The organism is Lysobacter sp. yr284, from assembly GCF_900107375.1.
GTDB lineage: Bacteria > Pseudomonadota > Gammaproteobacteria > Xanthomonadales > Xanthomonadaceae > Lysobacter.
Window position 1 is genome coordinate 57,672 of record NZ_FNPT01000001.1, and the last position, 56,357, is coordinate 114,028.

General features: G+C 71.6%; 47 protein-coding genes (2 of these 47 cut by a window edge). 16 read left to right on the forward strand and 31 right to left on the reverse strand.

The features are described 5' to 3' along the window. The 4 genes from BLV01_RS00170 to BLV01_RS00185 form a co-directional block, all read right to left on the reverse strand. Window positions 1-379, reverse strand: the 5' portion of a protein-coding gene (locus BLV01_RS00170) for a S8 family serine peptidase (RefSeq protein WP_091792973.1). The gene continues 1,310 nt to the left of window position 1, outside the view; the window shows 379 of its 1,689 coding nt (coding positions 1-379); the start codon lies at window positions 377-379; the stop codon falls past the left edge of the window. Between the two features lie 258 nt (window positions 380-637). Continuing rightward, entirely contained in the window at window positions 638-2,293 is a 1,656-nt protein-coding gene (locus BLV01_RS26690; protein WP_091792975.1) for a S8 family serine peptidase, read from the reverse strand. Window positions 2,294-2,546: 253 nt separating this feature from the next. Next, window positions 2,547-3,623: an alanine racemase gene (alr, locus tag BLV01_RS00180; protein ID WP_091794546.1), complete on the reverse strand. Its 1,077-nt coding sequence runs from the start codon at window positions 3,621-3,623 to the stop codon at window positions 2,547-2,549. Between the two features lie 283 nt (window positions 3,624-3,906). Then, a complete protein-coding gene (locus BLV01_RS00185) occupies window positions 3,907-4,188 on the reverse strand; it encodes a glycine zipper 2TM domain-containing protein (RefSeq protein WP_231784038.1) in 282 nt (93 codons plus the stop codon). A 320-nt stretch (window positions 4,189-4,508) separates the two neighbouring features. Here BLV01_RS00185 and BLV01_RS25985 point away from each other — a divergent pair, with 320 nt between their 5' ends. Both BLV01_RS25985 and BLV01_RS00195 read left to right on the forward strand, forming a co-directional pair. Next, window positions 4,509-5,162, forward strand: coding sequence for a hypothetical protein (locus BLV01_RS25985; protein WP_091792977.1), 654 nt, complete (start codon window positions 4,509-4,511; stop codon window positions 5,160-5,162). A gap of 295 nt (window positions 5,163-5,457) precedes the next feature. After that, a complete protein-coding gene (locus tag BLV01_RS00195) occupies window positions 5,458-6,918 on the forward strand; it encodes an NAD(P)/FAD-dependent oxidoreductase (protein WP_091792979.1) in 1,461 nt (486 codons plus the stop codon). 6 nt (window positions 6,919-6,924) lie between these two features. On the opposite strand, the gene BLV01_RS00200 is transcribed toward BLV01_RS00195, so the two are convergent. From BLV01_RS00200 to BLV01_RS00255, 15 genes are all read right to left on the reverse strand, one after another. Next, complete coding sequence (locus tag BLV01_RS00200) at window positions 6,925-7,809, reverse strand: class I SAM-dependent methyltransferase (protein WP_217633423.1); 885 nt, start codon at window positions 7,807-7,809, stop codon at window positions 6,925-6,927. Window positions 7,810-7,872: 63 nt separating this feature from the next. Further along, window positions 7,873-8,019, reverse strand: a complete 147-nt coding sequence (locus BLV01_RS25990) for a hypothetical protein (RefSeq protein WP_168356357.1) — start codon at window positions 8,017-8,019, stop codon at window positions 7,873-7,875. 118 nt (window positions 8,020-8,137) lie between these two features. Beyond that, entirely contained in the window at window positions 8,138-8,425 is a 288-nt protein-coding gene (locus BLV01_RS26540) for a hypothetical protein (RefSeq protein ID WP_217633424.1), read from the reverse strand. Further along, window positions 8,422-9,603, reverse strand: a complete 1,182-nt coding sequence (locus BLV01_RS00205; RefSeq protein WP_217633425.1) for an aKG-HExxH-type peptide beta-hydroxylase — start codon at window positions 9,601-9,603, stop codon at window positions 8,422-8,424. The genes BLV01_RS26540 and BLV01_RS00205 overlap by 4 nt, the downstream gene beginning before the upstream one ends. Next, window positions 9,600-11,102, reverse strand: a complete 1,503-nt coding sequence (locus tag BLV01_RS00210) for an aKG-HExxH-type peptide beta-hydroxylase (RefSeq protein WP_091792981.1) — start codon at window positions 11,100-11,102, stop codon at window positions 9,600-9,602. Before BLV01_RS00210 ends, BLV01_RS00205 begins: the two co-directional genes overlap by 4 nt. A 211-nt stretch (window positions 11,103-11,313) precedes the next feature. Beyond that, a complete protein-coding gene (locus BLV01_RS25070) occupies window positions 11,314-11,568 on the reverse strand; it encodes a hypothetical protein (protein ID WP_139178339.1) in 255 nt (84 codons plus the stop codon). Between the two features lie 66 nt (window positions 11,569-11,634). After that, window positions 11,635-13,047 carry a replicative DNA helicase gene (locus BLV01_RS00215; protein ID WP_091792983.1) on the reverse strand — a complete coding sequence of 471 codons (1,413 nt, stop codon included), beginning with the start codon at window positions 13,045-13,047 and terminating at the stop codon, window positions 11,635-11,637. Between the two features lie 380 nt (window positions 13,048-13,427). Further along, a complete protein-coding gene (rplI, locus tag BLV01_RS00220; RefSeq protein ID WP_091792985.1) occupies window positions 13,428-13,880 on the reverse strand; it encodes a 50S ribosomal protein L9 in 453 nt (150 codons plus the stop codon). Window positions 13,881-14,089: 209 nt separating this feature from the next. Continuing rightward, a complete protein-coding gene (gene rpsR, locus BLV01_RS00225; RefSeq protein ID WP_031372470.1) occupies window positions 14,090-14,320 on the reverse strand; it encodes a 30S ribosomal protein S18 in 231 nt (76 codons plus the stop codon). A gap of 22 nt (window positions 14,321-14,342) precedes the next feature. Continuing rightward, window positions 14,343-14,771 carry a 30S ribosomal protein S6 gene (rpsF, locus tag BLV01_RS00230; protein WP_091792987.1) on the reverse strand — a complete coding sequence of 143 codons (429 nt, stop codon included), beginning with the start codon at window positions 14,769-14,771 and terminating at the stop codon, window positions 14,343-14,345. 281 nt (window positions 14,772-15,052) lie between these two features. Then, complete coding sequence (locus tag BLV01_RS00235; RefSeq protein ID WP_175485714.1) at window positions 15,053-16,402, reverse strand: c-type cytochrome; 1,350 nt, start codon at window positions 16,400-16,402, stop codon at window positions 15,053-15,055. A gap of 164 nt (window positions 16,403-16,566) precedes the next feature. Next, complete coding sequence (locus BLV01_RS00240) at window positions 16,567-17,190, reverse strand: SCO family protein (protein ID WP_091792991.1); 624 nt, start codon at window positions 17,188-17,190, stop codon at window positions 16,567-16,569. Beyond that, window positions 17,177-17,830: an SCO family protein gene (locus tag BLV01_RS00245; protein ID WP_139178343.1), complete on the reverse strand. Its 654-nt coding sequence runs from the start codon at window positions 17,828-17,830 to the stop codon at window positions 17,177-17,179. The genes BLV01_RS00240 and BLV01_RS00245 overlap by 14 nt, the downstream gene beginning before the upstream one ends. 137 nt (window positions 17,831-17,967) lie before the next feature. Then, window positions 17,968-19,983, reverse strand: a complete 2,016-nt coding sequence (locus BLV01_RS00250) for a YncE family protein (RefSeq protein WP_139178345.1) — start codon at window positions 19,981-19,983, stop codon at window positions 17,968-17,970. 83 nt (window positions 19,984-20,066) lie between these two features. Then, window positions 20,067-26,993 carry a cupredoxin domain-containing protein gene (locus tag BLV01_RS00255; RefSeq protein WP_091792997.1) on the reverse strand — a complete coding sequence of 2,309 codons (6,927 nt, stop codon included), beginning with the start codon at window positions 26,991-26,993 and terminating at the stop codon, window positions 20,067-20,069. A gap of 164 nt (window positions 26,994-27,157) precedes the next feature. Between BLV01_RS00255 and BLV01_RS25995 the strand changes: the two genes are divergently transcribed. Beyond that, entirely contained in the window at window positions 27,158-27,301 is a 144-nt protein-coding gene (locus tag BLV01_RS25995; protein ID WP_175485715.1) for a hypothetical protein, read from the forward strand. A gap of 229 nt (window positions 27,302-27,530) precedes the next feature. Here BLV01_RS25995 and BLV01_RS00260 read toward each other — a convergent pair whose 3' ends face one another. After that, window positions 27,531-29,330 carry a DUF885 domain-containing protein gene (locus BLV01_RS00260; RefSeq protein WP_091792999.1) on the reverse strand — a complete coding sequence of 600 codons (1,800 nt, stop codon included), beginning with the start codon at window positions 29,328-29,330 and terminating at the stop codon, window positions 27,531-27,533. Between the two features lie 327 nt (window positions 29,331-29,657). Here BLV01_RS00260 and BLV01_RS00265 point away from each other — a divergent pair, with 327 nt between their 5' ends. Next, window positions 29,658-31,808 (forward strand): DUF7024 domain-containing protein, encoded by a 2,151-nt coding sequence (locus BLV01_RS00265; RefSeq protein WP_139178347.1) that lies wholly within the window; start codon window positions 29,658-29,660, stop codon window positions 31,806-31,808. A gap of 86 nt (window positions 31,809-31,894) precedes the next feature. On the opposite strand, the gene BLV01_RS00270 is transcribed toward BLV01_RS00265, so the two are convergent. Further along, on the reverse strand, window positions 31,895-32,233 hold the full coding sequence (locus BLV01_RS00270) for a HesB/IscA family protein (protein ID WP_091793003.1): 339 nt from the start codon (window positions 32,231-32,233) through the stop codon (window positions 31,895-31,897). A 214-nt stretch (window positions 32,234-32,447) separates the two neighbouring features. After that, on the reverse strand, window positions 32,448-33,584 hold the full coding sequence (locus BLV01_RS00275; RefSeq protein ID WP_091794551.1) for a DUF2891 domain-containing protein: 1,137 nt from the start codon (window positions 33,582-33,584) through the stop codon (window positions 32,448-32,450). Between the two features lie 151 nt (window positions 33,585-33,735). Here BLV01_RS00275 and asnS point away from each other — a divergent pair, with 151 nt between their 5' ends. From asnS to BLV01_RS00300, 5 genes are all read left to right on the forward strand, one after another. Then, complete coding sequence (gene asnS, locus BLV01_RS00280) at window positions 33,736-35,136, forward strand: asparagine--tRNA ligase (RefSeq protein ID WP_091793005.1); 1,401 nt, start codon at window positions 33,736-33,738, stop codon at window positions 35,134-35,136. A 180-nt stretch (window positions 35,137-35,316) separates the two neighbouring features. Further along, window positions 35,317-35,622 carry a hypothetical protein gene (locus tag BLV01_RS00285; protein WP_091793007.1) on the forward strand — a complete coding sequence of 102 codons (306 nt, stop codon included), beginning with the start codon at window positions 35,317-35,319 and terminating at the stop codon, window positions 35,620-35,622. Next, the gene (locus tag BLV01_RS00290) at window positions 35,622-35,933 is read left to right on the forward strand and encodes a hypothetical protein (RefSeq protein ID WP_091793009.1); all 312 of its coding nucleotides are present in this window, start codon (window positions 35,622-35,624) and stop codon (window positions 35,931-35,933) included. The genes BLV01_RS00285 and BLV01_RS00290 overlap by 1 nt, the downstream gene beginning before the upstream one ends. An 8-nt stretch (window positions 35,934-35,941) precedes the next feature. Further along, complete coding sequence (locus tag BLV01_RS00295; protein WP_091793011.1) at window positions 35,942-36,577, forward strand: FMN-binding negative transcriptional regulator; 636 nt, start codon at window positions 35,942-35,944, stop codon at window positions 36,575-36,577. Between the two features lie 37 nt (window positions 36,578-36,614). Continuing rightward, window positions 36,615-37,400: an SDR family oxidoreductase gene (locus BLV01_RS00300; protein WP_091793013.1), complete on the forward strand. Its 786-nt coding sequence runs from the start codon at window positions 36,615-36,617 to the stop codon at window positions 37,398-37,400. Between the two features lie 222 nt (window positions 37,401-37,622). Here the strand turns inward: BLV01_RS00300 and BLV01_RS00305 are convergent, their stop codons facing one another. The 9 genes from BLV01_RS00305 to BLV01_RS00345 all read right to left on the reverse strand — a co-directional run bounded on the left by BLV01_RS00305 (window position 37,623) and on the right by BLV01_RS00345 (window position 50,270). Continuing rightward, the gene (locus BLV01_RS00305) at window positions 37,623-39,512 is read right to left on the reverse strand and encodes a hypothetical protein (RefSeq protein WP_091793015.1); all 1,890 of its coding nucleotides are present in this window, start codon (window positions 39,510-39,512) and stop codon (window positions 37,623-37,625) included. Then, a complete protein-coding gene (locus BLV01_RS00310; RefSeq protein ID WP_091793017.1) occupies window positions 39,509-41,680 on the reverse strand; it encodes a hypothetical protein in 2,172 nt (723 codons plus the stop codon). Before BLV01_RS00310 ends, BLV01_RS00305 begins: the two co-directional genes overlap by 4 nt. After that, a complete protein-coding gene (locus BLV01_RS00315; RefSeq protein ID WP_091793019.1) occupies window positions 41,677-42,834 on the reverse strand; it encodes a BatA domain-containing protein in 1,158 nt (385 codons plus the stop codon). The genes BLV01_RS00310 and BLV01_RS00315 overlap by 4 nt, the downstream gene beginning before the upstream one ends. Further along, window positions 42,831-43,724: a DUF58 domain-containing protein gene (locus tag BLV01_RS00320; RefSeq protein WP_091793021.1), complete on the reverse strand. Its 894-nt coding sequence runs from the start codon at window positions 43,722-43,724 to the stop codon at window positions 42,831-42,833. Before BLV01_RS00320 ends, BLV01_RS00315 begins: the two co-directional genes overlap by 4 nt. A 66-nt stretch (window positions 43,725-43,790) precedes the next feature. Further along, entirely contained in the window at window positions 43,791-44,795 is a 1,005-nt protein-coding gene (locus BLV01_RS00325) for an AAA family ATPase (protein ID WP_091793023.1), read from the reverse strand. Between the two features lie 43 nt (window positions 44,796-44,838). Next, window positions 44,839-45,513, reverse strand: a complete 675-nt coding sequence (locus BLV01_RS00330) for a DUF4159 domain-containing protein (RefSeq protein WP_091794553.1) — start codon at window positions 45,511-45,513, stop codon at window positions 44,839-44,841. Between the two features lie 68 nt (window positions 45,514-45,581). Beyond that, entirely contained in the window at window positions 45,582-47,207 is a 1,626-nt protein-coding gene (locus BLV01_RS00335) for a TldD/PmbA family protein (protein ID WP_175485716.1), read from the reverse strand. Between the two features lie 81 nt (window positions 47,208-47,288). Continuing rightward, the gene (locus BLV01_RS00340) at window positions 47,289-48,623 is read right to left on the reverse strand and encodes a TldD/PmbA family protein (RefSeq protein ID WP_091793025.1); all 1,335 of its coding nucleotides are present in this window, start codon (window positions 48,621-48,623) and stop codon (window positions 47,289-47,291) included. An 18-nt stretch (window positions 48,624-48,641) separates the two neighbouring features. Next, a complete protein-coding gene (locus BLV01_RS00345; RefSeq protein ID WP_175485717.1) occupies window positions 48,642-50,270 on the reverse strand; it encodes a TldD/PmbA family protein in 1,629 nt (542 codons plus the stop codon). 604 nt (window positions 50,271-50,874) lie between these two features. On the opposite strand from BLV01_RS00345, the gene BLV01_RS00350 reads away from it, so the two are divergent. The 7 genes from BLV01_RS00350 to kynU all read left to right on the forward strand — a co-directional run. Beyond that, complete coding sequence (locus tag BLV01_RS00350) at window positions 50,875-52,302, forward strand: aldehyde dehydrogenase (RefSeq protein ID WP_091793027.1); 1,428 nt, start codon at window positions 50,875-50,877, stop codon at window positions 52,300-52,302. Between the two features lie 61 nt (window positions 52,303-52,363). Continuing rightward, complete coding sequence (gene can / locus BLV01_RS00355) at window positions 52,364-53,029, forward strand: carbonate dehydratase (protein WP_091793029.1); 666 nt, start codon at window positions 52,364-52,366, stop codon at window positions 53,027-53,029. Beyond that, window positions 53,026-53,463 (forward strand): RidA family protein, encoded by a 438-nt coding sequence (locus BLV01_RS00360; protein WP_091793031.1) that lies wholly within the window; start codon window positions 53,026-53,028, stop codon window positions 53,461-53,463. The genes can and BLV01_RS00360 overlap by 4 nt, the downstream gene beginning before the upstream one ends. 4 nt (window positions 53,464-53,467) lie before the next feature. Next, window positions 53,468-53,998 (forward strand): 3-hydroxyanthranilate 3,4-dioxygenase, encoded by a 531-nt coding sequence (locus BLV01_RS00365; RefSeq protein ID WP_091793033.1) that lies wholly within the window; start codon window positions 53,468-53,470, stop codon window positions 53,996-53,998. A gap of 7 nt (window positions 53,999-54,005) precedes the next feature. Beyond that, window positions 54,006-55,016, forward strand: coding sequence for an amidohydrolase family protein (locus BLV01_RS00370; protein ID WP_091793035.1), 1,011 nt, complete (start codon window positions 54,006-54,008; stop codon window positions 55,014-55,016). A gap of 52 nt (window positions 55,017-55,068) precedes the next feature. After that, window positions 55,069-55,506 carry a hypothetical protein gene (locus tag BLV01_RS00375; protein WP_091793037.1) on the forward strand — a complete coding sequence of 146 codons (438 nt, stop codon included), beginning with the start codon at window positions 55,069-55,071 and terminating at the stop codon, window positions 55,504-55,506. A gap of 49 nt (window positions 55,507-55,555) precedes the next feature. Beyond that, on the forward strand, window positions 55,556-56,357 hold the 5' portion of the coding sequence (kynU, locus tag BLV01_RS00380; RefSeq protein WP_091793039.1) for a kynureninase. It continues 485 nt past the right edge of the window; only the first 802 of its 1,287 coding nucleotides appear in the window; the start codon lies at window positions 55,556-55,558; its stop codon lies beyond the right edge, outside the window.

A 56,357-nucleotide genomic window follows, 5' to 3' on the forward strand; every position in this document is an offset into this window, starting at 1 on the left:
CGATCTCGACCGACTCCACCGCCGGGTCCTTGCGCAGGCTTTCCAGCGCTTCGCGCGACGGCAGGGTGAACACCGCGCGGCTGAGGCCTTCGAAGCGGTGGTGCAGCGCCGCCTGGCCGAGCTTGCGCCCGCGCAGGCGCTCGTTCACGCCGCGCACGTTCGCGCTCATGCGCTCGTTGGAGCGGGCCACGACGCTGGCGATCTGGTCGAGGATGGCTTGCGGCGCGGTCGGCAGCACGGTCGCGGTCGCGGCCGTCGGCGCCTCCTTGAACTTGACCCACACCCGCGGCGCCTCGCCGCCCTGCGCGGCCGCGGCGCCGGAGGCGGCCAATGCGGTCAGGCCCAGGCCCAGCGCGCGCACCAAGTTGCTCTGCTTCATGACATCCCCTTCTCGGTCGTTGGAATCGGCTCCGTGCTGGAGCGATCTCGTCCGCAATGCCGCGTCCGATGATTTCCACAACGGGACGCGCGGGGGGCCTACCTACCCCGCCGGATCACTTTCAGACTCGTCCTAGATGCCGATGTGTGCGCACGCAACGCCGCGGCGACACACTCGTCGCGCCCGCGCGCCGCACACAAACGAAAACGGGAGCCCCGAGGGGCTCCCGTCGTCGCTGCACGCGTGGGTCCGGCGCGCTTACTGCGACTGCAGCTCGGCGATCGCCGCCGGGATCTGCACCAGGCCCCAGCCGGTGTTGTCGTCGCGGCCGGCCGCGTCGATGTCCAGCGCGGTGGCGTCGAGCGCATCGCGCACCTGCTGGGCGGTGGCGGTGGGCTTGGCGCTCCACACCACCGCGGCGGCGCCGGCGACGTGCGGGGTCGCCATCGAGGTGCCGCTCATGGTCTCGTAGGCGCTGTTGGCCACCGACGGGGTGGCGTCGACGCTGGCGGTCTTGCCGGCGAGGTTGGCGACGAGGTACTCGCCGTCGGCCTTGCTGATCGCCACGCCCGGCAGGGTCGAGGTCGCCGGCTGCAGGTTCGGCGCGGTGCCGGTGTACAGCGCCGGCGCGAACGCGCCGTCGACGTTGTTGTAGATCACCACGCCGGCCGCGCGCGCGCCCTGGGCCTTGTTGACCTTCTCGTAGAAGGTGCTGGTGCCGCGCTGGCAGACCACGATCTTGTTGCGCCAGGTGGTCGAGGAGGTCTGGCACAGGCCGCCGTTGACCCATCCGGCGCTGGCGCTGGCCTGCTTGGTGCCGCCGATCGGGGTGGCGGCGAAGCTGGAGGTGCCGACCGTCAGCGGGTCGTTCTTGAGCGGATAGGTGCTCAGCACGTCCACGCCCGGCGCCGCCAGTTCCACCTTCGGGGTGAACTGGGAGAAGTCGGCCTTGACGTTGGCCGAATCCACCGCCGCCACCGAGACCACGCTGGCGTAGCCGGCCGGATAGCTCTGGGTGTTGTTGCCGTCGTTGCCGGCCGCGGCGATGCTGAGCACGCCGGCGTTGGCGACGTTCTGGAACGCGGTGCGCTCGGCGGTGGACGCGGTCGGGCCGCCCAGGCTCATGTTGATGATCTTGGCGCCGGCGGCCTGGCAGCGCTGCGCGGCGTCGGCCAGGGTCGAGGAGTAGGTCCATGAGCACTGGCCGTGGCTGCTGCCGTTGTAGCCGTTGCTGCCGAAGATCTTGACGATGTGCAGCGAGACCTTGCCCGGACTCACGCCGACCACGCCGACGTTGTTGTTGGCCGCGGCGATGGTGCCGGCGACGTGGGTGCCGTGGCCGCAGGTGTCGGTGTCCCAGCCGGTCGGGTAGCCGGTGATGGTCATGCCGGCGAAGTCTTCGTGGCTCTTGTTGAGGCCCGAATCGATGATGCAGACCTTGATCCCGGAGCCGTTGGCGGCGCCGGTGTCGAGCACGCCGTCGCGGTTGGCGTCCCACACGTTGCGCGCCTGCACCTGGTCGATGCCGGGGGGCACGCTCTGCGCCTGCAGGTAGCGCGGCTGGTCGATCTCGACCGATTCCACGTCGGGGTTGGCGCGCAGCGCCTTGACCGCTTCCGGCGAGGACAGGGTCATCACCGCGGTGTTGCTGCGGTCGAACTGGTAGTTGAGTTGCGCATCGCCGGCCTTGGCCGCGTTGAGCTTGCCGCGCAGCGCCTGGATGCGCTGGCCCAGGTCCGCCGGCGCGGCCAGGCCGCTGCGCGCGTTGGCGGCGTTCGCCGCAGCGCCGGCGCCGGACTTGAACTTGACCCACACGCGATTGGGGTTGGGCCCTTCCTGGGCCATCGACGCGGTGGACAGGGTGGTGGCGGCCAGCGCCAGGCTCAACGCGCACATCAACTTGCTCTGCTTCATCGATCCCCCGGGGATTGGAATGACGGGGCCGGCTCCGGTCGGAGGCGGCCGTCGGGCGCGATCGTTCGTGCCCGATGTCAATCCAAACGGGGCTGCGAGGGTGCCACCCTACCCCGGGAAAACACCCAGGCCGGCACCGGATTTTCGTCCCGTGCGCGCCTGGAAAATGCAAGTAAACGCGTGTTTTTTGTGCGCAGATTTACTCGACGGCGTCCACAACTCGCGCAGCGCGATGCGCGGCCGATGCACGCGCTCAGGTCTCGACGAAACGCACCCGGCGGGTGATCGAGCAGGTCAGCTCGTAGCCGATGGTGGCGCTGGCCTCGGCGATCCGCTCCACCGGCAGCTCCGGCCCCCACAGTTCGACCGGGTCGCCGACCGCGGGCGACTCGATGCCGCGCAGGTCGATGGTCATCAGGTCCATCGACACCCGCCCGATCAGCTGGGTCTCCTGCCCGCGCACGCGCACCGGCGCGCCCGAGGGCGCCGCGCGCGGGTAGCCGTCGCCGTAGCCGATCGCGGCCACGCCGACGAGCATGTCTTCGGGGCATTCCCAGGTCGCCGCGTAGCCGACGCGCTCGCCCTTGCGCACGCGGTTGACCGCGATCAGCCGGGTCGACAGGGTCATCGCCGGACGCAGGCCGAAGTCGGCGCCGGTGCGGCCCTCGACCACGCTGATGCCGTAGAGCAGGCCGCCGGGACGGATCCAGTCGCCATGCGCATCGGGCCAGCCGAGCACCGCGGCCGAGTTCGACAGCGAACGCGCGCCGCCGAGGCCTTCGGTGGCGGCGGCGAACGCGGCCAGCTGCTGGCGGGTCTGCGGGTTGGCGAATTCGTCGGAGCTGGCGAAGTGGTTCATCAGCACGATGCCGCCGGCCACCGCCGGCGCCGCGGTCAGGCGCACGTAAGCCTCGCGCACGAACTCCGGAGCGAAGCCGAGCCGGTGCATGCCGCTGTCGATCTTGAGCCAGCAGCGGATCGGCTCGCCCGGCCCGGCCTGCTCGAGCATTTCGATCTGGCTGATGTGATGGACCACGGTCTCCACGCCGAGGCGGCGCAGCTGCGGCAGGTCCTCGGGTTCGTCGAAGCCCGACAGCAGCACGATCGGCTGCGACAGCCCGGCCGAGCGCAGCCGGTCGGCGTCGGACAGCGCGGCCACGCCGAAGGCGTCGGCGCCTTCCAGCGCGCGGGCCACGCGCTCCAGCCCGTGGCCGTAGCCGTCGGCCTTGACCACCGCCATCACCCGGCTGCGGGGAGCGAAGGCGCGGGCCTGGGCGAGGTTGTGACGCAAGGCGTCGGTGTGGATGTGTGCGCAAGTCGGTCGTGCCATGGCGCACATTCTAGCGGCGCGGTCGCGGCGGGCTATGAGGCGAATGTGAAGTGGCGGCTGCGCGCAGGATGGGCAAAGCCCAGCGACGCAGCAAGGCAGCCTTCGGGCATGCGGTTTCCGGCTTTTGAGGGAGGGCCTTCAGGCCCGATGCTTTCGGCTCAGGTCGCGGGTCTTCGAAACCAAAGCATCGGGGTTGAAGGCCCTCCCACAAAACCACGCGCCCACAAAAAACCGCGCGCGGTCGCCCGCGCGCGGCTCGGTGTTGCGGCGGCGGCCGGCTGCGTCAGTCGCAGCGGCGCTCGATCACCGTCTCGGTCTTGTTCTGCTGGTTTTCCTGGATCTTGCGGCCCGCGAACGCGCCGCCGACCGCGCCGGCCGCGGTGGCCAGCTTCTTGCCGTTGCCGCCGCCGACCTGGTTGCCGAGCAGGCCGCCGGCCACCGCGCCGATCGCGGTACCGGCGATCTTGTGTTGGTCCTTGATCTGCTTGGGACGCTGCACTTCCACGTTGTAGCAATGCGGGGTCTTCTTCGACTTGGTCTGCGCGCCGGCGGCGCCGGTGACCATGACGCAGGACACCAGCGCAGCGGCGATCATGGTTTTGAAAGTGGAGTTCATATAACTCACCGAGGGAGTTGGAAGGGCGATGTCTACGATGCGCCCGGACTCGTCATAAAGACGTCAATCCCGCACATCGCCCCGGCAGGCTAGCCGCCCCAGCCTGAACGGGCGCATGCGCCTGTGCGCTGCGCGCGGCGGAATTCTCGGAGCGTGCACGGCGTCGCCGAATGCGCGCCGCGCGAAGCGGTACCGCGCCCTGCCCCGGCCGCCTATGATCGGCATCTGCCCGCGCCCGCGCGGGTGTCGTCCGCACAGGAGAACCGCGCATGGACCGCATTGCGGCCCGTATCACCAGCACCCCGATCGCATGGCTGTGCGCGTGCCTGTTGCTGGCCGCCTGCGGCCAGCGCGAAGCGGCGCAGACCGCGCCCGCGGCTGCGCCCGCAGCCGCGGCACCTGCCGTACCCGCCACCACCGCTGCGCCCGCGCCGATCGCGGCGGCGGCAACGGCCACGCCGCCCTATCGCTTCGCGTTCGCGGCCAAGCACGACAAGCGCAGCAAGGACCCGCGCGTGGTCGACTGGGGCGAAGACGGTTGCGGCTCCTACCCGGTCGCCGAGGTCGAGTCGATCCCGCTGCACGACGCGTGGCTGCTGCCGGACTGGGTGGTCGAGTTCGACGACCAGGGCCGCGAGATCGCGCGCTGGGGTCGGCCGATGGCGGCCGAGCTGGTCGCACTGGACGGCCCGCGGCTGCGCTTCCGCGTCGACGGCCACGGCCAGAAAGGCGAGTTCGCCACCGACGCCGACGGCGCGCTGCAGCCGCTGAGCGCCAGCGGCGGCTCCTTGTACGCCAACGCCCGGCAGATCGAATGCCCGCGGCTGCCGACCTTCGCCGAATCGGATTACGCGCAGTGCTTCGTGGTCAAGGACGCCGCCGGCGCGGAACGCCGGCTGGCCTGGGAAGCGCCCTGCACCTGAGTTGCGCGGCGCTGTGCGGCGCAACATGCATGCAGCGGCGACGCGACGCGATGCCCGCCGCCATCCGCCTGCCGCCGCGCTGATAGATGTAATCGAGTTGGCGTTCTGCGCAATGGGTCGCTCGCCACGGCGCGCGCGCGCCCGCATGATGCAGGACCGCTCGCGTACGGTCGCCCGACCCAGGCGCGCGCGATCCACGCGTATCGCCGCGCACGCCTGCCGCGAGAGTCTGCGGCGAACGCGGTCACGCGACCCGAGCCGATGACGGACGCGCCCCGCGCGCGATGGAGCGAGCATGGCCGATTACGATGGTTACGATGTCGTGGTGGTGGGCAACGGCATACTGGGCATGGCGACCGCGCATGCGCTGCGGTTGCGCGATCCGGGCTTGCGCGTGGCCGTGGTCGGCCCGGCGCCGCGGCCGGGCGCGGCCTCGGCCGCCGCCGGCGCGATGATGGGCTGCTACGGCGAAGTCACCGCGCAGCTGCTGCGCACGCCGTCCGGACGCGCCAAGCTCGCCAAGGGTCTGCTCGCCGCGCAGCATTGGCCGGACTGGCTCGACAGCATCAACCAGGCCCTGCCGGCCGAGGATCATGTCGCGCTGACGCCGGGCACGATCGTCTTCAGCAACAACAAGTCCGGGATCATCGAGGACGAGAACTACGCGGCCATCGTGCAGGCGCTGGAGGAAAACGGCGCGGCCTACGAGACGCTCGACCCCAACCGCATCGACGGCCTCGCCCCGGCCGAGGACTGCCGCCCCAGCCGGGCCCTGTACCTGCCCGACGAAGGCTCGATCGACGCCGCCAAGTTATTGAGCGCGCTGAGCGCGCTGATCGAGCGCGCGCCGAACCTGAGCTTCATCGACGACACCGCGACCGGCCTGGACATCCACGGCGGCCGCATCCAGGCCGTGCGCCTGCGCGAGGGCGGCCGCGTCGCCGCGCCCCAGGTCGTGCTCGCCGCCGGGGTCTGGACCCAGGCCGTGCTCGACAGCGTGCCGGAGCTGGCGCGGCGCATTCCGCGGCTGTTCTGCGGCGGCGGCACCTCGCTGCTGCTCGACACCGGCCCGCGCGCGCAGGCGCACGTGCTGCGCACGCCCAACCGCGCCTTCGCCTGCGGCCTGCACGCGGTGCCGCGCGGCGGCGGCCGGCTCTACGTCGGCGCCACCAACACCCTGTTCGCCCAGCCGATGCTGCGGACCTCGCCGGCGGACATGTTTTTCCTGCTCGAATGCGCGCTGGATCAGCTCGACCAGGACCTGTGCGCGGCGCAGCTGGTGGCCTGGCAGGCCGGCAACCGCCCGGTCGCGGTCGACACCTGCCCGCTGATCGGCCCGACCTCGGTCGAGGGCCTGTGGCTGCTGACCGGCACCTACCGCGATGGCCTGTTCCTGTCGCCGCTGCTGGGCCAGCACATCGCCGACCGCGTCTGCGGCGGCCCCGGCCTGTTCGAGGAGACCTTCGCGCCCGAGCGCAAGCCGATCCGGCTCTACACCGGCGAACAAGCGCGCGCCGAAGCGCTCAAGCACTACCTGGCGATGGGCTCCGAGCACGGCATCCGCCTGCCGCGGGTGGGCTGGCACCATGCGTTTCCGCGCTTCTACGAGCAGATGCTCAACGGCCTGTACGACGAACTGGGCGAAGACGAATTCGTGCTGGCGCCGGAACTGCTGGCCATCGTCGCCGCCGACCGCGCGCGGATGGTGCCGTTCTTCCGCGACTACTACGCGCAGGTCCGCCAGGCCTGGGCCTGAGCCGGCTCAGGCGGCGCCGCCGTCGCGCAGGAACCAGGCCGACAGGCTGCGCCGCCACTGCTGGAAATAGGCGCTGTCGCGCTGCGGCGCGATCGTCGCCGCCGCGGTGTCGATGCGCTGCATCGCGGCGTAGCCGAGCCGGGCCATCGCGCCGGCGATCAGGCGTTCGCCGAGCACCAGCGAATAGCCGCAGTCCGGGCGCCGGTTGTAGCGGTAGTTGCAGCTGTTGACCAGGTTCGGCACCACCGCGCGCAGCTCGGCGACGCCGTCGTCGAGCGTGTCGACCAGGATCGCGCGCGGGCGCAGGTGCGCCATCGCTTCCAGCAGCAGGAACGGATGGGCCGAGTGATAGAGCACGCCGGCGCAGACCACCACGTCGAACCGGTCCTGGCCCAGGTCCCACAGGACGTGGTGCATGTCGCCGGCGACGAGGTCCAGGCGCTCGCCGAAGCGTTCGCGCAGGTGGCGCACGCAGCGCGGGTTGTTCTCCACCGCGGTGACTTGCGCGGCGTGGGCCAGCAACGCCTCGGTCAGGCCGCCGGTGTGCGCGCCCAGTTCGAGCACGCGCGCGCCGCGCAGGCGTTCGGCCTGGGTATCGATAAGCCAGTGCCGGCGCACCGGCGTGGCGTGGGTGTGGTCGGCCTGCTCCAGCACCACCTCGAAGCGCTGCGGCCATTGCGCCAGCGGCATGCGGCCGTCGGCGGCGTCGCGATCGAGCCAGGCGTAATCGACCGCGTCGGCGTCGCGGCGCAGCACCATCACCGCTTCGGCCGGGTCCGTGCGCGAACGCCAGATCTCGCCGGCGCAGGGCGCCTCGTCGGCCTCGCTCGCGGCGGCGACGGGATCGGCGGGCGGCGCTTGCGCCGGGCGTTGCGGTTGGGCGTGCTGCATGCGGGCGGCGCCAACCCTGCCGCGCCCTTGCGGGCGCGGCAGGTCCAGCGACAGGCGCGGGCGTCAGTTGCTCGGCGGGGCCGGCGAAACGTTGTACGGCGGCCACCAGCGGCGCTCGTCGGCCGAGCCCGTGGTCACTTCCGATTCTTCCAGCGCCTTCTTGTTGCTCAACAGGTCCTTCAAGGTATCCAGGTTGGTTTCATTGCTCATGGACGTTCTCCTGTGGAATGGACGTACTGTCTTGCTCGATCGCTGCGGCATCCGTGCCGTCGCTTGCTACCGCTCCTTTCGCGTGGCCCGCCGCGGGGCCGTAACAGGTGGGTCCGGCTCAGGCCGGCGCCGCCTCGATCAGGCGGCTGCCGAGCAGCGACTCCAGGCCGCGCTCGGCGCGGGCGCGGGCATCGCCGCCGCCGAGCTTGTCGCCGGCGAGTTCGGCATAGCCCTGCGCGACCGCGTCGACGCTGCGGCCGTCGCACAGCTCGAACAGCAGCCAAGTGTCCAGCGCCAGCCAGTGGATGCGGCCGGACTGCGGCGAGAACACCATCAGGCATTCGGCCTGCGGCACCGGGCGCGAGCGCACTCCGTCGGCCTTGCGTACGCTGTCTTGTGCGTTCATGCGGCCTCCCGCGCGTCGGCGAACATCGCCTCGTCCACCGGCGCCAGCGCGCTGCGCAGCCAGTGGATCAGTTCGAACCCGCCGGGCGAGAGCAGGTGCGACCACTCGCCTTCGAGCATCTCGCCCAGGTAGCGGGCGCGGTCGATCGAGCGCCCGTAGCGGTGGGCGGTGTCGTTGTTGACCACCGACATCGCATGCGCCCGGCTCACATAAGCCAGCGGGTCGCCGTACAGCTCGAAGCAGCGCGGGTCGGCGACCAGCGCCGCGGCCTTGAACAGCGACAGGTGCACGTAGACGTGGTACGCGAAGATCGCGCGCACGATCGACCAGCGCACGTTGCGCCACGGCACCTGGATGGTCGCGTCCGGCTCCTTGGCCAGCGACACCGAGCGCGCGGCGTCGAACAGCTTCATGTGCAGGCCTTCGTGCAGCAGGCAGCCGGCGATGTCCCAGGGGTTGCCGAGCTGGTCGAGCGAGACGAACACGGTCGAAGGAGTGAGGTCGCCGCCGGCGGCCGACAGCACGATCCCGCCCTCCAACTGCGCTTCCAGCAAGGCGATCGCGCCGACATGGCGCAGCGCCGCCGGCCCGGAGTTCGGCAGCAGCATCGACAGCAGCGCGATCGAATCCTGCACTTTCTTCTGCGCGCCCGCGTCGGGGTTCAACAGGACGCCGCGGTTGGCCGGGTTGTCGGCGAAGATGCGGTCGAACGCGGCCTGCAACTGCGCGGCGAGCGGGTCGTCGCTGCCGACGATCGACCACATCCAGTGATGCTCGTTGGACTGCAGGCCCCAACGTTGCAGCATGTGCGATTCGCACAGCCCCGCCGGCAACGCGGCGATGGCCTGCGGCAGCAACGCCTCGAACCGATGCGGCGAGGCCAGCTGCCCGCTCTCCAGTTCGGAGAACGCATCCTCGGCCGCCAGCCGCACCAGCGGATCGAAGAAGATCCGCCGCAGGTCGGCGTCGGGCATCGCCTCCACCTGCGCCAGCAGCGCCGCCGCCTGCGGCAGGCGCTGCGCGAACAGTTCGGTGCCGAAGCGGTAGCGCGCGTAGACCTTGGCCAGGATGCGCTGCGAATCGCCGAAGTTCGGATGCTGGGCGAGGGTGCGGTCGGCCGCGGCGACGAGCTGGGCCTGCGGCGAGTGGGCGTGGGTCGACCCGGAAGACGCGCTCATGCCGCCCTCCCCTCGCGCAGCGCGGCGCGCTGGCCCTGCGCCACGATCATGCCGCTGGCGACCAGGCTGTCCAGCATCGGCTCGACCTGTTGCCAGGCCCGCTCCGACGCCAGCCCGGCGATGTCGGCATAGGCCTGGGTGAGATCGTGTTCGCTGCGCCCGTCGCACAGTTCGAACATCAGCCAGGCTGCGGTGTTGAGCTTCTGGATCTTGGGCCGGGCCAGGTCGGCCGCGAACAGGATGCCGCGGTCGCCGACCGGGCGCAGTTGCAGTTGCGGGTTCTTGGCGTAATGCACCGACGTCGCCGGCGCGCCGGCCGCGGCCTGCGCGGCCTCGCCGCCGGCGCCGGCCTGCGGCGAAACCGACAGGTCGATCAGCGGCGCGATCGCCGCGCACAGCCAATCGACCATGCGCCGCGCGTACGGGGTGAGGTAGTACGACCACTGGGTGCGGAACTGCTGGGCCAGGTAGGCCATGCGTTCGTGCCCGCGCGAGAACGGCGCGGCCGAGGCGTTGTTGACCACCGACATCGCATGCGGCCGGGTCGCGGCGCGATAGCTTTCCGGCGCGCCGTAGACCGCATGCAGCTGCGGCCCGATCTGCTCGACCGCGGTGCGGAAGATCTGCAGGTGGACGTAGGCGTGGAACGCGAACAGGCAGTTCGACACCGAGATCTCGCGGCCCCACGGCAGCTTCACCATGTCCTCGCGTACCACCGCGGCGCTGGTGCGGACCATGTCGGAGAGCTTGAGGTGCACGGCCTCGTGCATGATGTGCACCGCCGTGTCCCAGGGATTGGCCAGTTCCTCCGGCGCGATGAAGATCATGCACGGCGTCGAGTCGCCGCCCGAGGCGGTCAGCATCGGCCCGCGCTCGTTGCGCATGTTCGCGAACGCGACCGAATGCAGGTGGCCGAACACGCTGCGCGCGACCTGTGGCACCAACGATTGCAGCAACGAGCAGGCGCGGTCGAGCTGGGCCACCATCTGCGGCGTCGGCCGCACCAGTTCGGCCTCGCAGTGGCCGCCGGGCATGAAGCCCAGGCGCAGCGCCTCGCGCAGCGCGTCGGCGACCGGCGCGGGCGCGTCGGGCAGGTCCCAGATCCAGATGCGGCGGCCGTCGAGGTCGGGGCCGGCGACGAAGCTGCGTTCCATCGCCGAAGCCGACAGGCTCAGCGGCTGCTCGATCCGTTCCAGCGACTGCGCCAGGCTCCAGGCCAGCAAGCCCGCCTGGTGGATCGGCGCGACCCCGGTTTCCAGGCGCTCGATCGCCGCTTCCAGCTCGGCGCGCACCAGCAGGTCGCCGAACAGCTTGTCGGCGCGGCGCTCGTCCAAGGCATCCAGCGCCGGCAGCAACGCCTGCAGCGCGGCGTCTTCGCGCGCCAGCACCGCCAGCGCGAATCGATAGCGTTCGACGTTGAGCCGGACGATCTGTTGCGAATTGCCGAACTCGTCGTGGGCCTGCAGGCCCGCGTCGACTTGCTTGATCAGATCTCTCATGGGAAGACCTACCTCGCGAAATCCAGCGTTCGAGTTGTCGTTGCGTGCGCGACGAGCGCCGTGCGACAGGTGCGCCGCGCTCGTCCGACCTTTGGGCTTATAGCAAGAAGCCGTCATGCGCTTTTGTGCGTGCGCATCGCAAACCGGCAAGTTTTTTTCTGTATGCGGCTCATGCGGCCGAACCAGCGCTCGCGCGGCGGCACATCGCGCGTCAAAGCGCAAAGCGTGTCGCAAAACAGTTCATCGCCGTCGAATGCGCGCGCAGATTCGCGGCCCCGATCGCACACAACACGCCCGATGCGGCAAAACAACGCGCATCGCGCGCGCGATCGCCCGCCGCGAGGCGGTCGCGCGCGGCGGGCGGCGCTGCGCGCCGATTGCGGATGCGCCGGCGGCGCTGCATCGCAACAAGGAATTGCGGCGCGGCCAGCCGTCGCGGCGCGAGTCGCGGCATGACAATCGTCATGCCGACGGCAGTCGCGATGGCGATGCCGGCGCGTACGCCGCGCGGCTTCGCGCCGCGCGCAACGGCTTACTCGAAGCTGCCGATCGAGTCGTGGGCGAGATTGTCGAAGCGGGTGTACTCGCCGAAGAACTTGAGCTTGAGCGAGCCGGTCGGGCCGGAACGCTGCTTGCCGATGATGACCTCGGCCAGGCCCTTATCGGGCGAGGTCTCTTTGTTGTAGTAGTCGTCGCGGTAGATGAAGATGATGATGTCCGCGTCCTGCTCGATCGCGCCGGATTCGCGCAGGTCGGCCATCACCGGGCGCTTGTCGGCGCGCTGTTCCAGCGAGCGGTTGAGCTGCGACAGCGCGATCACCGGCAGGTTCAGCTCCTTGGCCAGGTGCTTGAGCGAGCGCGAGATCTCCGAGATCTCGGTCGCGCGGTTTTCCTGGTTGCCCGGCACCGACATCAGCTGCAGGTAGTCGATCACGATCAGGCCCAGGTCGTGCTCGCGCTTGAGCCGGCGCGACTTGGCGCGCAGCACGTCCGGCGACAGGCCCGGGGTGTCGTCGATGAAGATCTTGACCTCGCGCAGCTGGCGGATCGCGCCGGTCACGCGCGCCCAATCCTCGTCCTCGAGCTGGCCCGAGCGCAGGCGTTGGGCGTTGACCCGGCCGACCGAGGAGATCAGGCGCAGCGCGAGCTGGCTGGCCGACATTTCCATCGAGAACACCGCCACCGCCTTCTTGGTGCGGAAGGCGACGTGCTCGGCGATGTTGAGGGCGAAGGTGGTCTTGCCCATCGCCGGACGCGCGGCCAGGATCAGCAGGTCGGTGTTCTGCAGGCCCGCGGTCATCTCGTCGAATTCGGTGTAGCCGGTCGGCAGGCCGGTGACCGCGCCGCCGTTGGCGTAGCGCGTCTGCAGCACGTCGAAGGCTTCCGACAGCGCCTTGGTCACCGGGGTGAAGTCGGTGCGCCCGCGCGCGCCGGCCTCGGCGATGGCGAACACCTGCTGCTCGGCCTTGGACAGGATCTCGCTGCTGTCGCGGCCGTCGGGCTGGAAGCCGTCGTTGACGATCTCGGTGCCGACCTCGATCAGCTTGCGCATCACCGCCTTGTCGCGAACGATTTCGGCGTACGCGGCGATGTTGGCGGCCGACGGCGTGGTCGTGGCCAGTTCGATCAGGTAGGCGCCGCCGGCGACCTGCTCGCTCAGGCCCTGCGAATCGAACCATTCGCCCAGGGTCACCGCGTCGAACGGGCGGCTGCGCTCGGCCAGCTCGCGGATCGCGCGGTAGATCAGCTGGTGGTCGCGGCGGTAGAAGTCTTCCTCGACCAGCTGGTCGGCGATGCGGTCGTAGGCGTCGGGCGCCAGCATCAGGCCGCCGAGCACGGCCTGCTCGGCCTCGACCGACTGCGGCGGCACGCGCAGCTGGTCGATGCGCTGCTCGGCGCGGGTCTCGAAACGTTTTTCGCCACGGAATCCGGGACGTGAGCTCATCGGGGAGACGATCCTGGTCGGTGCGGCCGCGGTCGCGGCCGGCCTGCGGCGGGAGGCCGGGATGTCGCCCGGGGGCTCATCCTAGCGGCCAGGGCGCGCAGGGGGTTGCAGACAAAACAGTGGAAAGGCTGTGGACAACGGGTGGGTCGTTTATGCGCCCGCCGCGTCTACGTAGCTAAGACTGACCGAACATCGCCGAACGGCGGCGAAACCGCCGGGTTCGATGCGGCCTTGTCGAATGTGGACGGATCGGCCCTGCGCCGGCTCGTTGGGATCGCCGGTACCCAGACGATCCGCGCCTTGCGCGCAAACGAAAGGCGCCTCGCGGCGCCTTTCGTTCGCTCGCGACCGCGCCGTCGGGCGCGGATCGCGTTGTCGGATCAGCCCGCGTCGCCGATCACGATCACCTTGACGGTGGTCTCGACGTCGGCGTGCAGGTGGACCAGCACGTCGTACTCGCCGGTGCGGCGGATCGGGCCTTCGCCCATGATCACTTCCGACTTGCCGACTTCGAACCCGGCCTTGGTCAGCGCATCGGCGATGTCGCGCGGGGTCACCGAGCCGTACAGCTTGCCTTCGGTGGCGGCGTTGGCGGTGATGGTCACCTCGACGCCTTCCAGCTTGGCCTTGCGGCCTTCGGCGCCTTCCAGCAGCGAGCTGGCCTTGGCTTCGTACTCGGCGCGGCGGGTCTCGAACTCGGCCAGGTTGGCGGCGGTGGCCGGCACGGCCTTGCCCTGCGGGACCAGGTAGTTGCGGCCGTAGCCCGGCTTGACGTTGACCTTGTCGCCGAGGTTGCCGAGGTTGGTGACTTTCTGCAGCAGGATCAGTTGCATGGGATTGCTCCGTATTCGTTAGCGGGCCTGTAGGCCCGCAGCAGGATTCGCTGTCCGAAGAGCTGGAATCGGGATGGCGCTTGGGCGCTTGGGGGCGCCGGGCTCGGCCGCGAAAGGGTTTCGCGACGCGTGGCCCTCGCCCCTGCCCTCTCCCGCACGCGGGAGAGGGAGACAAGGAGTTCGCCCGCTCGGCGGGCGAACCGCTTTGCTCAGGCGTTGTGGTTGTCGGTGTACGGGATCAGCGCGAGGAAACGCGCGCGCTTGACCGCCGTGGCCAGCTGGCGCTGGTACTTCGACTTGGTGCCGGTGACGCGGCTCGGCACGATCTTGCCGGTCTCGGTCAGGTACTGGCGCAGGGTGTTGAGATCCTTGTAATCGATCTCCTTGACGCCCTCGGCGGTGAACTTGCAGAACTTGCGGCGGCGAAAGAACTTGGACATGGGAATGCGTTCCTAGAAGGGATCAGGCGGCTTCGGTGGTGTCTTCGGCGCTGTCGGCGGAACCGACGGCGCTGTCGCTGTCGTCGTCGCGACGACGGCGCTCACCGCGCTCGGGCTTGTCGCCCTTCTCGTCCTTGAACTTCATGATCAGCGACTGCTCGGTGTCGGCGTCGTCGCGCTTCATGACCAGGTGACGCAGGACCGCGTCGTTGAAACGGAAACCGTCGACCAGCTCGTTGAGCACGGTCTGGGTGACTTCGATGTTCAACAGGACGTAGTGGGCCTTGACCAGGTTCTCGATCGGGTAGGCCAGCTGGCGGCGGCCCCAGTCTTCGAGACGGTGGATCTTGCCTTCGCCGGCTTCGATCAGCGACTTGTAGCGCTCGATCATGGCCGGGACCTGCTCGCTCTGGTCCGGGTGGACCAGGAACACGACTTCGTAATGACGCATTGCTGTGATTCCTTGTGGATGAAGGAACGCCGACGGCGCTCCCGTTCAGCCCCCCGAGGCCGTGGTCCGGCCCGGTGGAGCAAGGGTCCGCAAAGGCCATGGGCCTCTGGGGAGCCGCGCATTATGACGGGTGCGCGGGGCGCGGCGCAAATCGGGCGGGTTCAGGCGGCGAGTTCAAGGCGGCAGGCCCGCGTCGGGCGCTGCGGGCCGAACCGGAGGCGCAGCCGCTCGCCCGGTCCGTGTCTGGACGATCCATGGGATCGGTTCGCTGAGGCGGCCGCTCAATGCGCCGGGGCGTCCGGCCAGTCTCGCAATGTTACGCGACCGTCCTCGCTGGCGGCAGGCGCCAGCGCCGGCAACTCGAACCAGCCCTGCAGCCGCAGCGGCGGCGATTCGGCGACCAGGCGACGCCAGGCCGGCACCGCCGCGGCGTCGGCCGGCAGCGGCGGCAGATGAGCGAGCAGTTCGCAGCCCAGCGCCTGCCAGGCTTGCTGCGGGCCGATCCAGCGGCCCGGCGCGGCCGCGGCCTGCGGCGGATAGGCGTGGGCCAGACGCAGGCGGGCGCCGCCCTGGCGCCAGGCCTGGGCGGCGTCCCAGTCCAGGTTGGCCGCCGGCAAGGCCAGCGCGGTCGGTGCCGCTGCAGCGCCTGGCGGCGGCAAGGGCGACAGCGCCAGGACCGCAGCGGGCCCGGCCCCGGCGGCGGTTTCCGGGGCGAGCAGGCTTGCGGTCTCTTCGACCGCCCTGCCTTGCGCCGCGAGCTCCGCGGCCAGCGAGCGCGCCTGGGCGACGGCGGCCGGATCGTCCGGATCGCGGTACAGCCGCCAGCGCACCGCGCGCGGCCGTTCGGCGATCAGCGCCCGCGCCTGCTCGAGCTGGCCGGGCAAGCCGAACCGCACCGTCGCCGCCTCCGGCGCCAGGCCGCGCAGGCTCACCGGCAACAGCAGCGGCAGCCCGGCCGGCGGCGGCGCGGCCGCCAGCGCGGCTTCGGCGTCGATCAGGTACGGCCCGAACAGCGCCGCCACACGGCCGGCGCGCTCGCGCGCGGCCACTTCGGCCACGGCTTGCGGCCAATCGCGGTAACGCAGCACCTCCAGCGCCGGCCGCCGGCGTCCCGCCGCCGGGCCCGGACAGTTGCGCCAGCCTTCCAGCAAACGTTCGGCGGGCCCGGCGTCGCGTTGGGGCAGCAGCACCAGCAAGGCCGGCGGCGCGGCCGCGTCGGCGCCGCGATCGAGCGCGCGCAGGTGGGCGAACACGGCATCGAGTTCGTCGTCGGCGAGGTCGTAGCGCGGCATCGCCGGATCCAGCCCGACCCCGTCGGCGGCCACCCCGGCGCGCAACGCGCGGGCGAGCGCGGCGCGGTCGTAGCCCGGACGCCGGCTGCCGTCGTCGCGCAGGCGCGGCCGGCCGAGCGCGAACCAGCGCAGGTCGGGGGCGCGCACCCAGCCTTCGCCGCCACCGCGGCCGTCGCCACCGTGGCAGTTGGCGCAGGCGACCGCGCCGCCGCGCAGGCCGACCGCACCGCCGGCGCCGATGCGCGCGCCGATTTCGCGGCCGTCGCGGCCGAGGCCGAGTCGATAGAGGCGGCGGCCGAGTTCGAGGCGGAGCGCATCGGCGGCGGTGGCCGGATCCAAGGCGACGCCGTCCGCCGGCGCCGGCCGCGACGCGCCGTTCGCCGCCAACGTCAGCGACAGGGCCAACGCGGCGATACCAAGGCGCGCTGTGCCAGAGCGCACGACTCCCGCGCCGGTTTCGTTTGCGCAGCGCCGATGCCCGCGGCGCGCGCGCGCCGCTGCGGTCACAGCGCCTCGCCGGCGAGCCGGCGCAGGTCGGCGGCGATGCGCTCGGGCGGCGCGTCCGGACGCAGCTTGGTCCAGTGCGCGCGGCGCGCGTTGCCGGCGATCAGCAGCGTGGTGTGGTCCTCGGCCTTGTCGCTCCATTGCCCGAGCCGGCCGAGCACCGCGCGCGTGGTCGCCGCGTCGGCGACCAGGAAGCGCCAGCCCGGCTCGTCCACGCCCTGTTGCGCGGCGAAGCGCTTCATCGCCTGCGGCGTGTCGTAGGCCGGATCGACCGACAGCGACAGGAACCGCACTTCGCGCCCGAACTGCTCGCCCAGTTCGCGCCGCACCGCCTTGAGGTGCTGGGTCATCAGGGGGCAGGCGCTCGGGCAGCGGGTGAACACGACGTTGATCAGCACCACCTTGTCGCTGAGCAGGTCGGTGTAGAAACGCTGGCGGCGGCCGTCCTGGTCGGTGAGTTCGGCATCGCCGAAATAGGCGCGGCCGCGCGCTTGCGGATCGGCGGCCCCGGATGCGGGCGCCGATGCCGCGCCCGCACCGCCGCCGTCGGCGCTGGCCGGCGCGGCGGCGGCCAGCGCGAGCATCAGCGCGAGCGCCGGCAACGTAGCGTCAATGCGCGGCATGATCGCCCTCCCCGGCCGCGCGCGCCGGATCGCGCAGTTGCCGCACCGCGGCGGCGACCTGCAGCGGATCGGGCATGCCGACCCAGCGCAGCCAGCGGCCGCTGGCCGGATGGCCCACCAACACCATCGGCGCATGGTCTTCCGGCGCTCCCGCCGGCACCCCGAACGCGCGCAGGCTGCGCTCGACTTCGCTGCGCTCGCCGGTCAGCCACCACCAGCGCTCGCCGGCGCCGACCCGGGTCGCGTAGGCGTCCATGCGCGCCGGCGTGTCGCGCGCGGGATCCACCGACAGCGACAGCAGTTGCCAGTCGGCGCCGCCGTCGCGCTGCAGGCGGGTCTGCACCGCGCTCATGATCGCGGTCAGCGCGGGACAGATCGTGGTGCAGTGGGTGAACACGAAATCGATCACGACGACGCGGTCGCCGAAGGCCTGTGCATCGAGCCGCAGTTCGCGACCGTCGCGCTGGCGCAGCCGCGTGCCCGGCAAGCTCACTGCGGTGGCCGAAGCGCCGGCGGGCGCGGCCGCCAGCGCGGCGCGGTGGGCCGCGTGCGGATCGGCGTCGGCCGCGGGCGCCGACGGCGCCGCCAGCGCGGCGGCGAGCCACAGCGCCGCGACGGCGAAGCCTCGCGATCCTCGCACGCTGTAAGGCGCAGCCTCGTCGGCCTGCAGCGACGGCGCGGCCCGCGCTCTGCGCGCTTGCCCGCGCGACTGCGTAGGCGGCTGCGCTGCCGCTTGCGACCGCGGCCGCAGGTACTTCCGTGTCGTCGTGTCCATGCTCACTCCACTGTCAGCGCGGCCGGCACGTCGCCGCCCGCCGCTTGCGCGCCGCCGGCTTCGCGCACATGCACGAAATAGCCGCCGGCGCGGTCCATGCTCCCGCGGATGCGGTACTCGCCGGCGCGCGCGCCGGCCAGCAAAGGCCAGCGCTCGGCGCGGCCGCCGGCGCCGGACACGACCCAGGCCACCAGCGCTGCAGCCGGCGGCGGCGTGCGGCCGGGCGCGGCTTCCAGGCTCAACGCGAACTCGGCGGTTTCGCCGCGGCGCACGCGCTGTTCGCTGGCGCCGAGCCAGTGCAGCGTCCACGGCCGCGCGGCCGCGGTCCGCGGCGCCGGCTCGACGTTCCAGGCCAGGCACTCGCGCAGTCGCGGCGATTCGCTGGCCAGGGCCAGCACCATGCGTCCCTGCGCGGGCAGCTTGAAGGTCGCGCTGTAGCGGCCGCGGCCGTGCTCGCGCAGGCCGCGGCGGCTGATCGCCACCGCCATCGGGGTGTGGCCGAACGCGCGTATGCCGCTGTCGGGCGCGTTCATGCCTTCCATGTAGTGATAGACCGTGCGCTCGCCGGGCGCGGCGAAGAACGCGCCGGCGCCTTCCATGTTCTCGCTCATGCTCGAGGCCACCGGAAGTCCGGCGAAGGCGCCGACCGCCTGCGCGCCGGTCGGCAGGTATTGCACGGCGGGTTCGCGCTCCAGGCTGGCCAAGCTCAGCATCGCCACCTGCTCGGTGTCCAGCGGACGGATGTAGGCGTAGCGCTGACTGAAGAACAGATCGAAGGGGCGGCCGGACACAGTCAGGCTGCGCTCCAGCGCGCCGTCGGCGGCAGCCAGCACGTGCACGCGGTGCTGGGCGGGATTGAGCGCGAGCACGCGGCGGCCGTCGGGCGTCGGCCGCGCCGGGCCCAGGCCCGGCTCCAGGGCGATGCGGTCGATCTGCGCGCCGCCGCGGCCGAGCCGGTGGATCGCGCCCTGCGCGCCATCGACCACCCACAGCTGCGATTGCGCCGGCAGGTACAGCAGCGACAGCGGCTGGCCGCCGAGCTCGACCTCGCGCGCGAGCCGGCCTTCGGCGTTGTCGATCACGCTGACCCGGCCGCTGTCGCGGCTGCCGACGTAGGCGTAGCGGTCGTCGTCGCTGAAGGCGATTTCGTGGTGGCCCGGCGGCAGGCGGTAGCCGGTTTCGATGCGGCCGTCGGCGATGGCGTAGACGTCGATGCGTTCGGCATCGGCCGGATCGGCGGCGGCGCGGGTCGTGGCCGCGTCCGCGGGCGAATCCGCGGCGGAACTCGCGGCCGCGACCGCGACCGCGGCGCGAGCGCTCGCGGCCGACGGCCCGCCGGCGGACGGCTCCGCCGCTCCGGCATCCCCGCGTTGCGCGATCCACAACTGCTGGCCGTCCGGGCTCAACGCGAGCCGGGTCGGCCGGCCGGCCACGGCGATGCGCTGGCGCACCGCGAACTCCTGCAGGTCGATCGCCACCACTTCGCGCCGCTCGGGCACGGCGACGTAGAGCAGGCGGTCGTCGCCGGTCTTGACCCAGTCGAACGGCCGCCCGCCCAGTTGCACCGCCGCGTACAGGCTGGAGCGGCCGGCGAAGCGCACCGCCGGGTCCAGCGCCGAGACGCTGCCTTCGGCGTCGAGCGTCAGCACGTAATAGCCGGTGAGATCCAGCAGCGGCCGCTGCATCAGCCCGCCGCCGAGGATCGAGGCGACCCGCTGGCCGCAGGCCGGCACCGCGCCCGAGGCCACCGAGACCTCGTGATCGAGCCAGGCGCCGAGCGGCAGGTTCGACAGCGGCTGGCCGTCGGCGAGCCGGCGCAACTCCAGTTCCAGCCGCACCGGGTCGCCGGCGCGCGGCATCGCTGCGGCGGCTTGCGCCGAAGCCGGCGACAGGCGCAGATGCACGCCGATGCCTTCGCGCTCGAAACTGCGCTCCAGCCAGACCGGCGCGGCGGCGGACGCGGCGGAGGCCGCCGGCGCATCCACCCGCGCCGCCACCGCCGCGAACGACAGCGCCATGCACAGCGACGCCGCGAACGCCCGCGCCGGCAGTCGGCGCGCCGCGTACGGACGCCGGCCGCCGCGCGCGCCGCCAGCGCCCGTCATTGCAGGCACCACGAACTCAGCGGAACCGGCTTCTGCACGCGGCCCGTCTCGGTCACCCGCACGATGCCCCACAAGCCGTTGCTGATGCCGAAGCCGCCCATGTCGCGCCACAGATAGTCGCCGACGACACCGTCGCGGCCGCCGGCCGAAGCCAACGCCACGTCGTAGTGCGCCATCGCGGTCACGCTCTCCTGCCCGCCCAGTTCCATCTGCAGCGCATTGCGGCCGATGCAGCGCGCGGCGAGACCCCACTCGCCCGGTCCGCCGCCCTTGGGATAGCCGGCATCGTCGACCTTCTCGGCCAGGTACGGATCGCGCGGCCAGACATGCCCGTGCAGGCTGAAGATGGTGCCGCGACCGATGCCGGTCGGCATCAGCACGCGCAGCCGCGTTTCCATGCCGGCGGCGACGGTCATGATCGGCACGTACGGCTCGCCGACCCCGGCGGTGGCGCTGCCGACCGAACCGCCGTTGCCGCAGCACTTGTTCGAGAACGCCTGCCAGGCCTGGGTCGCGCCGCCGAACCCGTCGCGGCCGAACGGCGCGTCGGGCGCCAGGCCGAAGCGGAACCACAGCGGTTCGCTGCCGTAGTTGATCGCCATGTGGCCGGCGTCCTGGGCGTCTTCGGGCGCGGTATCGAACGGGCTCATGCGCGCGTCCTCGCGCTCGGCGGCGAGGTTGGCGACCGCCGAGCCGTCGCCGTAGCGGAAGTTCAGCGCCTTCTGGTGGACGATGGCGAAATCGCGCATCGTGCGCTGCACGGTGCGGCTGCCGGCCACGTTGGCGACGTTGACCGGATAGCTCACCGTCGCGGTGGCGCGGCTGGCGCGCTGGTTCTGCTGGCTCGGCCCCGGGTTCTGCCGGTCGATGACGCGGTCGTCGTGGTACTCGCTCCAGCTGGCGCGTTGCGGTTCGACGATCAACGCGCCGACCGCGGCCTTCTGGCCCTGCTTGATCCGGTCCGGCGGGGTCAGGTTGCTGCCGCCGTACTCGACCGGAACGAAGCGGCAGGTGTCGACCAGCCGGATCAACCGCGTGGTCTGCTCATCCAGGCCGGGATAGGTCTCGGCGCGCCAGCTCAGCGCCGTGCGCGCCGCGCGCCCTTCCGGCGCGGGCGAGGCGGTGACGCCGTCGTCGAGGCCATCCACCTCGAACAGGAAGCTCGCGGTCAGTTGCTTGGCGAACTCTTCCGCCTGCGCGTCGGTGACCGGCCCGCTGCCCGCCTCGCTGTTCTTGAGGATCGCCGCCTTGAACCCGTTCCTGACTTCGGTGTAGACCGACTCCTTCCCGGGCGACTCCGGCGGGATCGAACACAGGCTGCGGCGGCGCAGCTGATCGGAGCGGTCGAACACTTCGGCGATGGAGTCGTCCTCGCCGACCGGCGCCGCATCGGCGACCTGGGCCTCGTCGTCGGGCCATTGCGGCTCGGGCACGTTGAAGGTCTTGTCGGTGTCCATGCAGTTGTTGGTCTGCGCGACCTGGTTCAAATCCGCACGCGTGCCGGCGTTGATCTGCGGCGGTGGCGGTGCGGCCGCGGCGGCGCGCGCGCGACCGCTGCTGCCGATCTGCCGGGTGCGGGCGTAGATCGCGTCCTGGTTCTCGTCGAACAGCGCCTGGTCGTAGATCTGGCCCAACGGCCGCAGGCGCGGATTGTTCGGGAACGCGCTGAGCAGCGTCAGGCTTTGCTTGATCCGTTCCGGATCGACCAATTGACAGACCGCGGAGCTCGCGCCGGTGCCCCAGTTCAGGTGCGGATCGCCCTTGTCGAGCGCGCCGGCATACCACTGGTACACATAGCTGCGCCCCGGCGGCACCAGCGAGTTCTTGTTGACGCCGACCACGCTGCCGTCGCCGCTCTGCACGTCGTAGTGGACCATCTGCGGATGCAGGCCGATGTGATTGGAGGCGCGGATGTGGTTGTTGTTGAACGAGGTCTGCGACGGCGTCGCGGTAGCGAAGCCGTGGCGGACGATGCCCGACAGCGAGGTGTGGCCGTCCAGCTCCGGCATCGACCGCGCGTTGCGCGGCAGGCGGTTGTGCAGCACGACCTGGGCGCACTCGCCGGCCGCCACGCGCAGCACCAGCGGCTCCAGCGGTCGGCCGGGACGCAGGGTGTGGCGCAGGCTTCCGTCCCGGTTGGACATCACCAAGACGTCCTCCTCGCGCAGCAGCAGCACCGCGGTCGGATCGTGCAGCGGTCCGGAGCCGTATTCCAGGCGGCGGCCGGTAGGACGGTCGTTGGCGTCGACCTCCTGCAAGGTGATCTTGGTGTTGCGCGGGTTGTAGACCAGGGTGCCGCCGCCGGGGTTCAGCGCGGCCCCGGACGGATTCGGAATCGTTGCGTCCGAGGGCTTGCTCAGCACTTCGTTGGCCCGCACCGCGACCACGTGGTAGCTGCGCACCGGCGCCTTGAGCGGACAGTCGTTGAACGCGACCTTGCCCTCGCGGGTGGCGAGCAAGGTCGGGCGCGGATTGCTCGGAAGGACCTGCAGGTCGTTGGCGGCCTTGGGGTCGCGCCGGTTGCTGCTGCGCAAGACGCCCCACACCCCGCTCCACAGCCCGTCCTGGCCGCTGTCGACGGTGTACAGGCGATCGGTCTGGTTGTTGGCGGTGGCGTAGTCGACGATGCGCGCGGCGAAGGTGAACTGTTCCGACAGGCCGGTGTTCTGCGCGTTGCGCCAGCCCGAATGCGGCGCTTGGCCGTAGCCGGAACCGCCCTGCAGCCAGGCCAGGCCGTTGATCGAGCCGTTGTGCTCGTGCTCGTGCGAGCCGGCCTGCACCTTGACCCGGATCAGATCGCCAGAATAGGTGCGCAGGATCGGCGTGAACGGATCGCCGGCGAGCACGCCGCGGGTCAGCGGCGCGTACGGCGCGTCGCCGCCGACGGTGTTGAGCGAATCGATGGCGCGGTCGGTGCGGCTTTGGAACGCATAGGCCAGATCGCCGCCGAAGCCGCTGTGCTGCGCGCCGCGGGTGTCGTCGTAGACGCGCGCGGCCAGCGGTTCGTTGCGGTAGTTCACCACCATCATGCCGATGTCGTCGGCCGAGATCGCCTCCGGGCACGGCCGCAGCGGCTTCTTGTCGGCAAAGTACACCGCGCCGGGAAGTTTGTTGGCCTGCGGGCCGCCGGGGCAATGGCTGTCGTACTTGAAGATGTCCTTGGCGACCGTGCCGGCCGCCGCCTCGACCGGCTTGCGCACCGAGGGATGGATCGCGTGCAGGTAGCTGTCCGGGCCGGCCTTGGCCTCCGGCGCGTACTCGTACGGCACGCCGTCCTTGTTGACGCCGACGTACTTGCCCTTGAGGTAGGCGTGCTGGAAGTCGCCGAACTGGAGGAAGAACTCGCGGTGCGAATCGTCGCGCTTGTCGCCGTCGACGTTGATCGGCTTGCGGTCCTTGCCGGTGATGATCGCCTGCCACGTGGTCGGGCCGCCGTCGTTGCGGCTGGCGGTGTCGTAGAGCCTGGCGCCGCTTTCGTTGTGGTACCACATCGAACCCGGTGGCTCGGTCAGCATGGTCGCGTACAGGCCCAGTTGCTGGTGCGTGGACGGGCCGAGGTGGTCGTGGGTGAAGGTGATGCCCAGGCCGCGATGGACGCCGGCGGCGTTGACCACCGGGTCGGAGAACCAGCGCTGCAGCGTGGTGCGCGCGCCGAGCCAGTCGCACACCCGCGGATAGGCGCCGTAAGCCTTTTCGAACGCCTCGAAATCGCCGTCGAGCTCGTCCCACAGCTTGTGGCAGTCCTCGCGCTGGAACTGCGCCGCGCCGAAGAACGGATGCGGGCGCGGGCTCAGCGCCACCGCGCCGTCGAGCGTGGCCACCGGCGCGCGCCCGGCCTCGACTTCGGCCTTGTTCCAGTGGTTGATCGCGGCGATGCGCTCGCGCACCGCGCCCGGCGAGAACGTGCCGTCCTCGTAGTTCCAGCCGTTGGCGCTGCCGTCGGCCGAGGTCAGGTCCCACTTGGGCAGGTGGATGTGCTGGCCGATCACGTCGGTCGGCGTGGTGATCTGGTAGTCGTCGGCGTAGAAATCCTTCGGCACCAGGTTGGTGTGCTGGTACATCGCGCAATCGAAGGTGTTCATGCGCAGCACCAGCGGCTCGGGCGCGCGCTTGCCGTCCAGGGTCGCGGCCACGTCCTCCCACAGCGACAGGATGCGCTGCTGCGGATAGTGGTAGCCGAGCTTGTTGAAGGTCACATCGAGCTGGATGTTGGCGCCCTTGTACACGCGCGGATTGGTCGCGCCGAACTCGATCCCGCCGGGCAGCGACTGCTTGACCGAGATCATCGCGTCCAGCGCCTTGCCGCCGAAGAACGCGCCGTCGCCGCCCGCGGTCAGGCGCTGGCCGCGATCGTCGATGCACGGCTCGTTGTAGGGCGCGCCGGGCACCGCGGGCGCGCCGTTGACGATGAAGTCGGCGGCGCCGACGTTGCCGTCGCGGTCGTAGCGGTACGAGGGATGGGCGCGCTTGGCGTGGAACTCCATCGCCACCTGCTCCAGGCCGGTGCCGCGCTCGTCGAAATAGATCGGCTTGGCCCGCTTGATGTGCTTCTTGGCCGAGAGCCGGTCGAGCACCGAGTCGTCCTTGCCGCCCTCGGCGTAGCCGCCCAGCGCGTGCCGTGGCAGGCCGCCGTCGAAGCCGCCCATGCCGGTCTTGATGCCGGTGACCGGGTCGGCGAAGGTGTCGACCATGTCCAGCGGCGGCGTGGTCGGACGATGGCCGATCGACGCGGGAATGCCGTGATGCTCGGTCACCCCGGCGACCCAGAACGGATAGCCGGGATTGAGCAGTTGCTTGCTGTTCGGGTAGGTCAGCACCGCCTTGGAACCGAGCCCGGTGCTCTTGGGTTCCAGGTGGACGTCCCCGGGCATCGGCGGCAGCGCCTTGCCGGGCAGCGGCACCACGGCCGGGATCGGCGCGCCGGCGAGGATCTCGCCGTCGGGCAAGGCCCGCGCGCCGGGCGCCGGGGTGCCGTCGCGCAGGCCGTAGGGCTCGGCGTGAAAGCCGTCCTTGCCGGCTTCGCTGACCTTGAGCCGGGTACCGGCCTCGAACACGTCGTGGTTGCGCCACATGTACCACATGCCCTGGGCGAAATGCGGGTAGAAGTGGCAGTGGAAGATCGCATCGCCGACGGTCTTGTTGCGGTTGCCCGAGCCGCCGAAGGCGATCTCGTAGGTATAGCCCGAGCCCGGGCCGATGCCCTGGGCGTCGATGTAGTTGGCGTTGTCGTCGTTGGGATTGAACAGCCACTGGTGGTTGTGCAGGTGGAAGATGTGCTGTTCCTTGCCCGCGTGGATGTTGCGGAACTTGACGAAGTCGCCGATGTAGCTGTGGTGGACGTTGGCCGGGTCGTGCGGGTAGTACACGGCGGTGGCGAACGGCGGCTCGCGCTTGTCGTCGTTCCACACGCAATCTCTGCGGAAGCCCTTGTAATGCGATTCGTCGAACGACTGGCCCAGTTGCTTGCGCCGGTTGGCCTCGACGAACTCGGGCTGGCAGCGGCCCACGCGCAGGTTGACCGGCTTGTCCACGAGCATCGCCGCATCGCCCACGGCGAAGGCCGACAGGAAGAATTCTTCGTAGGCGCAGTCGATGCAGTCCTGCATCGGCCCGGCCTTGAGCCGGTTGGCGATGATCTCGGCGCCGACGCCGCCGGAGCCGTAGTTGATCATGAACGCGTCGCGCACGCCGTGCAGGGTGTGGCCCAGTTCGGGATGTTCGAAGAAGTACGGGAAGGCCTGGGTCGCGGCGTTCTCGTCGTGATAGATCGAGACGAACTCGCGGAACGGCTCGAGCCGGTTGGGCACGCTGGGATTGCGCTTGTTCGCGCGCTCCAGCGGATAGGTCTTGGGATCGAAGCGCCCGTCCTTGTTGGCCGCGCTCATGACGATGGCGTTGACGTCGCCGTGGACGATGCGGTTGCCGTCGAGCATGTTGAGCACCGGCAGCCCGCCCTTGCCCTCCTCGCACCAGACCCCGCCGACGTCGCAGCCGGGATACTTGGCCTCGTAATCGACGATCGGCTGGCCGGCGCCGGTCGCCGGGCCCGGGCGGGTCGCGAGCCGCAGTTCTTCCTCGGTCACCTGAGCGCGATAGAACGCGGCGCCCGTGGGCTGCACCGCGACCGCGCCGAACAGGCCGACGCCGCTGTCGCCGGCGCTGCCTTCGCCGCCGAACGCCGCGCCGGGATTGCTGACCAGGAACGCGCCTTCGGCCGGCGCGCGGAAGCAGTAGTCGGTACTCTCGCCCGGCGCAGCCAGGCTGCTCTTGTTGCGGCCGGCATAGGAGCTATCGCTCTGCTCGCTGCCGATCAGTTCCAGCCCCTGCGGATGGAAGCCGACGCTGCGGCTGAACACCTGGTCGTCGATGTGGAAGATGCGCTCGTCGCCCGACAGCCCCGGCGCGTCCTTGGCCGCCTGGTTCATCGGATGCGGCGCGCCGAGCGGATTGGGATCGGAGTTGTAGGGATTGCCGGTGGTGGTGTTCGGCGGCGAGTCGTAGACCGCCAGCAGGTTGGTCAGGCGCACGTACAGCGCGCGGCCGGCCGGTACCCGCAGCACCAGCGGACGCGGACGCAGGTCCGGGCGCAGCGCGATCTCGCGGCTGCTGCTCTTCTCGCGGACCTTGTCGAAAAGCGCTTGCCCTTCCGGGCTGTAATCCAGCGGCCGCCAGCGGGTGCTGCCGTCGGCCTGCTTGACCGGCACGACCAGGTCGTGGCGCAGCGCATACATCATCCAGTTGACGTTCTGCGCGCCGAGGCGGTTGAACACCATCGGATGATCGATGGCGACCACGTCGGCGACGATGGCGTCGGTCGGGCATCCGACGACCGCGCCCGGGCCGGGCATCTGCGCCCGCGCCGCGCCGCCCCACAGCGCCCACCCCAGCCCCAAGCACGCGATGAATCCGACCTTGCGCATCATGCCCGTCGTCCTCCGTCCCTAGTGCGGACCCTGTGCGGACGCGAACCGACGCGATGCCTTGCGATGCGCCGGTCCGTGGCCGCTGTGGATTCCCCGATCGATCCCCTCGCCGCTGCCCTCGCCTGCCGCGGCTGGTTTCAACATAGGCACAGGCGTCCCGGCGAATGCGACACAGCGCCGGCGTGCGCGCGCAGCGACGGGCAGCGCGCGCGATCTCGATGGGGCTGCTGAAACAGCGCCGGATGCGCACGAATCGCGTGCAGCCGATGCGCGATCCCACGCAGATTCCCGGATCAGATATCGCTTGAAATTGGCGGCTCAAGCAATTGAAAATATTTGTTTTTCCAACCTGGAAAAAACACCGGCCCCGCCCCTCCCGACGCATTGGAGTTGCGGAGCCGATTTGTGTCTATTTGTGCCGACACGCACCTCGCGCACACGCTCCAGGCCGCTCGCGCTGCGAGCCGGTTCCGACGAACGGTCGCGCGTCGCGCAACGATTGCGGCGGCGCAGCGCGAACGCGCGCCGCCGCTGCGCTCAGCCGCGGCGTTGCGCCGCGATCCAGGCGTCGATCCGCGCTTCCAGCACGCTCAGCGGCACCGAGCCCGTCGCCAGCACCTGGTCGTTGAAATCGCGCACGTCGAAGCGCTCGCCCAGCGCGGTGCGGGCGCGCTCGCGCAGTTCGCTGATCTTGAGCTGGCCGATCTTGTAGGCCAGCGCCTGCCCCGGGGTGCCGATGTAGCGGTCGATCTCGTTGACCACGTCCTGCTCGGTCTTGGGCGCGTTGTCCATGAAAAACTCGATCGCCCGCTCGCGGCTCCAGCCCTTGGCGTGCATGCCGGTGTCGACCACCAGCCGCACCGCGCGCCACATGTCGTACGACAGCTGGCCCATGCGGTCGTAGGGGTCGTCGTACAGGCCCATGTCGTAGCCCAGGCGCTCGGCGTACAGGCCCCAGCCTTCGCCGTAGGCGACGAAATAACCGGTGCGGCGGAACAGCGGCGCGTCGGGCAGTTCCAGGCCGCGGGCGAACTGGAAGTGGTGGCCGGGCACGGCCTCGTGCAGCGACAGCGGGATCATTTCCCACTTCGGCCGCGATTCGGGCTTGTACAGATTGACGTAGTAGAAACCGGCGCGGCTGCCGTCGACGGCGCCGGCCAGGTAGTAGGCGGTGGTGGTGTCCGGCGCGATGTTGTCCGGGATCGGCCGCACGCCGTAGGGCTGGCGCGGGATGATCTTGGAGATCTTCACCAGCTCCGGATCGATCCGCTTGGCCGTGGCCTGGTAGGCCTGCAGCAGCTCGGCCGGGGTCTTGTAGAAGAACTTGGGATCGGTGCGCAGGTAGTGGAAGAACTCGGCCAGGCCGCCCTTGAAGCCGACCTCGGCGCGGATCTTCTCCATCTCGCCGCGGATGCGCGCGACTTCCTTCAGGCCGGTCTGGTGGATCTGCTCGGCGCTCAGGTCGGTGGTGGTGTAGTAGCCGGCGAGGAAGTCGTAGTAGGCCTTGCCGTCGGGCAGGTCGCCGGCGGCGATGGTGGCGCGGGTCTTGGGCAGGTAGTCGCGCTGGAAGAACTCGCCGAAGCCGCGGTAGGCCGGCACCACGGTCTGGGCGATGACCCGCTTGGCCTCGTCCTGCAGCTGCGCGCGCTCGGCCGCCGCGACGCTGTCGGGGAAGCGCGCGAACGGCTTGTAGTACGGGCTGCGGGTCGGATCCTCGACGACCTGCTTGGCGATCTGCGCCGGCACCCGCTCCATCAGCACCCGCGGCGGGGTCAGCCCGGCCTTGACGCCCTCGCGCATCAGCGCCTGGGTCTGCTCGACCATCGCCGGCACCGCGCGCAGCCGCGCCAGCCAGTCGCGGTAGTCCTTGGCGTTGTCGAAGGCCAGCCCCTCGACCATGCCGTCGGCGGTCTGCACCCCGCCCTGCTGGCTCACCGGCATCAGGTACTCGCGGAACTTCTCGCGCTGCAGCGAGTGCTCCAGGTTCCAGGCGAAGGTGTCGTAGCTGAGTTGGTCCTCGGCCGACAGCGCGGCGCGGTCGATCGCGCGCAGGCGCTTGAGCGCGAGCCGGTCGCCGTCGAAGCGGGCGCGGATCGCCGCCAGGCTGCTGTCGGTCCAGCGGTCGTTGAAGCGCTTGTCGCCGTTGTAGCTGGCGCTCTCCGGGCTGTCGCGCAGGCCGCGCTCCCATTCCTGGTCGAACAGATCGTGCAAGGCCCGGGCCTGGGGCGAGCGCGCGGTAGCGGCGGCGGCGGGCGCATCCGCCACGGCGGCGGCCGACGCGGGCGCGCAGGAGAGGCCGGCGGCGATGGCGGCGGCGAGCAGGACGGGACGGAACATGGCGGGACTCCCCTGGACGGATGCGGGCGCAGATGCGTCGACGCGGATACGGCGAGCGCAGGAGTCTAGACCGCCGCGCCCCGGCCGGCCGCGTGACGGAAGTCGTGGGTTGCCGGCGGCGTGCGCGCCGGCGCCGGCCGCCGCGCCGGCCGGTTTAGCTATGATTCCGCGTTCGCCCCGCCCGCCGCCGCACGGGCCGCTTGCGGCCGCTCAGGCCGTCGTCGGCCGTCCTCGCGCTAACCCGCAATGGCCGGCGCGCACGGCGCAGGGCGTCCCCTTGAGGCCGCCGCGCCGGCACCCGCCCCCACTTCGAGCCCGCCCCTGCCCATGGTTTCCGCATCCGCCCCGCCCCGCGCCGCTTCCCTGCACCGCTGGCTGCTCGGCCTGGGCGGGCTCGCCCTGCTGGCGGCGATGTCGCTGCGCGACCAGAACCTGTTCGCGGCGGTGTTCGCCGACGAGTGGTACTACAGCGCCTACAGCCGCCTGGTGCCGCTGGCCGAATCCAAGCTGCCCTCGTACCTGTACTTGTGGATCTTCGGCCTCACCAGCCAGTGCGGCAGCGACTTCCTCGACTGCGCGCGCGCGCTCAACGCCGCGATGCTGGTCGCGGCGCTGCCGCTGATCTACCGGATCCTGCGCGCGTACGCCCCGCCGCTGCCGGCGGCGTTGCTGGCGCTGGCGTGCGTGGCCGCGCCGGTGAACAGCTATGCGGCGTACTTCATGCCCGAGTCGATGTACTTCCTGCTGTTCTGGGTGTGGGCGACCGCGGTGCTGCGGCCGTATGCGCCGCAGCCGTTGCGCTACGGCCTGCTCGCCGGCGCGATCCTGGGGCTGATGTGCCTGGTCAAGATGCACGCCGCGTTCGTGGCGGCGGGTTTCGGCGCGTTCATCGTCGTCGACGCGCTGTGGCCGGGGCGGCGCGACCGCATTCCCGCGGCGCTGGTGGTCGCGGCGGCCAGCGCCGGCGCGTTCCTGGCGGTGCGCTTCGGCCTGGGCTACCTGCTCGCCGGCCCCGCCAGCCTGGATTTCATGGGCGAGTTCTACAGCGGCCAGGCGCGCGGCAACGTCGGCGTGCAGTCGGCGGCGACGCTGGCCAAGAACCTGTCGATCTCCTCGGTCGGGCACGGCCTGGCGCTGGCCCTGCTGTTCGCGCCGCTGCTGGTGCCGGCGCTGCCGACGCTGCTGCGTCCGCGCGGCGACGAGGCCAGCGAGCGGGCGCGCAGCGCGGTGCTGTTCGCGCTGGTCCTGCTCGCGACCCTGGTCGCGATCACGGTCTATTTCACCGCCAGCATGGGCGCCAACGAGGCGATCGGGCGGCTGCACCTGCGCTACTACAACTTCTGTCTGCCGTTGCTGCTGATCGCGCCGCTGGCCTGGCGCGGGGCGGAACCGGGCGCGGCCTGGCAGCGGCGGGCGCTGTGGGCCTGCGCGCTGGGGCTGGCCGCGCTGGCGCTGTTCGCCGGCGCCTACGCCCTGAGGCTGTACCTGCCGGCGCCGGCGGATTCGCCGGAACTGGTGTGGGTGATCAACCGCACCTGGATCAGCGCGCCGGTCGGCCTGCTCGGCGCCGCCGCGTGCCTGGGCTGGCTGGCGATCCGCGAACTGCCGCGCGCGCGCCTGGCGGCGCTGGGCTACTTCGTGCTGGTGGCGGCGCTGGGCACCGGCGCGGTCACGGTGTCGGTGCGCAACGCCCGCTTCGAATCGGCGTACGTGCGCGCCGGCCAGTGGCTCAACCAGCAGGGCCCGCAACGCATCGCCCAAAGCCAGTTGCTGGTCAGCGACGGTTCCGGCCGGTTCAAGACCCAGTTCTATGCCGATTCGATGGCGCTGGCGATCCGTCCGGTCGCGCCCGGCGGCGACGCGCAGGCGGCGCTGGACTGGAGCCGCGACACCGTCGTCGCGCTCGACGGGCTGGCCCTGCCCGCGGGCAGCTACCTGGACAAGCAGGCGCATCCGGGCTTCGACGTGTACCGGCTGGCGGGCACCGTCGTGCTGGAACTGAGCCAGCCGCAGCCGGCCGGCACGCGCGCGCTGCGCGGGATGAGCGCGCCGGAAGCGTTCGGGCGCTGGAGCGACGGGCCGGTCGCCGCGATCGAGCTGGATCGCGAGGTGGCCGGCAACGTGCATGTGGTCGTCGACGCGGCCGCGTTCGGCCCCAATGTCGGCCGACCGGTGACCGTGGCGCTGGGCGCGTCGCGGCAGCCGCTGGTGCTGGGCGCCGATGCCGCCCGCCATACCCTGGAATTCCGCGACGTGGCCCCGACCCGCGAGTTGAGCCTGCATATCCCGCAACCGACCTCGCCGCAGTCGCTGGGCCAGGGCGAAGACACGCGCCTGCTCGGGGTGGCCCTGTCGCGGATCAGCCTGCGCGAAACCGGCGCCGCGGCCCGCCCGGCACCGGCCCTGTCGGCGCCGGCCGGGTGCGTCGGCTGCGCCACGCCGGCGCCGGCGCAGGCGGCGCCGCAGCCGCAGCGCTGACCGCGGCATCGGCCACGCGCCTAGGCTCCCGCATGCGGGAGCCAGAATCGTTCAGGGCAAAGCGGCGCGGACCGCGCCGCCGCAACTCAGGCCGCGTCGGCCGAGGTGGTGAAGCTCTCGCCGCAGCCGCACTCGGCGGTGGCGTTGGGGTTCTGGAACACGAACATCTCGCCCAGGCCCTGCTTGAGGAAGTCGATGCGGGTGCCCTCGACCAGCGGCAGGCTGATCGGGTCGACGAAGATGCGCACGCCGTCCTGCTCGAACACGGTGTCGCCCTCGCGCTGCTCGCGGGCCAGGTCGGCCACGTGCTGCCAGCCCGAGCAGCCGGTGCGGGTCACGCCGAAGCGCAGGCCCAGCGCGGCCGGGGTCTCGGTCAGGAAATGCTGAACGCGGGCAAGGGCGGCGGGGGCGAGGGTCACGGCCATGGCGGTCTCGAAGCGGAATGCGGTCGGGTGTCGTTGCGGGGAGCGGCTGGGGACGACAGCGTCGCGGTCATGTTAACAGCGGGCCGCAGCGCCTCCGCTACCGGATATGGCGGCTCGGCGCGCGCATTCAAGCCGCGGGCGGGCCAGCGGCCCCGATCGCGCATCGGCGGACGGCCCGCGCCGGCCAGCGCGCGCACTGCACGGCGAACCCGACTCAGCGACCGCCCGCCGCCGCCGGCGCGGCGCCCTCGCCGGCCGCGCCCGGCGGCGCCAGCAGGTAGGTGGCGAAGCTGCCGAGCCAGTGCGCGCCGGCGTAATGCCCGCCGGACACCGCGGCCAGGCCCAGTTCGCGATGCCGGGCCGCGGCCGCGCGCAGCGCCGGCAGGCGCCGGTCGCGCGGCGGCAGGCCGGCGGCGATGCCCTCGAGCATCCAGGCGCGGCTGAGGTTCAGGCCGTCCAGATGGGCGAGCTTGCCGTCGGCCTTGTCCAGGACCACGCCCGGGGCCAGCCAGTCGGCGCGGGCGCGGCGCGGGATCGCCGGCAGGAACCGGTCCAGCCAGGCGGCGAACTCGGCCGGCGCCAGCACCCGCCGCATCAGGTCCGCCTCGGCCAGGCACGGCGACAGGAAGTCCTGGCCGGACGGCTCGTAGGCCAGCGGGCAGTCGCGGTCGCCCAGGTAGTAGTCGCGCGAGCGCGCCAGCAGCGCCTGGCGCAGCGTCTGGTCGCCGCTGGCCTGGGTCCAGTCCAGGGCCAGGCCGAAGGCGAACGCGGTCTGGCTGTGCTCGCCGACCCGGATCGGCCGGGTCAGCTTCGGCAGCCAGCGCAGCAGCCGCGCCGCGGCCTCGCGTTCCAGCGGCTGCAGCGCCTGCGACCAGCGCTGCGCCTGCGGATCGTCCCAGCCGCGCAGTTGCGCGCCCAACTGCAGCAGCCAGGCCAGGCCGTAGGGGCGCTCGAAGGACTCGTCGTCGTTGCGGCGCAGGTAGGCCAGCTCGCCGGCGATGTTGGCCGCGGTCAGGTGCCGGTCCAGCGCCTGGCGCGCGCGCGCCGCGAAGGGCTCGGCGGGGAAGCGCTGGGCCAGCCGCGCCAGCAGCCAGTGGCCGTGCACCGCCGAATGCCAGTCGTAGCAGCCGTAGAAGGCCGGATACAGCTGCGCGGGCGGGCGCGCGTCGGCGGCGCCGTCGAGGCGGTGGGCGATCTTGTTCGGGTACTCGCGATCCACGCAGTCCAGCGCCAGCGCGGCGAAGTTCGCGGCCTGGACCGCGTCCAGCCGCGGCGCCGGCGGTGCCGGCGCCGGCCCGGCGAGCGCCTGTCCCGCGGCCAGCAACGCCGCCAGCCCCCAGCCCGCGCCCATGCGACGCCGTCCGTTGCCGCCCTTGCCCATGCCCCGCCCTCTTTGCCGTGATCGTCGCCGCAGTCTACGGACCGCGCCCGCGGCGCGCTGCGCCGGGATCATCCGTTATCATCGCCCTCCCTCACATTGCAACGCGCTAAGGCGGCACGACATGACGGTGGTAAGCGTCGAACAGGCACTCGCAGGCAAGATCCCGGCGGGCGGCGAGGTCACGGTACGCGGCTGGGTGCGCACCCGGCGCGATTCCAAGGCCGGGCTGAGCTTCGTCAATGTCAGCGACGGCTCCTGCTTCGCGCCGATCCAGGTCGTGGCGACCAACGCGCTGGGCAACTACGACAGCGAGATCAAGCACCTGAGCACCGGCTGCTCGGTGATCGCCACCGGCATCCTGGTGGCCTCGCAGGGCCAGGGCCAGAGCTTCGAGATCCAGGCCTCCGACATCGAGGTGGTGGGCTGGGTCGAGGACCCGCTGACCTACCCGATGCAGCCCAAGCAGCACTCGCTGGAGTACCTGCGCGAATTCGCCCACCTGCGCCCGCGCACCAACCTGTTCGGCGCGGTCACCCGCATCCGCCACTGTCTGTCGCAGGCGGTGCACCGCTACTTCCACGAGAACGGCTATTACTGGATCAGCACGCCGATCGTAACCACCTCCGACGCCGAGGGCGCCGGGCAGATGTTCCGCGTGTCGACCCTGGACCTGGCCAACCTGCCGCGCGGCAAGGACGGCGCGGTCGACTTCTCGCGCGACTTCTTCGGCAAGGAAACCTTCCTGACCGTGTCCGGCCAGCTCAACGTCGAGGCCTACTGCCTGGCGCTGAGCAAGGTCTACACCTTCGGCCCGACCTTCCGCGCCGAGAACAGCAACACCACGCGCCACCTGGCCGAGTTCTGGATGATCGAGCCGGAGATCGCCTTCGCCGACCTGATGGAGAACGCCCAGGTCGCCGAGGACTTCCTCAAGTACCTGTTCCGCGCGGTGCTGAACGAGCGCGCCGACGACATGGCCTTCATCGCCGAGCGCGTGCAGCCCGACGCGATCAAGCGGCTGGAGGCGTTCGTCAACTCGCCGTTCGAGCGCATCGACTACACCGACGCGATCGCGCTGCTGCAGAAGTCGGGCAAGAAGTTCGAGTTCCCGGTCGAATGGGGCCTGGACCTGCAGACCGAGCACGAGCGCTGGCTGACCGAGGAACACGTCGGCCGCCCGGTGGTGGTGCTGAACTACCCCGAACACTTCAAGGCTTTCTACATGCGCCTGAACGACGACGGCAAGACCGTCGCGGCGATGGACGTGCTGGCCCCGGGCATCGGCGAGATCATCGGCGGCAGCCAGCGCGAGGAGCGCCTGGACGTGCTCGACGCGCGCATGGCCCAGTTCGGCCTGGACCCGGCCCACTACGGCTGGTACCGCGATTTCCGCCGCTACGGCACGGTGCCGCACGCCGGCTTCGGCCTGGGCTTCGAGCGGCTGGTGGTGTACGTGTGCGGGCTGGCCAACATCCGCGACGCCATCGCCTATCCGCGCGCGCCGGGCAGCGCGGAGTTCTGAGCACCGCGGAGCGGCTTCGCGCCCTCCCTACCGTCGTTCCCGCGAAGGCGGGAACCCAGGGCCTCGCCGCGACGACGCGCTGAAGGCTCTGGATCCCCGCCTTCGCGGGGACGACGATCACCCACGTGCGCGGCGAGCGGCCGGTAACCGCGCTCCCCGCGCCTCATCGAGAGGCAGCGGATGATCCTGTTCCTGGCCCTGACCTTCGTCGGCATCGCGATCTCCGCGCTGTGCGCGTTCGCGATCTTCTGGCCGCTGGCGCTGGTGCACCTGCGCGACCGCCATCCGGCCCTGCGCGGCCAGCTCGGCGAAGCCGCGTTCCTCGCCCCGGCGGCGTGGAGCTGGCTGCTGCGCAGCCGCTACCGCAGCGCCGGCGACCGCAATCTCGACGGACTGGCGACCCCGGCGCGGGTGTCGCTGCTGATCGTCTTCGTCGCCCTGGCCTGCGCCGGGCTGCTGTGGCTGCTTTCCCTGCTGGTGCCGTGATGAACGAACGATTCCAAGACGAACAATGGTGGCTGGCCACGCTCGGCCGCACCGCGATCTGGGCGCGCCTGCGCGTGCTCGAGGCCGGCACCGCCGAGGTCCTCGACAGCGACGGCAACACCCTGCCCTACGACAGCGAGGACACCGCGCGCGCGGCGCTGATGGACGCCGAGTTCGTCCAGTACGACGGCCTCGACGAGGACGACGCGGCCGCGCGCGGCTTCGCCCTGGGCGAACTGACGCCGCCGCAGGCCGGCGACGACGCCGCGCTGGCCGCGCGGATGACCCAGACCCTGCCGCCGCGGCACTGAGCCAGCCCATGTACCTGCCGCGCGCGTTCGACGAAACCGACCTGGGCGCGCTCGACCGCCTCGCCGCGGCCGACGAGTTCGCCACCTTGATCACCGTGCGCGACGGCGCGCCGGAAACCAGCCACCTGCCGGTGCTGTACGCGCGCGAGGGCGAACGGGTCGAACTGCGCGGCCATTGGGCGCGGCCGAACCCGCAGGCGCGCCACGCCGGCGCGGCGCTGGCGATCCTGCACGGGCCGCACGCCTATATCTCGCCGGGCTGGTATCCGGACAAGGAAGCCGCCGCGCGCGTGCCGACCTGGAACTACGCGGTCGCCCACCTGCACGGCCGGCTGCACACCTTCGACGACGAGGCCGCGTTGGCCGCGCTGGTCGACGAACTGAGCGTGCGGCACGAGGCGCGCGTGGGCGGCGACTGGCGTTTCGAACGCGAACGCGACGATTTGCGCCGGCAACTGCGCGGCATCGTCGGTTTCCGTTTCGCGGTCGAGCGGATCGAACTGAAGTTCAAGCTCAGCCAGAACCACCCCTTGGCCAATCGCGAGAACGTCGCCGCGCAGTTGCAGGCGCAGGACCGCGAGGACAGCCGCGCGGTCGCCGCGCTGATGCGCGAGCGCATGGCCGCGCGCGCGCTCGAAGACTGACCGCCACCGTTATCGCCGCGATTTTGGAGGAGCACCGATGGACCTGGATCTCACCGGCAAGCACGCCCTGGTCTGCGGCGCCTCCGAAGGCATCGGCCGCGCCGCCGCGCACGAACTGGCCCTGCTGGGCTGCGACGTGACCGTGCTGGCGCGGCGCCCCGAGGCGCTGGCCGCGGTCGCCGCCGCATTGCCGCAGCGCGGCGCGCAGGCGCACGGCTGGATCGCCGCCGACGTGTCCGAACACGCCGCGCTGTCGGCGCAGGTGCAGGCGCTGGCCGCGGGCAAGCCGGTGCATATTCTGGTCAACAACACCGGCGGCCCGCCGGGCGGCCCGGCGCACGCGGCCGAAGACGCCGCCTACCTCGACGCGTTCAACCGCCACCTGCTGGCCAACCACGCGCTGGTGCGCGCGGTGCTGCCGGGCATGCGCGCCGCGAGATGGGGACGCGTGGTCAACGTGATCTCGACCTCGGTCAAGGAACCCATCGCCGGCCTGGGCGTGTCCAACACCATCCGCGGCGCGGTGGCGAGCTGGGCCAAGACCCTCTCGCGCGAACTCGGCGCGGACGGCATCACCGTCAACAACGTGCTGCCGGGCTACACCCGCACCGCGCGCATCGACCAGATCGTCGCCGACCGCGCGCGCAACAGCGGCCAGGCGCCCGAGGCCGTGCTCGAAGCGATGCGCAAGACCGTGCCGGCCAACCGTTTCGCCGAACCGGCGGAAATCGGCGCGGCGATCGCCTTCCTGTGTTCGCCGGCGGCCGGCTACGTCAACGGCGTGAGCCTGGCGGTGGACGGCGGGCGGATGCAGTCGATCTGACCAACGCCGTAATGGGGCTTCGGCCCTGAGGCTGCAGGTTCGATTCGTGCTGGCGCTTTATCGCGGCGGAGCGGAAGGCATCGGGCCTGAAGGCCCTCCCACAAGAGCGCTTGCGCAAGGGACTCGACCACCTCGCGCCGCGCAGCGGCTCGCTCGCAGCGCGACGGCTGTTGTGGGAGGGGCTTCAGCCCCGACGCTGTCCACTCAGTTCGCCACAGGCTTTCATCGCAACGCATCATCGGAAGAGGTCGCGCCTGAAGGCCGCCCCAGGCGCGAGCGTTCGAACCACCACAGCGCGGCGCACAGCGCCAGCCACGCGGCGAACCACGGCCACGAAGAGCCGCGCTCGCCGCTCGTCGGCGCCGCAGTGGCGTCGCCGGCGGCCGGCTGCGAGCGCAACGCCAGCGCCAGGGTCGCCTCGCGCAATTCGTTCGCGCGCAGTCCCGGCGCTTCGTCGAGCGCGCGTACGTAGAAGTCCTGCTGTCGCCCGCCTTGAACGAGCGAATGCCAGCCGGCGTGTGTCGGCCAGAAACCGGCGCAGGCCTGCGGCCCCGCAGCCGGGTCCGGCTGCAACGAGGTCCGCGCGCCGTCGGGCGCGGCCACCTGCGCTTGCGCGACGGGGCCGCACACGCGCACGCGCTCGCCGACGCGCAGGCTGCCGTCGATGCGCGCGCGTGCGGCGCTGCGCGGCCGCACCAGCGCCGACAACGCCCGGCTCCACAATTGCGCGTGCGCGTCTTCGCGCCCGGCCAGGACCAGGCGGAAGCTGTCGCCCAGGCCCCACAGCGCGATGCGCCCCTGCCCCGCCGCGCGCCAGGCGGCGAAGGCGCGGCCGTCGGCATCGCGGCCCAGCGGCTGCAGCGCCGGCGCGTCCAGCGCCAACACCCGCCGGGTCAATACCGGCAACGCCGGCGGCGCCTGTTCGCGCGGCTGCGGCGCGTCGGCGCTGCCCGGCCCCAGACGCGCGCGCAGGGCGGCTTCGTCGTAGCGCTGCGCCGGCAACCGCAACGGCGCGCTGTCGCCGCCGACGCCGGGGTCCAAGCCGAGGCCACGCAACTGCGCGCGCAGGCCCGGCGACAACGGGCCGGTGACCCGCACCAGCACGCCCAGGCCGTCGCGCAGCGCCGTCGCCACCGCGCCGCGCTGGGCCGGCGCGAGCGCGTCCCAGGCGCGTTCGTCGAGGATCAGCGCGTCGAAACCGGCCAGGGTCGCCGCGTCGATGCGCACCGGCGCGTCGCCGAGCTGCAGGCCCGCACCGACCGCGAGCTGGGTGTGCAACTTGATCCCGGCATCGCTGGCCCAGCGCCGCAGGTACTTGAGCTCCGGCCCGGGCGCGCCGGCCAGCAGCAGCACGCGCGGCGGCGGTTCGGCCTCGACCGACAGCGGCAGCGCCAGGCGCTCGACCGGGCGCTGCTGCGCATCGAGCGCGCGCAGGGCGAAGCCGGCGCGGCCGGCGACGCGCGCCACCGCGTCCAGCGCGAAACCGCCGTCGGCATCGGGCACGGCGCGGTCGATGCGCTGGCCGGCCGGATCGAGCAGTTCCACCGCGCCGCCGTCCAGGCCGTGCGCGCGGCCGTGCACGAGGAAGGCTTCGCCCTCGCCGATCCGCGCCGGCGTCCACACCCCGACGATGCCGCGCGGCAATGGCGCAGCGGCGAAGTCCAGCGCGTAGCCGCGCACCGCGTCGCGGTCGCGCGGGACCAGCCCGGCGCCGACCACGCGCACGCGCTGGCTGTGCGGATAGCGACGCAAGGCGCCGGCCAAATCCGGCACCCGCTCGCCGGCCTGGCTGCGCGGCGCCTCCGGCAGGCGCACGCGCGCATCGCCGGAGGCCGCGTCCAGGGCCGCATCGGTGGCGCCGGCGGTGGCGACGACCAGGCTGCCGGCCTGCCCCGGCAGGCGCGGCGGCAACAACGCGGCGTACAGCAATCCGGCCAACAGCGGCTGCGCCAGCACCAGCGCCGCGATCCGCCAGCCGCGCGCGCGCGCCGCCGGTTCGGCGCGGCGCTGCCGCCACAGCGTGCGCGCCATCGCCAGCACCGCCGCGAGCGCAAGCAGCAGCGCGACCGCCGCCTCCACCGACAGCAGACCGCCTGCGAACAGCGCGCTCATCGCGCCTCCCGGGGCAGGCCGTCGAAATAGCGGCGGTCGCGCGCATCGCCCGCGTCGCGCGCGCGCACCGCCGACGCCGGCCGCTGCAGCAGCGGCCACAGCAGGCCGCGCAGGCGGGCGCGGCATTCGCCGCACTCGGGGCGGTCGCGCAGCGCCGACAGCGCGGCGGCGAACGCCAACGGATCGTCCACCCGCCCGCTGTTGGCGCCGAGCCAGCGTTCCAGCGCGGCGTAATCGACCGGCTGCGACGCCGGCGCGTCCAGTTCGCGCCACAGCCGCGCCGGCAGCGGATCGGCCGCGGTCGCCGGCGCGAGCGCATCCTCGCGCCGCGCCAGTCCCGCGCGATCGCCGCCCAGGCGCCGGCTCTCGTCGATCGGCGGCAGTTCCGGGCCGACCCGCGCCAGGTAGATGCGGCTGGCCTGCTGCACCTGCTTGATGAAGCCCAGCGCCTTGTACGCGAACGGCAACGCGCGCTGCGGCTGGCCCTGGCGCAGGTGCAGTTCGGACTGCCACATCTGGTCCAGCGCCGCCTTCAACAATTTGCGGGTCTGCGGATCGAGCAAGGTCGCGGCCTCGGCATGGTCGTGGGTGTGGCCGAACTCCTCAAGCACCGCGCCTTCCTCGCCGAACGTCGGCTTGGCCGCGGCCGCGCCGTGGTCGTGGTCGTCGTGCGCCGCCGGTGGGGGCGCCTCATGGCCGGCGCCCGCCTCGCCGTCGTGGCCATGCTCGCCATCGTCCTCGCTGTCGCTGGTCGGCAGCTTGGGCTCGCCCTCGGCCTCCTCGCCGAGGAACTGGCCGTAGCGCAGCCGCAGCAGGCGCTGGTCGACGCCGATGGCATCGGATTTCTTGACGAAAGTTGCGTCGTCGAACTGGCGCTTGCGCGCGATCAGCGCTTCGGCGTCGATGATGATCTGGCGCTGGCTGCGGAAGTACGCCGGCAGCACGGTCTTGACCATGCCCTCGATACCGGTGGCCTCGCTGCCGGCGTCGGCCGGCCAGCGCAGGATCAGGCTCGGGCTCAGCGCGGTCTGCGCCTGCGGCGCGCGGTTGTCGGCGACGCTCAGCTGCACGATCAGGTCGTCGCCGACCGCGTAGCCGAGCGCGGCCAGGTCGAGGCGATGGACGAACCGTTTCGCGCGGACGCCGCCGCTGCCGCGCAGGTCGAGGCTGCGTTCGCGGAAGGTGATCTGTTCGCCGCTGCCCTGGACCAGGGTGATGCGCAGCCGCGCCGTCGCCGCGACGCCGTAGTCGTCGCTGGCCTCGAACGCCAGCGGCCACGCCTTCTGTCCCGGCGCCAGCAGGGTCAGGCCGCGCTCGGGCTGCAGCACGCGCAGCTGCGGCGGACGGTCGGGCACCGCGTCGAGCCGATACAGCCGCCGCGCCTGCGCCGGCGGCGCGCCGCTGGCGTCGATCCGGTACAGCGCGGACTTCGCCAGCGTGCGCTGCGCGCTCCAGTCCTCGCCGTCGCGCCGCAACGGCAGGCGTTCGCCGTCGTGGAACACCAGCGCGGCCTGCGCCGGCTGCGGCTGGAAGCGCAGGCGCCAGCGCAGCCGCGCGCCTTCGGCGACGCGCCCTTCCAGGCTGGGTTCCTCGCGCGCCGGCATGCCGGTATAGGCCGGTGGTTCGATGCGCAAGGCCTGCGCGACGAGGCGCGGCTGGCCGGGCGCGGCGGCGATCGGCGGCGACGGCGCCAGGGCCGGCGCGGGCGCCTGCGCTCGCGACGGCGGCCACAGCACAGCGGCGGCGGCCAGCGCCAGCGCGCAGACCGCAGCGATCGCCAGCGCTCGCCGGTTCCACCCCAGGCGCAGGTCCGAAGCCGGCGCGGTCTCGATGCGTCGCTGCAGGCGCGAACGCTGCAGGCGCTGCAATCCGCCGAGCGCGGATTCGTCGGCGAACAACAAATCGGCGCTGTCGTCCATGTCGGCGCGCAGCGAATCCAGCCGGCGCCGCAGCCAGGCACGATCCAGCGCCTTCGCGCCGCGCCAGGCGCGCCAGGCCACCGCGGCGGCGCCCAGCGCGAACGCGATCCACGCAGGCGCCGCACCGTAAAAACGCGCGACCAGCGCCACTAGCGGCAGCAGCCACACGCCGCAGACGCAGGCCAAGTACGCCGCGCGGCTGCGCCGCGCCCGCGCGTGCCACTCGCCGATGCGTTGCGCCGCGCTCATGGCGCCGGCCCGCGGCGCGTGCGCGTCGCCAGCAGCCGTTCCAGCAGGAACAGCGCGGCGACCAGCAGCGCCAGCCACGGCCGCAGGTCCAGCGGCGGCGGCGCGAAGCCCGCCGCGCCGCCGGCCGGCGCGTAGTCGCGCGCCGCTACCCGCGCCGGCGCCGGCGGCGCATCCGCGAACAGCTCGCGCAGGCCCGTGGCGAACCCCGGCTGCAACAGCGCCGGCCACGCGCGCGGTTCGACCGCGCCGGTCAAGCGCAACGCCTGGCCGCGACCGACCCGCGCGCCTTGCGCCCGCGCCCGGCCTTGTGGGTCGCGCCACAGCGCGGCATCGAACCCGGCCTCGGGCCAGGCCGCTTGTTGGTCGAGCAAGACCCGCCCGCCGTGCGCGACCCAGTCGCGCACCGTCGCCGGCACCGGGCCGGGCACCAGCCAGATCAGCGAGGCCGCGGCCGGATCGAACGCTTGCGCGGCCGGCGCGGCATCGACGTTCGCGCCGTGTCCGTCCCAGGCGGCGACGGCGGCGCGCAGGTACGCCGCGGCTTGCGCGCGCTCGGGCGCGTAGCGGATCGGCGGCGGCGCCAGCGCGGCTTCGCGCGCCGCCGCCGGCGCCGCGACGGCGCCCTCGACGACGCGCCACTGCAGCGGCCGCGACAGGCGCAGGCGCGCGCCATCGGCGCCGTCGAACTGCGCCGGCACCGCCACGGTCACCGCCACCCCGGGCGGCAACCGCGCGTCGAGTTCGCGCAGCAGGCTGGCCGCGTTCGCCGCCGGCGCCGGCGCCGGCTCGCGGACATCGGGAAATCCCGGCGCCAGCCAGCGCCGCTGCAACCGCGCGTTGTCCAGGCCCGCGCCGGCCCGCGCCGGGTCGAGCCCGGGCATCACCGCCAGCCAGCCCTCGCGCGGCTGCGCGCCGTACAGCACCGGCCGCGCCAGCAACAGCGCCACCGCCGCCAGCAACAGCAGGCGCAGCGCCAGCAGCGGCCATTCGTCGAAACGGATCCGGCTGCGCGGACGCGGGCGTTCGCGCAGCCAGCGCAGCGCGGCGAACACGGTCGGCCGCTGCTCGCTGCGCCGGGCCAGGTGGATCAACAACGGCAACGCCAGCGCCGCCAGCGCGGCCAGGGCCAGCGGCAGCAGCAGCGCCGCGCTCATGCGCCCACCGTCGCGTCGCGCGCGCCGAACAGGTGCCGCAGCGGCAGGTCGACCGGCTCGTCGAGGACGTGTTCGGCGTGGCGGACGCCGGCGGCGTCCAGGCGCGCGTCGGCCGCGCGCCGCGCCGCGCCGAAGCGCTCGATGAACTCGCGCCGCAACGCGGCGCCGTCGCCGAGCAGTTCCTCGCCGGTTTCCGGATCGCGGAAACGGTGGCCGCCGCGGAACGGGAAATCGCGCTCCTCGGCGGTGAGGATGCGCACGCTGAGCACTTCGCGCCGCGCCGCGGCCAGCTGCTCGGCCACCGCCAGCGCGCCCTCGTCGAGGCCGTCGCCGAGCATCAGCACCAGGTCGCCGGCGCCGATGCGTTCCCACAGCGGCCGCAGCAGCGCCGGCGCCGGCCAGGCGCCGTGCGCCCGCAGGCCGTGCAGTTCCAGCAGCAAGCGGTCGCGCTGGCGCGCGCCGGTGGCCGGCGGCAGCAGGCGCAGGCCGTCCTCGCGCAGCGCCATCAGGCCGAAGCGGTCGTTCTGGCGCAGCGCCAGTTCGGCGATGCAGGCGGCGATGGCCTTGGCCGCGTCCAGGCGCGAGTAGTCCGGGCGCGCACTGTCGCGCTGGTCCATCGACGCGCTCGCATCCAGCAGCAACCAGGCCGCCAGCGGGCTTTCGCGCTCGGCTTCGCGCACGAAGAAACGGTCCGAGCGCGCGTAGAGTTTCCAGTCGATCTGGCGCAGTTCGTCGCCGGGCTCGTAGGCGCGGTATTGGGCGAACTCCAGCCCGGCGCCGCGGCTGCGGCTGCTGTGCGCGCCGATGCCGTGCGCGCCGACCGCGCGGCGCGAGACCAGGCGCAAGCTGCGCAGGCGCGCGCGCACATCGGCAGGAATCAAATCAGCCACGGCCCGCTCCGGACCGCGTCGATCGCGCCGGCTCGTACGCGCAGGCACACGCTGGCATCGCCCCGCTCAACCCGGCAACGGCACGCCGCGCAGCAGCGCCGCGATCACATCGTCCGCGCCCTTGCCCTCGGCCTCGGCCGCGAACGACAGCAGCAGGCGATGGCGCATCACCGGCGCGGCCAGCGCGATCACGTCCTCGCGGGTCGCCGCGAAACGCCCGTGCAGCAGCGCGCGCGCCTTGGCCGCGAGCACCAGCGACTGCCCCGCGCGCGGGCCGGCGCCCCACTTCACCCACTGCCGCACCTCGGCCAGCGCATCGGCCGCGGGCCGGCTGGCGCGCACCAGCCGGGTGATCCAGCGCAGCACGTCCTCGCCCAGGTGCACCTCGCGCACCCGCGCCTGCAACGCCAGCACCGCCTGCGCGTCCATCACCTTGGGCACCTGCGCGCTGCCGCTGCCGGTGGTCTGCTGCAGGATGTCGTGTTCTTCCTGTTCGCTCGGATAGCCGACCCGGATATGCAGCAGGAAGCGGTCGAGCTGGGCCTCCGGCAGCGGATAGGTGCCGGCCTGCTCGAGCGGGTTCTGGGTCGCCAGCACGAAGAACGGCGCCGGCAGCGCATGGGTGGTGCCGGCGTAGCTCACCGTGCGCTCCTGCATCGCCTCCAGCAGCGCCGCCTGGGTCTTGGGCGGGGTGCGGTTGAGCTCGTCGGCCAGCAGCAAACTGGTGAACACCGGCCCCGGCTGGAAACGCAGATGCCGATGGCCGGTGCCAGGGTCCTCTTCCAGCAACTCGGTGCCCAGGATGTCGCTCGGCATCAGGTCGGGGGTGAACTGGATCCGCCGGAACTGCAGTTCCAGCGCCTGCCCGAGCGAGCGCACCAGCAAGGTCTTGCCGAGCCCCGGCACGCCCTCCAGCAAACAGTGGCCGCCGGCGAGCAGGCCGATCAGCAACTGCTCCACCACCTCGTCCTGGCCGACGATGGCCTGCCCGATCGCCGCGCGCAACGCGCCCAGCCGCGCCAGTTGCGCCTGCAGTTCCGCCTCGTCGCCGCTCTTGCCATCGCTGCTCATCGCCGCTCCCGAACTCGCCGTTTTCAAGATCCCGAACCCCGGATCACGCATTCAACGCATACATCACGATGTTGACCCCGAACTTGGTGTTGTCCTCGGCCAGGAAGCGCTTGTTGCGCCAGTCGTAGTCCCACTCGCAGCCGTAATCCTTGTTGCTGTACAGCACGCCCAGCCGCCCATCGATCTCGATGCCCTTGAGGTAGTCGTGGACCAGATCGTCGCCCCAGCCGTTGAGCTCGAACCCGGTCGCCGGCGGCCCGTCGAAGACGAAGAAGCTGCGGTAGATCGGGTGCTTGTTCGGCAGTTTCTTCAGCGCCTTGGCGCCGAAGATCTTCGCCATCTGCGCCTCGAACGACTTGGCGAACAAGCCGTCGATGTCGTGGTTGCAGTCGTCGACGAAGACGAAGCCGCCGTTGCGCACGTAGCGCTCGAAGTTGCGCCGCTCGTCGGGGTTGAACTCGACCAGCTTGTGCCCGGCCAGGTAGCAGAACGGCGCGGCCAGCATCTTCGGGTCGGCCAGCGCCAGCACGTGCTCCTTCGGGTCCACCCGCAGATGGGTGTAGTCGATCAGCGAGGTGATCAGGTTGGCCGGCATGCGCTGGTCCACGTCCCAGTCGCCGGAGTCGTACTTGAGCCGGGTGAACCAGAAATCGTAGTCGGCCGCCGCGCGCGCCAGCGGCGCGCGGGCGAGCGCGGCGCCGGCCGCGGCGCCGATCATCAACCGCAGGAACTGCGCGCGGTTCACCGCGCAGCGCCCGCGCCGGCGGCCGTCGCCGGGCGCATCGGCTACAGCGCCCGCGCCGTGTTGATCACGTTGACCCCGTCGAAGCGCGCGGTGGCCGCGCCGTGCGAGACCGCCGAGACCTGGCTGGGCTGGCCCTTGCCGTCGAAGAACGAGCCGCCGAGGCGGAAGTCGCGTTCGTCGCAGATCGCCGAGCACGAGGCCCAGAACTCCGGCGTGCGGATCTGGTAGGCCGCGTCGCCGACCATCCCGGCCACCTCGCCGTTCTTGATCTCGAAGAACAGCTGGCCGCCGAACTGGGCGTTGTAGCGCTGCTGGTCGATCGAATACGAGCCGCGGCCGTGGATGTACAGCCCGCGTTCGACGCCCTTGACCATCTCGGCGACGCTGAGCGTGTCCTTGCCGGGCCGCAGCGAGACGTTGGGCATGCGCTGGAACTGCACGCTCGACCACGAATCGGCATAGCTGCAGCCGTGCGACTGCTTGTGGCCGAGGATGTGCGCCTCGTCGCGGGTGGCCTGGTAATCGACCAGCACGCCGTCGCGGACCAGGTCCCATTCGCGCGTCTTCACCCCTTCGTCGTCGAAACCGACCGCGCCCAGGCTGCCCGGACGGGTCTTGTCGGCGACGAAGTTGACCCGCTCGCTGCCGTACTTGTAGCCGGCCTCGCGCTTGTCCAGGGTGGCGAAGCTGGTGCCGGCGTAGTTGGCTTCGTAGCCGAGCACGCGGTCGAGTTCGAGCGGATGGCCGACGTTCTCGTGGATGGTCAGGAACAGGTTGGACGGATCGATCACCAGGTCGTACTTGCCCGGCTTCACCGACGGCGCCTTGAGCTTGGCGCGGGCGTGGCGCGCGGCGGCGGCGGCGTCCTCCATCACGTCGTAGCTGCGGCCGTAGCCGGTCAGCCCGCCCGGCAGGGCGAACTTGCCGGCCGGATCGGCGTCGAGGTACTCGTAGCCCATGCCCATCGGCGCCGACAGCCCGTCGCGGGTGCGGAACTTGCCGCTGGCCTTGTCGACCGCGGTCGCGGTCAGCGGCAGCCAGATGCGATGCACGTCCTGGTCGATGTAGCTGCCGTCGGTGGAGGCGAAATACTTCTGTTCGTTGATCGCGAACAGGTTGGACTGGACGAAGTCGGCGCCGTTCTTGAGCGCGGCGGCGTTGACCGCCATCAGCAGCGCGACCTTGTCCTGGATCGGCACCGCCATCGCGTTCTTGCGCACCGGCGTGGCCCAGCGCACTTCGCCCACGCCCTGCACCGGCGCCAGCTCGACCTTGCGCGTCTGCGCGCGGGCGTTGGCGCGGGCGACGGCCAGCGCCTGCTTCGTCGCCGCGGCCACCGCATCGACGGTGGTCTGCGAGGTCGCGGCGAAGCCCCAGGCGCCGTCGCGCAGCACCCGCACGCCGACGCCGACCGATTCGGCGTTGACGATGTTGCGCACCTGCGCCTCGCGGGTCAGCACCGACTGGCGCAGGTAGCGGCCCACGCGCACGTCGCAGTACTGCGCGCCGCCTTCGCGCGCGGCGGCCAGGGCGGTGTCGGCCAGGCGCTTGCGCAGCGCCGGATCGGCCGGTTCCAGCAGGGCTTCGGCGGCGACGCTGCGGCCGAAGGGGAGCATCAGACCAGCCAGGCCGAGGCCGGCGGAGCCGAGGAAGTCGCGTCGTTGCACGGTGTGGCCTCTTGCGGTGTTGCGGCGCTGCGTTGCCGCGGCACGGCGCGCCCGTCGCCGGGCGCGCCGCCCGCGCTGCGGTCAGACCGCGTCGGACAGCGAGGTGAAGGTGAAATCGCGCAGCTTCATCGGCGGGATCATCATCACCGAGTCGGATTCGTCGCCGGCCACGCGCACCGGCCGGCCGAGCTCCTCGATGTTGTTGAGCATGATCACCGGCGACTCGTTGAAGCGGAAGTTCTTGATCGGGTATTTGATCTGCCCGTTCTCGATGTAGAAGGTGCCGTCGCGGGTCAGCCCGGTCAGCAGCACGGTCTGCGGATCGACCATGCGGATGTACCAGGTGCGGGTGACCAGGATGCCCTTCTGGGTGCCCTTGACCAGTTCGGCGGTGGTCTTGTCGCCGCCGGACATCAGCAGGTTGCCCGGCTTGCCGACCGCGCGCTTGCCCTGCTTTTGCGCCCAGTAGCGCGAATAGTCCAGCGCCACCACCTTGCCGTTCTCGACGATCGGCATCTTCTCGCGCGGCAGGCCTTCTTCGTCCCACGGCATCACCGGCGCGCGCGGGTCCCAGGGATCGGCGAGGAAGTTCACCCGCGGGTCGTAGACCTGTTCGCCGAGCTTGTTGCCGCCGCCCTTCTTGGAAAGGAAGCTGCGGCCTTCGTCGGCCTGGCGCGCGTCGAAGAAGTTCATCATGAACGAGATCAGCCCGGCCGCCGCGTGCGGCTCCAGGATCACCGTGTACTTGCCCGGTTCCAGCGCCTTGGCCTCGGCCGATTCGGTGGCCTTGCGCATGGCGATGCGGATGTCGGCGTCGGCCTTGAACGCGTCGGCGTCGGTCAGGTCGCGGCCGACCCAGCCCGAGCCGCGGCCGTCGTCGGTGCGCACGGTGCAGGTGTAGTTGAAGTTGGTCGCGGTCTGGTAGCCGAAGTTGCCCTTGCTGTTGGCGAAGGCGACGAAGCTCTGGCCGTCCTCGAGGAAGCCGGCGGCGGTCAGCTTGGCCTCGCGGCACGGCGCGATCGAGTCGGCGGCGACCTTGGCCCGGAACTCCGGGTCGATCGCCGCGGTCGAGGCGGAGAACGTCGGGCTGGGCTTGTAGGTCTGCTTGTCGATGATCGGCATGAACTCCGGGTTTTCCGGAGCCAGCTTGGCCAGGTCCTCGGCGCGGCGGACCACGCGTTCGAGCGCGGCGTCGTCGAACTCGTTGATGGTGGCCACGCCCACGCGCTTGCCGAAGGACACCTGCACGGCCAGGTCGACGTCGCTGACCACGCCGCTGGTGGAGATGTTGTTGAGGGCGAAACGGATGTTGCCGTCGATCGATCCGGTCAGCCGCGCGCTGGTCTCGTCGGCCTTCGACAGCGCCATGACCTTGTCCAGGATCGCCTTGGACTGGGCTTCGGTGAAGATGCTCATAGTGTTCTCCTGCCCCGGTCAGCCGAGCTTGCGGGCGGTGTTGATGACATTGACGCCGTTGAACCGCGCCGTACTGGAACCGTGCGAGACCGCCGAGACCTGGCCCGGCTGGCCCTTGCCGTCGAAGAACGAACCGCCCAGGCGGTAGTCCTTGTCGTCGCAGACCGCGGCGCAGGAATTCCAGAACTCCGGCGTGCGGATCTGGTAGGCCACGTCCTCGAGCATGCCGGTGACCTTGCCGTTCTTGATCTCATAGAACAGCTGGCCGCCGAACTGGGCGTTGTAGCGCTGCTGGTCGATCGAGAACGAGCCGTCGCCGACGATGTAGATGCCGTTCTCCACGTCCTTGACCAGGTCGGCGACGCTGAGCGCGTCCTTGCCCGGCGCCAGCGACACGTTGGCCATGCGCTGGAACTGCACGCTCGACCACGAGTCGGCGTAGCAGCAGCCGTCGGATTCGGTCTTGCCCAGGATGTGGGCCTGATCGCGGATGGTCTGGTAATCGACCAGCACGCCGTTCTTGATCAGGTCCCAGCGCTTGGTCTTGACGCCTTCGTCGTCGAAGCCCACCGCGCCGAGGCTGCCGACCTGGGTCTTGTCGGCGAACACGTTGACCTTGTCGCTGCCGTACTTGAAGCCGCTCTCGCGCTTGTCCAGGGTGGCGAAGCTGGTGCCGGCGTAGTTGGCTTCGTAGCCGAGCACGCGGTCGAGTTCGAGCGGATGGCCGATGGATTCGTGGATGGTCAGCCAGGTGTGCGAGGGGTCGAGCACCAGGTCGTACTTGCCCGGCTTGACCGACGGCGCGGTCAGCTTCTGCCGCGCCTGCTTGGCCGCGGCGACCGCGTCCTCGCGCATGTCGTAGGAATCGCCGTAGACGGTGGCGCCGCACGGCAGCACGGTCTTGCCCGAGGCGGCGCCGTCGAGGTACTCGTAGCCCATGCCGCGCGGCGAGGACAAGCCTTGGCGGGTGCGGAACTTGCCGCTGGCCTTGTCGATGGCGGTGATCGTCATCGGCGCCCAGATCCGGTGCACGTCCTGGTCGATGTAGCTGCCGTCGGTGGAGGCGAAATACTTCTGCTCGTTGACCAGGAACAGCATCGAGTTGACGAAGTTGGCGCCGGCGCCGATCGCCGCGGCGTTGACCCCCAGCAGCAGTTCGGCCTTGTCCTTGAGCGGCACTTCCATCGCGTTCTTGCGGATCGGCGTCTTCCAGCTGACCTCGCCCACGCCCGGGGCCTTGGCCAGTTGGACCTTGGCGGTGATCACCTTCGCATTGGCGCGGGCGATGGCCGCGGCCTGCTGCGCGGCCTTGGCCGCGCCGTCGGTGCCGAACTGGTTGGTCGCGGCGAAGCCCCAGGCGCCGTCGACCAGCACGCGGATGCCGATGCCGCTGGACTCCACGTTGACCACGTTCTGGACCTTGTCCTCGCGGGTGATCACGAACTGGCGCAGGTAACGGCCGATGCGCACGTCGCAGTAGCTCGCGCCGGCGCCGCGCGCCGCGTTCAGGGCGGCATCGGCCCAAGCCTTCTTCTTGGCCACGTCCAGCGGCGCCAACAGGTCTTCGGCGGCGATGACATTGCCGAAGGGAATCATGAGCCCGGCGATGCCCAGCCCCGACATGCTGAGGAAATTGCGTCTGTCCACGTGATCGTCCTGCCCTGAATGGCCCCGCGCCGCGCGCCGGGGCATGAGTGAATGAACCCCGCCGGAATGTGCGCAGCGTCGTAGTTGGGCGTCAAGTGCACAGCGGCATGGCCGGGCACCGGCGAGCGCGAGGTTTTCGCCGGATTTCGCGGGACGTGCAGGCCGATTCGGCGATTCGCGGCGCCGCCCATGACTTTCGACATACGGGCGCGATCGTGCGGACAGATTCGGCAAAACGCCTGGCCGCGAACGCCGAAAACTAAGAACTTCGGCGCGGCCGCTTGCGCTTTGCGTTTGCGCTGACAGGAGCGGCGGCCGCGACGCTTTCGGCTCGACTCATCTGTAACCGCAGTGCGGCGGACCGAAAGGCATCGGACCTGAAGACCGTGCCGCAACAGCGCTCCTGCAACCGGGCGATGCTCTTGGCGCGTGTGCGAGGGGCTTGCGCCCCGACGCTTGCCGCCCGGCCCGCCCGCTGCCCGCAGCGCGGCCGGACCAAGGCATCGGGCCTGAAGGCGCTAGCGTTTCCCGGTTCTGCGAAGCCCGCCCCACCCTGCCCGACCGCGCTATGGGCGCCACCGGGCCCACGCGTTAAGCTTGCGCCATGCAGACATTCCGGCACTGGATCGACGGGGCGCCGCGCGATGCGGCCGATGGGCGCTGGCTCGACGTCTTCGATCCCGCCAGTGCGCAACCGTATGCGCAGGTCGCCGCCGGCGGCGCGGCCGAAGTCGAGGCCGCGGTCGCGGCGGCGCAAGCCGCGTTTCCGGTGTGGTCGGCATTGCCGCACAGCGAGCGCGCGCAGTGGCTGGAGCGACTGGCCGCGGCGCTGGAAGCGCGCACCGCCGAATTCGCCGCGGCCGAGTCGCGCGACGGCGGCAAGCCGGTCCGCCTCGCCCGCGAGGCCGAGATCCCGCGCGCGGTGGCGAACCTGCGCTTCTACGCCCACGCCGCGACCCAGTTCGCCAGCGAATCCCACCACGGCCAGGCCGGGCTCAACTACACCCTGCGCCAGCCGCTCGGCCCGGTCGCGGCGATCTCGCCGTGGAACCTGCCGCTGTACCTGTTCACCTGGAAGATCGCGCCGGCGCTGGCCGCCGGCAACACCGTGGTGGCCAAGCCCTCGGAGGTGACGCCGGCCACGGCGACGATGCTCGGCGAGTTGTGCGCGCAGATCGGCTTCCCCGCCGGCGTGCTCAACATCGTCCACGGCCTGGGCCCGCAGGTCGGCGCGCCGCTGGTCGCGCACCCGGCGATCCGCGCGGTCTCCTTCACCGGCAGCACCGCGGTCGGCCGCGCCATCGCCGCGGCCTGCGCGCCGCTGCTGCGCAAGGTCTCGCTGGAACTGGGCGGCAAGAACCCGACCCTGATCTTCGCCGACAGCGATTGGCGCGCGAACCTGGACGTGCTGGTGCGCTCGGCGTTCCAGAACTCCGGCCAGATCTGCCTGTGCGGCTCGCGCATCCTGATCGAGCGCGCGATCTACGCCGAGGTGCGCGATGCCCTGGTCGAACGCGCCGAGGCGCTGCGCGTGGGCGAACCCGGCGACGACGCCACCGCGCTCGGCCCGCTGGTCTCGCAGGCGCACTTCGACAAGGTGACCGCGGCGCTGGATCGCGCCCGCGCCGAAGGCGGCCGGGTGCTGTGCGGCGGCGCCGCGCTGCAGCGCCCCGGCTGGTACGTCGCGCCGACCCTGATCGAGGGCCTGGGCCCGGACGCGGCGAGCAATCGCGAGGAAATCTTCGGCCCGGTCGCCACCCTGCAGCCGTTCGACGACGACACCCACGCCCTGGCCCTGGCCAACGCCAGCGACTACGGCCTCAGCGCCAGCCTGTGGACGCGCGACCTTGCCCGCGCCCATCGCCTGGCCGCGCGCCTGAACGTCGGCATGGTCTGGATCAACACCTGGCTGCAACGCGACCTGCGCACGCCGTTCGGCGGCGCCGGCGCGTCCGGCCTCGGCCGCGAAGGCGGCGTCGAGGCCCTGCGTTTCTTCACCGAGGCCAAGAACGTCGGCCTCCATCTCGGATGACCTGCATGACCGCGCCCCACCCCACCGCCCCCACTTCCGCCGTGCCCAACGAGGGCCGCGCATGAACCCGCTCGACGACCTGCTCGAACGCAATCGCGAGTGGTCCGAGCGCATCAACGCCGAGGACCCGGACTTCTTCGCCCGCCTGTCCAAGCAGCAGGCGCCCGAGTACCTGTGGATCGGCTGCTCGGATTCGCGCGTGCCGGCCAACCAGATCATCGACATGGCCCCGGGCGAGGTCTTCGTCCACCGCAACATCGCCAACGTGGTGGTGCACACCGACCTCAACTGCCTGTCGGTGATCCAGTACGCGGTCGACGTGCTCAAGGTTAAGCACATCCTGGTGGTCGGCCACTACGGCTGCGGCGGCGTGCACGCGGCCCTGCACGGCACCCGCGTCGGCCTGGCCGACAACTGGCTGCGCCACGTCGGCGACGTCGCCGACAAGCACGCCCAGTGCATGGCCCATGCCCACGAAAACGAGCGCCACGACCGCCTGTGCGAGCTCAACGCGATCGAGCAGGTGTTCAACGTGTGCATGACCACGATCGTGCGCGACGCCTGGTCGCGCGGGCAGACGCTGAGCGTGCACGGCTGGGTCTACAGCCTGCGCAACGGCCGCGTCCACGACACCGGCATGAACGTGCATTCGTTCCAGTCGCTGCAGCCGGCGTACGCGCGCGCGATCGCGCGGGTGCATTCCACCCACGGCGGCTCGCCGCGATGAGCGGCGCGGTGCGCACCGGCAACGCGCCGCGGCCGGTCGGCTCGTATCCGCATGCGCGCCGGGTCGGCGAACTGCTGTTCCTGTCCGGGGTCGGCCCGCGCGACGCCGCCAGCAACGCGGTGCCCGGCAACGTGCACGACGCGCAGGGGCGGCTGATCGGCTACGACATCGAGCTGCAGACGCGCTCGGTGTTCGCCAACGTGCGCGCGGTGCTCGAAGCCAGCGGCGCGTCCTGGGACGACCTGGTCGACGTGACCGTCTACCTGACCGACATGGCCCGCGACTTCGCCGCCTACAACGCGCTGTGGGCCGAGTATTTCCCCGACATCGAGCGCGCGCCGTGCCGGACCACGCTCGGCATCACCGCGCTGCCGACGCCGATCGCGATCGAACTCAAGTGCGTCGCGCGCCTGCGCGGCGAAGGTACGGAGTAAGGCCATGCTTCCTGGACCGATCAACCTCTTCTCGTGGATCGAAGAGCACCGCCACCTGCTCAAGCCGCCGGTGGGTAACAAGACCATCTACGTCGGCGACTTCATCGTCATGGTGGTCGGCGGGCCGAACCAGCGCACCGACTACCACTGGGACGAAGGCCCGGAGTGGTTCTACCAGCTCGAAGGCGAGATGGTGCTGCGGATCCAGGAGGACGGCGCGGTGCGCGACATCCCGATCCGCGCCGGCGAGATCTTCCTGCTGCCCTCGCGCGTGCCGCACTCGCCGCAGCGCATGCCCGACTCGGTCGGGCTGGTGATCGAGCGCAAGCGCCTGGAACACGAAGACGACGGCCTGATGTGGTTCTGCGAACGCTGCAACCACAAGCTATACGAGGAGTTCTTCAAGCTGCGCAACATCGAGACCGACTTCCCGCCGGTGTTCGAGCGCTTCTATTCCTCGCGCGAGCACCGCAGCTGCGCCCAGTGCGGCCATTTGAACCCGGCGCCGGCGCGCTACGCCATGCCCGACACCTGAGGCGGCGATGCTCAAGATCGATACCCACGCCCACTACCTGCCGCGCGACTGGCCCGACCTTGCGCGCAAGTACGGCGACGACCGCTTCCCGGTGATCCACCACACCGACGACGGCCGCCACCGCATCTACAAGGACGGCAAGTTCTTCCGCGAGATCTGGTCCAAGACCTGGGACCCGCAGGAGCGCATCGACGACTACGCGCGCTTCGGCGTGCAGGTGCAGGTCATCAGCACCGTGCCGGTGATGTTCAGCTACTGGGCCCGCGCCAACCAGGCGCTGGCGCTGCACCAGGCGCTCAACGAGCACATGGCCCAGACCTGCCGCGATTTCCCGCGCCATTACGCCGGCATCGGCACGGTGCCGCTGCAGTCGCCGCGGCTGGCGGTGCAGGAGCTGGAGCGCTGCATGGACCAGCTCGGCCTGCAGGGCGTGCAGATCGGCAGCCACATCGGCGAGTGGAACCTCGACGCGCCGGAGCTGTTCGAGTTCTTCCAGGCCGCCAGCGACCTGGGCGCAGCGATCCTGGTGCATCCCTGGGACATGATGGGAACGCCGAGCATGCCCAAGTACTGGCTGCCGTGGCTGGTCGGCATGCCCGCCGAGCAATCGCGCGCGGCCTGCTGCCTGGTGTTCGGCGGCGTGCTGGAGCGGCTGCCGAAGCTGAAGATCTGCATGGCCCACGGCGGCGGCAGCTTCCCCTACACCATCGGCCGGATCGAGCACGGCTTCAACATGCGCCCGGACCTGGTCGCCACCGACAACCCGCGCAACCCGCGCGATTACCTGTCGCGGCTGTACTTCGACTCCTGGGTCGCCGATCCGCGCGCGCTGCGCTACCTGCTCGACACCTGCGGCGTGTCGCGGGTGATGCTGGGCACCGACTATCCCTTCCCGCTCGGCGAACAGACGCCCGGCGCCGGCATCGCCTCGCTGGGCCTGCCCGAGGCCGAACAGGCGCGGCTGTACCACGGCACCGCGCTGGAATGGCTGGGCCTGCCGCTGTCGCGGTTCGCGTGAGCGCGAACGCCGGGGCGCCGACGCATGCGCCCGTGCGCAAGGGCCAGGGCGCATGAGCCCGTCCGCGCTGCACGCGCCGCCGCCGCCGGACCCGCAGGACCTGCTGGCGCACCTGCGCGACTGGGCCGAGCGCATCGCCGAGGCCGGCGGCAAGGCCGTCGACGACTACCTCGACCAGCGCGACCGCGCGCCGTTCGACCAGCAATGGACCCGCGCCGACGCCGCGCTGCAGAGCCACAAGCGACGCCTCGACCCGCAGCGCGTGCAGCGTGCGCAGGCCGAATCGGCGCAACTGCGGCAGGCGGTGTTCGTCGCCGCGATGCAGGCCGGCGGCCACGCGGAACTGGCCGCCTACCTCGCCGACGACGCCGCGCTGATCTACGAGAGCCAGGCGCTGAACCTGTGCTCGGACTGGGTCGACGCGCTGCACCGGCGCTACCGCTGCGCGCCCGACGATCCGTCCGCCGCCTGGCCCGCGTGCGCGGATTGAGTCCGCGCCCCACGCCCACCCGTACCCGCATCGCATACCTTCGACCCTTATGACCGAACCGCATACCGCCGCCCACGCCGCCGCCCTCGACGCCGCCGATCCCTTGCCGACGCTGCGCGGCGAATTCCTGATCCCGCGCCACGGCGACCGGGAACAGGCCTATTTCGTCGGCAACTCGCTCGGCCTGCAGCCGCGCGGCGCGCGCGCCCACGTCGACGAGGTCATGGACAAATGGGCGATGGAGGCGGTGGAAGGCCACTTCACCGGGCAGGCGCAGTGGATGCCGTACCACGAACTGGTGCGCGAACCGCTGGCGCGCCTGGTCGGCGCGCTGCCGCACGAGGTGGTGGCGATGAACTCGCTGACCGCCAACCTGCACTTGATGCTGGTCAGCTTCTACCGGCCCAGCCGCGAGCGCCCGGCGATCCTGATGGAGGCCGGCGCGTTCCCGTCCGACCGCTACGCGCTGGCCTCGCAGGTCGGCTTCCACGGCTTCGATCCCGACACCGACCTGATCGAACTGCAGCCCGACGGCCCCGGCGGAGTGTTCTCGATGGACAGCATCGAGCGCGCCATCGCCGAGCACGGCCCGCGCCTGGCGCTGGTGCTGTGGCCGGGCGTGCAGTACCGCACCGGCCAGGCCTTCGACCTCGCGCGCATCGCCGCGCTCGCGCACGCGCAGGGCGCGCTGTGCGGCTTCGACCTGGCCCACGGCGCCGGCAACCTGGAACTGGGCCTGCACGACAGCGGCGCCGACTTCGCGGTGTGGTGCCACTACAAGTACCTCAACGCCGGCCCGGGCGCGGTCGCCGGCTGCTTCGTCCACGAACGCCACGCGCGCAGCGACCGCC

What these genes read in the sequence shown, in the direction of transcription:
- BLV01_RS26690 (WP_091792975.1), bottom strand. Translation starts at nt 2,293, where the DNA reads ATGAAGCAGAGCAAGTTGATGTGCGCGTTGAGCCTGGCGCTGGCCGCC.
- alr (WP_091794546.1), bottom strand. Translation starts at nt 3,623, where the DNA reads ATGGCACGACCGACTTGCGCACACATCCACACCGACGCCTTGCGTCAC.
- BLV01_RS00185 (WP_231784038.1), bottom strand. Translation starts at nt 4,188, where the DNA reads ATGGTCACCGGCGCCGCCGGCGCGCAGACCAAGTCGAAGAAGACCCCG.
- BLV01_RS25985 (WP_091792977.1), top strand. Translation starts at nt 4,509, where the DNA reads ATGGACCGCATTGCGGCCCGTATCACCAGCACCCCGATCGCATGGCTG.
- BLV01_RS00195 (WP_091792979.1), top strand. Translation starts at nt 5,458, where the DNA reads ATGGCCGATTACGATGGTTACGATGTCGTGGTGGTGGGCAACGGCATA.
- BLV01_RS00200 (WP_217633423.1), bottom strand. Translation starts at nt 7,809, where the DNA reads ATGCAGCACGCCCAACCGCAACGCCCGGCGCAAGCGCCGCCCGCCGAT.
- BLV01_RS25990 (WP_168356357.1), bottom strand. Translation starts at nt 8,019, where the DNA reads ATGAGCAATGAAACCAACCTGGATACCTTGAAGGACCTGTTGAGCAAC.
- BLV01_RS26540 (WP_217633424.1), bottom strand. Translation starts at nt 8,425, where the DNA reads ATGAACGCACAAGACAGCGTACGCAAGGCCGACGGAGTGCGCTCGCGC.
- BLV01_RS00205 (WP_217633425.1), bottom strand. Translation starts at nt 9,603, where the DNA reads ATGAGCGCGTCTTCCGGGTCGACCCACGCCCACTCGCCGCAGGCCCAG.
- BLV01_RS00210 (WP_091792981.1), bottom strand. Translation starts at nt 11,102, where the DNA reads ATGAGAGATCTGATCAAGCAAGTCGACGCGGGCCTGCAGGCCCACGAC.
- BLV01_RS25070 (WP_139178339.1), bottom strand. Translation starts at nt 11,568, where the DNA reads ATGACGATTGTCATGCCGCGACTCGCGCCGCGACGGCTGGCCGCGCCG.
- BLV01_RS00215 (WP_091792983.1), bottom strand. Translation starts at nt 13,047, where the DNA reads ATGAGCTCACGTCCCGGATTCCGTGGCGAAAAACGTTTCGAGACCCGC.
- rplI (WP_091792985.1), bottom strand. Translation starts at nt 13,880, where the DNA reads ATGCAACTGATCCTGCTGCAGAAAGTCACCAACCTCGGCAACCTCGGC.
- rpsR (WP_031372470.1), bottom strand. Translation starts at nt 14,320, where the DNA reads ATGTCCAAGTTCTTTCGCCGCCGCAAGTTCTGCAAGTTCACCGCCGAG.
- rpsF (WP_091792987.1), bottom strand. Translation starts at nt 14,771, where the DNA reads ATGCGTCATTACGAAGTCGTGTTCCTGGTCCACCCGGACCAGAGCGAG.
- BLV01_RS00240 (WP_091792991.1), bottom strand. Translation starts at nt 17,190, where the DNA reads ATGCCGCGCATTGACGCTACGTTGCCGGCGCTCGCGCTGATGCTCGCG.
- BLV01_RS00250 (WP_139178345.1), bottom strand. Translation starts at nt 19,983, where the DNA reads ATGGCGCTGTCGTTCGCGGCGGTGGCGGCGCGGGTGGATGCGCCGGCG.
- BLV01_RS00255 (WP_091792997.1), bottom strand. Translation starts at nt 26,993, where the DNA reads ATGATGCGCAAGGTCGGATTCATCGCGTGCTTGGGGCTGGGGTGGGCG.
- BLV01_RS25995 (WP_175485715.1), top strand. Translation starts at nt 27,158, where the DNA reads ATGCGACACAGCGCCGGCGTGCGCGCGCAGCGACGGGCAGCGCGCGCG.
- BLV01_RS00260 (WP_091792999.1), bottom strand. Translation starts at nt 29,330, where the DNA reads ATGTTCCGTCCCGTCCTGCTCGCCGCCGCCATCGCCGCCGGCCTCTCC.
- BLV01_RS00265 (WP_139178347.1), top strand. Translation starts at nt 29,658, where the DNA reads ATGGTTTCCGCATCCGCCCCGCCCCGCGCCGCTTCCCTGCACCGCTGG.
- BLV01_RS00270 (WP_091793003.1), bottom strand. Translation starts at nt 32,233, where the DNA reads ATGGCCGTGACCCTCGCCCCCGCCGCCCTTGCCCGCGTTCAGCATTTC.
- BLV01_RS00275 (WP_091794551.1), bottom strand. Translation starts at nt 33,584, where the DNA reads ATGGGCGCGGGCTGGGGGCTGGCGGCGTTGCTGGCCGCGGGACAGGCG.
- asnS (WP_091793005.1), top strand. Translation starts at nt 33,736, where the DNA reads ATGACGGTGGTAAGCGTCGAACAGGCACTCGCAGGCAAGATCCCGGCG.
- BLV01_RS00285 (WP_091793007.1), top strand. Translation starts at nt 35,317, where the DNA reads ATGATCCTGTTCCTGGCCCTGACCTTCGTCGGCATCGCGATCTCCGCG.
- BLV01_RS00290 (WP_091793009.1), top strand. Translation starts at nt 35,622, where the DNA reads ATGAACGAACGATTCCAAGACGAACAATGGTGGCTGGCCACGCTCGGC.
- BLV01_RS00295 (WP_091793011.1), top strand. Translation starts at nt 35,942, where the DNA reads ATGTACCTGCCGCGCGCGTTCGACGAAACCGACCTGGGCGCGCTCGAC.
- BLV01_RS00300 (WP_091793013.1), top strand. Translation starts at nt 36,615, where the DNA reads ATGGACCTGGATCTCACCGGCAAGCACGCCCTGGTCTGCGGCGCCTCC.
- BLV01_RS00305 (WP_091793015.1), bottom strand. Translation starts at nt 39,512, where the DNA reads ATGAGCGCGCTGTTCGCAGGCGGTCTGCTGTCGGTGGAGGCGGCGGTC.
- BLV01_RS00310 (WP_091793017.1), bottom strand. Translation starts at nt 41,680, where the DNA reads ATGAGCGCGGCGCAACGCATCGGCGAGTGGCACGCGCGGGCGCGGCGC.
- BLV01_RS00315 (WP_091793019.1), bottom strand. Translation starts at nt 42,834, where the DNA reads ATGAGCGCGGCGCTGCTGCTGCCGCTGGCCCTGGCCGCGCTGGCGGCG.
- BLV01_RS00325 (WP_091793023.1), bottom strand. Translation starts at nt 44,795, where the DNA reads ATGAGCAGCGATGGCAAGAGCGGCGACGAGGCGGAACTGCAGGCGCAA.
- BLV01_RS00330 (WP_091794553.1), bottom strand. Translation starts at nt 45,513, where the DNA reads ATGATCGGCGCCGCGGCCGGCGCCGCGCTCGCCCGCGCGCCGCTGGCG.
- BLV01_RS00340 (WP_091793025.1), bottom strand. Translation starts at nt 48,623, where the DNA reads ATGAGCATCTTCACCGAAGCCCAGTCCAAGGCGATCCTGGACAAGGTC.
- BLV01_RS00350 (WP_091793027.1), top strand. Translation starts at nt 50,875, where the DNA reads ATGCAGACATTCCGGCACTGGATCGACGGGGCGCCGCGCGATGCGGCC.
- can (WP_091793029.1), top strand. Translation starts at nt 52,364, where the DNA reads ATGAACCCGCTCGACGACCTGCTCGAACGCAATCGCGAGTGGTCCGAG.
- BLV01_RS00360 (WP_091793031.1), top strand. Translation starts at nt 53,026, where the DNA reads ATGAGCGGCGCGGTGCGCACCGGCAACGCGCCGCGGCCGGTCGGCTCG.
- BLV01_RS00365 (WP_091793033.1), top strand. Translation starts at nt 53,468, where the DNA reads ATGCTTCCTGGACCGATCAACCTCTTCTCGTGGATCGAAGAGCACCGC.
- BLV01_RS00370 (WP_091793035.1), top strand. Translation starts at nt 54,006, where the DNA reads ATGCTCAAGATCGATACCCACGCCCACTACCTGCCGCGCGACTGGCCC.
- BLV01_RS00375 (WP_091793037.1), top strand. Translation starts at nt 55,069, where the DNA reads ATGAGCCCGTCCGCGCTGCACGCGCCGCCGCCGCCGGACCCGCAGGAC.